The 56,640-nt window shown below is 72.9% G+C and carries 52 protein-coding genes, 1 tRNA gene and 3 pseudogenes (1 of these 56 only partly in view); 34 read left to right on the top strand and 22 right to left on the bottom strand.

The features are described from left to right. Positions 1–780, top strand: partial view of an LD-carboxypeptidase gene (locus tag EV284_RS21350; RefSeq protein WP_130336647.1) — the 3' portion only. Its footprint begins 144 nt before the window's first position; only the last 780 of its 924 coding nucleotides appear in the window; the start codon falls outside the window, past its left edge; its stop codon occupies positions 778–780. Positions 781–813: 33 nt separating this feature from the next. Beyond that, the gene (locus EV284_RS21345) at positions 814–1,359 is read left to right on the top strand and encodes a GNAT family N-acetyltransferase (protein WP_130336645.1); all 546 of its coding nucleotides are present in this window, start codon (positions 814–816) and stop codon (positions 1,357–1,359) included. An 8-nt stretch (positions 1,360–1,367) separates the two neighbouring features. On the opposite strand, the gene EV284_RS21340 is transcribed toward EV284_RS21345, so the two are convergent. Further along, a complete protein-coding gene (locus EV284_RS21340; protein WP_130336643.1) occupies positions 1,368–1,718 on the bottom strand; it encodes a VOC family protein in 351 nt (116 codons plus the stop codon). A gap of 99 nt (positions 1,719–1,817) precedes the next feature. Here EV284_RS21340 and EV284_RS21335 point away from each other — a divergent pair, with 99 nt between their 5' ends. Beyond that, positions 1,818–3,821, top strand: a complete 2,004-nt coding sequence (locus EV284_RS21335; protein ID WP_347402201.1) for a transketolase — start codon at positions 1,818–1,820, stop codon at positions 3,819–3,821. Between the two features lie 49 nt (positions 3,822–3,870). On the opposite strand, the gene EV284_RS21330 is transcribed toward EV284_RS21335, so the two are convergent. Together EV284_RS21330 and EV284_RS21325 are read right to left on the bottom strand one after the other, a co-directional pair. Next, entirely contained in the window at positions 3,871–4,692 is an 822-nt protein-coding gene (locus tag EV284_RS21330) for a methyltransferase domain-containing protein (RefSeq protein WP_130336639.1), read from the bottom strand. Between the two features lie 66 nt (positions 4,693–4,758). Next, entirely contained in the window at positions 4,759–6,255 is a 1,497-nt protein-coding gene (locus EV284_RS21325; RefSeq protein WP_130336637.1) for a phosphatase PAP2 family protein, read from the bottom strand. 102 nt (positions 6,256–6,357) lie between these two features. On the opposite strand from EV284_RS21325, the pseudogene EV284_RS21320 reads away from it, so the two are divergent. The 4 genes and pseudogenes from EV284_RS21320 (at position 6,358) to EV284_RS21305 (ending at position 9,958) form a co-directional block, all read left to right on the top strand. Further along, positions 6,358–6,643: pseudogene (locus EV284_RS21320) on the top strand (DUF6158 family protein). A gap of 159 nt (positions 6,644–6,802) precedes the next feature. Beyond that, positions 6,803–7,369, top strand: coding sequence for a hypothetical protein (locus tag EV284_RS21315; RefSeq protein ID WP_130336635.1), 567 nt, complete (start codon positions 6,803–6,805; stop codon positions 7,367–7,369). Between the two features lie 178 nt (positions 7,370–7,547). After that, on the top strand, positions 7,548–8,804 hold the full coding sequence (locus tag EV284_RS21310; RefSeq protein WP_130336633.1) for an aminotransferase class I/II-fold pyridoxal phosphate-dependent enzyme: 1,257 nt from the start codon (positions 7,548–7,550) through the stop codon (positions 8,802–8,804). Further along, a complete protein-coding gene (locus tag EV284_RS21305) occupies positions 8,801–9,958 on the top strand; it encodes an MBL fold metallo-hydrolase (protein WP_130336631.1) in 1,158 nt (385 codons plus the stop codon). The genes EV284_RS21310 and EV284_RS21305 overlap by 4 nt, the downstream gene beginning before the upstream one ends. Here the strand turns inward: EV284_RS21305 and EV284_RS21300 are convergent. Together EV284_RS21300 and EV284_RS21295 are read right to left on the bottom strand one after the other, a co-directional pair. Continuing rightward, positions 9,909–10,529: a VTT domain-containing protein gene (locus EV284_RS21300; RefSeq protein ID WP_130337436.1), complete on the bottom strand. Its 621-nt coding sequence runs from the start codon at positions 10,527–10,529 to the stop codon at positions 9,909–9,911. The genes EV284_RS21305 and EV284_RS21300 overlap by 50 nt on opposite strands. 20 nt (positions 10,530–10,549) lie before the next feature. Next, the gene (locus EV284_RS21295) at positions 10,550–11,323 is read right to left on the bottom strand and encodes an MBL fold metallo-hydrolase (RefSeq protein WP_130336629.1); all 774 of its coding nucleotides are present in this window, start codon (positions 11,321–11,323) and stop codon (positions 10,550–10,552) included. An 83-nt stretch (positions 11,324–11,406) separates the two neighbouring features. On the opposite strand from EV284_RS21295, the gene EV284_RS21290 reads away from it, so the two are divergent. The 3 genes from EV284_RS21290 (at position 11,407) to EV284_RS21280 (ending at position 14,505) form a co-directional block, all read left to right on the top strand. After that, complete coding sequence (locus EV284_RS21290; protein ID WP_130336627.1) at positions 11,407–11,838, top strand: hypothetical protein; 432 nt, start codon at positions 11,407–11,409, stop codon at positions 11,836–11,838. A gap of 82 nt (positions 11,839–11,920) precedes the next feature. Then, positions 11,921–13,975: a phage holin family protein gene (locus tag EV284_RS21285; RefSeq protein WP_130336625.1), complete on the top strand. Its 2,055-nt coding sequence runs from the start codon at positions 11,921–11,923 to the stop codon at positions 13,973–13,975. Between the two features lie 104 nt (positions 13,976–14,079). Further along, positions 14,080–14,505: an OsmC family protein gene (locus tag EV284_RS21280; RefSeq protein WP_030809452.1), complete on the top strand. Its 426-nt coding sequence runs from the start codon at positions 14,080–14,082 to the stop codon at positions 14,503–14,505. Between the two features lie 55 nt (positions 14,506–14,560). Here EV284_RS21280 and EV284_RS21275 read toward each other — a convergent pair whose 3' ends face one another. Both EV284_RS21275 and EV284_RS21270 read right to left on the bottom strand, forming a co-directional pair. Continuing rightward, positions 14,561–15,424, bottom strand: a complete 864-nt coding sequence (locus EV284_RS21275) for a helix-turn-helix transcriptional regulator (RefSeq protein ID WP_130336623.1) — start codon at positions 15,422–15,424, stop codon at positions 14,561–14,563. 66 nt (positions 15,425–15,490) lie between these two features. Beyond that, positions 15,491–17,176: a CocE/NonD family hydrolase gene (locus EV284_RS21270; RefSeq protein ID WP_130336621.1), complete on the bottom strand. Its 1,686-nt coding sequence runs from the start codon at positions 17,174–17,176 to the stop codon at positions 15,491–15,493. Between the two features lie 102 nt (positions 17,177–17,278). Between EV284_RS21270 and EV284_RS21265 the strand changes: the two genes are divergently transcribed. Both EV284_RS21265 and EV284_RS21260 read left to right on the top strand, forming a co-directional pair. Continuing rightward, entirely contained in the window at positions 17,279–17,998 is a 720-nt protein-coding gene (locus EV284_RS21265) for a TetR/AcrR family transcriptional regulator (RefSeq protein WP_130336619.1), read from the top strand. Positions 17,999–18,085: 87 nt separating this feature from the next. Next, the gene (locus tag EV284_RS21260; protein WP_130336617.1) at positions 18,086–18,829 is read left to right on the top strand and encodes a class I SAM-dependent methyltransferase; all 744 of its coding nucleotides are present in this window, start codon (positions 18,086–18,088) and stop codon (positions 18,827–18,829) included. Here EV284_RS21260 and EV284_RS21255 read toward each other — a convergent pair. Continuing rightward, positions 18,798–19,553 (bottom strand): ferritin-like domain-containing protein, encoded by a 756-nt coding sequence (locus EV284_RS21255; RefSeq protein WP_130336615.1) that lies wholly within the window; start codon positions 19,551–19,553, stop codon positions 18,798–18,800. The two genes, EV284_RS21260 and EV284_RS21255, sit on opposite strands and share 32 nt — an antisense overlap. 183 nt (positions 19,554–19,736) lie before the next feature. On the opposite strand from EV284_RS21255, the gene EV284_RS21250 reads away from it, so the two are divergent. Next, complete coding sequence (locus EV284_RS21250; RefSeq protein WP_130336613.1) at positions 19,737–20,639, top strand: class I SAM-dependent methyltransferase; 903 nt, start codon at positions 19,737–19,739, stop codon at positions 20,637–20,639. A 1-nt stretch (position 20,640) separates the two neighbouring features. On the opposite strand, the gene EV284_RS21245 is transcribed toward EV284_RS21250, so the two are convergent. From EV284_RS21245 to EV284_RS21230, 4 genes are all read right to left on the bottom strand, one after another. Then, positions 20,641–21,330, bottom strand: coding sequence for a glycoside hydrolase family 75 protein (locus tag EV284_RS21245; RefSeq protein ID WP_130336611.1), 690 nt, complete (start codon positions 21,328–21,330; stop codon positions 20,641–20,643). A gap of 82 nt (positions 21,331–21,412) precedes the next feature. Next, positions 21,413–22,249: an aldo/keto reductase gene (locus EV284_RS21240; RefSeq protein WP_130336609.1), complete on the bottom strand. Its 837-nt coding sequence runs from the start codon at positions 22,247–22,249 to the stop codon at positions 21,413–21,415. Positions 22,250–22,331: 82 nt separating this feature from the next. Next, positions 22,332–24,164, bottom strand: coding sequence for an AMP-dependent synthetase/ligase (locus EV284_RS21235; protein ID WP_130336607.1), 1,833 nt, complete (start codon positions 24,162–24,164; stop codon positions 22,332–22,334). A gap of 341 nt (positions 24,165–24,505) precedes the next feature. Further along, the gene (locus tag EV284_RS21230) at positions 24,506–25,375 is read right to left on the bottom strand and encodes a LysR substrate-binding domain-containing protein (protein ID WP_130336605.1); all 870 of its coding nucleotides are present in this window, start codon (positions 25,373–25,375) and stop codon (positions 24,506–24,508) included. 137 nt (positions 25,376–25,512) lie between these two features. Here EV284_RS21230 and EV284_RS21225 point away from each other — a divergent pair, with 137 nt between their 5' ends. From EV284_RS21225 to EV284_RS21205, 6 genes are all read left to right on the top strand, one after another. Then, complete coding sequence (locus EV284_RS21225; RefSeq protein ID WP_242625796.1) at positions 25,513–26,523, top strand: bile acid:sodium symporter family protein; 1,011 nt, start codon at positions 25,513–25,515, stop codon at positions 26,521–26,523. 113 nt (positions 26,524–26,636) lie between these two features. Further along, positions 26,637–27,170, top strand: coding sequence for an isochorismatase family protein (locus tag EV284_RS21220; protein ID WP_130336601.1), 534 nt, complete (start codon positions 26,637–26,639; stop codon positions 27,168–27,170). A 118-nt stretch (positions 27,171–27,288) separates the two neighbouring features. Beyond that, positions 27,289–28,617, top strand: coding sequence for an OFA family MFS transporter (locus tag EV284_RS21215; protein ID WP_130336599.1), 1,329 nt, complete (start codon positions 27,289–27,291; stop codon positions 28,615–28,617). Next, a complete protein-coding gene (locus EV284_RS33595) occupies positions 28,592–28,720 on the top strand; it encodes a hypothetical protein (protein WP_267881266.1) in 129 nt (42 codons plus the stop codon). Before EV284_RS21215 ends, EV284_RS33595 begins: the two co-directional genes overlap by 26 nt. Before the next feature lie 187 nt (positions 28,721–28,907). Then, a complete protein-coding gene (locus EV284_RS21210; RefSeq protein WP_130336597.1) occupies positions 28,908–29,855 on the top strand; it encodes a beta-ketoacyl-ACP synthase III in 948 nt (315 codons plus the stop codon). Between the two features lie 109 nt (positions 29,856–29,964). Continuing rightward, a tRNA-Leu gene (locus tag EV284_RS21205) sits at positions 29,965–30,052 on the top strand. A gap of 53 nt (positions 30,053–30,105) precedes the next feature. Here EV284_RS21205 and EV284_RS21200 read toward each other — a convergent pair. Both EV284_RS21200 and EV284_RS21195 read right to left on the bottom strand, forming a co-directional pair. Continuing rightward, positions 30,106–31,050 (bottom strand): Gfo/Idh/MocA family oxidoreductase, encoded by a 945-nt coding sequence (locus EV284_RS21200; RefSeq protein ID WP_130336595.1) that lies wholly within the window; start codon positions 31,048–31,050, stop codon positions 30,106–30,108. Positions 31,051–31,078: 28 nt separating this feature from the next. Further along, entirely contained in the window at positions 31,079–33,715 is a 2,637-nt protein-coding gene (locus tag EV284_RS21195; protein WP_130336593.1) for a hypothetical protein, read from the bottom strand. Positions 33,716–33,934: 219 nt separating this feature from the next. Between EV284_RS21195 and pnuC the strand changes: the two genes are divergently transcribed. Then, positions 33,935–34,600: a nicotinamide riboside transporter PnuC gene (gene pnuC, locus EV284_RS21190; RefSeq protein WP_130336591.1), complete on the top strand. Its 666-nt coding sequence runs from the start codon at positions 33,935–33,937 to the stop codon at positions 34,598–34,600. After that, entirely contained in the window at positions 34,597–35,709 is a 1,113-nt protein-coding gene (locus tag EV284_RS21185) for an AAA family ATPase (RefSeq protein WP_130336589.1), read from the top strand. The genes pnuC and EV284_RS21185 overlap by 4 nt, the downstream gene beginning before the upstream one ends. Positions 35,710–35,720: 11 nt before the next feature. On the opposite strand, the gene EV284_RS21180 is transcribed toward EV284_RS21185, so the two are convergent. Further along, positions 35,721–37,337, bottom strand: coding sequence for a serine/threonine-protein kinase (locus EV284_RS21180; RefSeq protein WP_130336587.1), 1,617 nt, complete (start codon positions 37,335–37,337; stop codon positions 35,721–35,723). Between the two features lie 216 nt (positions 37,338–37,553). Between EV284_RS21180 and EV284_RS21175 the strand changes: the two genes are divergently transcribed. The 6 genes from EV284_RS21175 to EV284_RS21150 all read left to right on the top strand — a co-directional run bounded on the left by EV284_RS21175 (position 37,554) and on the right by EV284_RS21150 (position 44,926). After that, the gene (locus EV284_RS21175; RefSeq protein ID WP_130336585.1) at positions 37,554–38,870 is read left to right on the top strand and encodes a sugar ABC transporter substrate-binding protein; all 1,317 of its coding nucleotides are present in this window, start codon (positions 37,554–37,556) and stop codon (positions 38,868–38,870) included. Positions 38,871–38,875: 5 nt separating this feature from the next. Then, entirely contained in the window at positions 38,876–39,859 is a 984-nt protein-coding gene (locus tag EV284_RS21170; protein ID WP_130336583.1) for a sugar ABC transporter permease, read from the top strand. A gap of 10 nt (positions 39,860–39,869) precedes the next feature. Continuing rightward, complete coding sequence (locus EV284_RS21165) at positions 39,870–40,709, top strand: carbohydrate ABC transporter permease (protein ID WP_130337434.1); 840 nt, start codon at positions 39,870–39,872, stop codon at positions 40,707–40,709. 29 nt (positions 40,710–40,738) lie between these two features. Continuing rightward, entirely contained in the window at positions 40,739–42,103 is a 1,365-nt protein-coding gene (locus EV284_RS21160) for a GH1 family beta-glucosidase (RefSeq protein ID WP_130336581.1), read from the top strand. Positions 42,104–42,217: 114 nt separating this feature from the next. Next, positions 42,218–44,098 carry a discoidin domain-containing protein gene (locus EV284_RS21155; protein WP_130336579.1) on the top strand — a complete coding sequence of 627 codons (1,881 nt, stop codon included), beginning with the start codon at positions 42,218–42,220 and terminating at the stop codon, positions 44,096–44,098. 63 nt (positions 44,099–44,161) lie between these two features. Continuing rightward, a complete protein-coding gene (locus EV284_RS21150; RefSeq protein ID WP_130336577.1) occupies positions 44,162–44,926 on the top strand; it encodes an SAM-dependent methyltransferase in 765 nt (254 codons plus the stop codon). A gap of 2 nt (positions 44,927–44,928) precedes the next feature. Here the strand turns inward: EV284_RS21150 and EV284_RS21145 are convergent, their stop codons facing one another. Continuing rightward, positions 44,929–45,723 carry a CDP-alcohol phosphatidyltransferase family protein gene (locus EV284_RS21145; protein WP_130336575.1) on the bottom strand — a complete coding sequence of 265 codons (795 nt, stop codon included), beginning with the start codon at positions 45,721–45,723 and terminating at the stop codon, positions 44,929–44,931. Between the two features lie 107 nt (positions 45,724–45,830). On the opposite strand from EV284_RS21145, the gene EV284_RS21140 reads away from it, so the two are divergent. From EV284_RS21140 to EV284_RS33400, 5 genes and pseudogenes are all read left to right on the top strand, one after another. Continuing rightward, positions 45,831–46,814, top strand: a complete 984-nt coding sequence (locus EV284_RS21140) for a zinc-binding alcohol dehydrogenase (RefSeq protein WP_130336573.1) — start codon at positions 45,831–45,833, stop codon at positions 46,812–46,814. Between the two features lie 115 nt (positions 46,815–46,929). Beyond that, positions 46,930–47,328, top strand: a complete 399-nt coding sequence (locus tag EV284_RS21135) for a 6-carboxytetrahydropterin synthase (protein WP_030809323.1) — start codon at positions 46,930–46,932, stop codon at positions 47,326–47,328. Beyond that, positions 47,325–48,524, top strand: a complete 1,200-nt coding sequence (locus EV284_RS21130; protein ID WP_130336571.1) for a glycosyltransferase family 4 protein — start codon at positions 47,325–47,327, stop codon at positions 48,522–48,524. The genes EV284_RS21135 and EV284_RS21130 overlap by 4 nt, the downstream gene beginning before the upstream one ends. Further along, on the top strand, positions 48,521–49,492 hold the full coding sequence (locus EV284_RS21125; protein WP_130336569.1) for a class I SAM-dependent methyltransferase: 972 nt from the start codon (positions 48,521–48,523) through the stop codon (positions 49,490–49,492). The genes EV284_RS21130 and EV284_RS21125 overlap by 4 nt, the downstream gene beginning before the upstream one ends. Continuing rightward, a pseudogene (locus EV284_RS33400) lies at positions 49,492–50,466 on the top strand (lysylphosphatidylglycerol synthase transmembrane domain-containing protein); the annotation flags it as partial. The gene EV284_RS21125 and the pseudogene EV284_RS33400, both read left to right, overlap by 1 nt. Positions 50,467–50,519: 53 nt before the next feature. Here the strand turns inward: EV284_RS33400 and EV284_RS21115 are convergent. Further along, on the bottom strand, positions 50,520–51,296 hold the full coding sequence (locus tag EV284_RS21115; protein ID WP_130336565.1) for a creatininase family protein: 777 nt from the start codon (positions 51,294–51,296) through the stop codon (positions 50,520–50,522). A 39-nt stretch (positions 51,297–51,335) separates the two neighbouring features. Here EV284_RS21115 and ribA point away from each other — a divergent pair, with 39 nt between their 5' ends. Then, positions 51,336–51,995, top strand: coding sequence for a GTP cyclohydrolase II (gene ribA, locus EV284_RS21110; RefSeq protein WP_130336563.1), 660 nt, complete (start codon positions 51,336–51,338; stop codon positions 51,993–51,995). 69 nt (positions 51,996–52,064) lie between these two features. On the opposite strand, the gene EV284_RS21105 is transcribed toward ribA, so the two are convergent. Further along, positions 52,065–53,288 carry a serine hydrolase domain-containing protein gene (locus EV284_RS21105; protein ID WP_130336561.1) on the bottom strand — a complete coding sequence of 408 codons (1,224 nt, stop codon included), beginning with the start codon at positions 53,286–53,288 and terminating at the stop codon, positions 52,065–52,067. Between the two features lie 246 nt (positions 53,289–53,534). Between EV284_RS21105 and EV284_RS21100 the strand changes: the two genes are divergently transcribed. Continuing rightward, positions 53,535–53,972, top strand: a complete 438-nt coding sequence (locus EV284_RS21100) for a PPOX class F420-dependent oxidoreductase (protein ID WP_130336559.1) — start codon at positions 53,535–53,537, stop codon at positions 53,970–53,972. Here EV284_RS21100 and EV284_RS21095 read toward each other — a convergent pair. The 4 genes and pseudogenes from EV284_RS21095 to EV284_RS21080 all read right to left on the bottom strand — a co-directional run. Further along, the gene (locus tag EV284_RS21095) at positions 53,969–54,619 is read right to left on the bottom strand and encodes a TetR/AcrR family transcriptional regulator (RefSeq protein WP_130336557.1); all 651 of its coding nucleotides are present in this window, start codon (positions 54,617–54,619) and stop codon (positions 53,969–53,971) included. The genes EV284_RS21100 and EV284_RS21095 overlap by 4 nt on opposite strands. Before the next feature lie 121 nt (positions 54,620–54,740). After that, a complete protein-coding gene (locus tag EV284_RS21090) occupies positions 54,741–55,334 on the bottom strand; it encodes a histidine phosphatase family protein (protein ID WP_130336555.1) in 594 nt (197 codons plus the stop codon). Between the two features lie 6 nt (positions 55,335–55,340). Continuing rightward, positions 55,341–56,219 carry a phosphogluconate dehydrogenase (NAD(+)-dependent, decarboxylating) gene (gene gnd / locus EV284_RS21085; RefSeq protein ID WP_130336553.1) on the bottom strand — a complete coding sequence of 293 codons (879 nt, stop codon included), beginning with the start codon at positions 56,217–56,219 and terminating at the stop codon, positions 55,341–55,343. A gap of 1 nt (position 56,220) precedes the next feature. Continuing rightward, a pseudogene (locus EV284_RS21080) lies at positions 56,221–56,640 on the bottom strand (glucose-6-phosphate isomerase); the annotation flags it as partial.

Raw genomic sequence — 56,640 nt, 5'->3', positions numbered from 1 at the left:
CATGTGCTGGACCGGCACGGCCAGTTCGGCTACCTCGCGGGCACCGACGCTGACCGGGCCGAGGACCTCCAGCGGGCCTGGTGCGACCCGTCGATCGACGCGGTGCTCTGCGCGCGCGGCGGCTACGGCGCCCAGCGGATGGCCGATCTGCTCGACTGGGAGGCGATGCGCGCCGCCGGCCCGAAGGTGTTCGTCGGCTTCAGCGACGTCACCGCCCTCCACGAGGCGTTCGCCACCCGTCTGGGCCTGGTCACCCTGCACGGTCCGATGGCCGCCGGGATCGACTTCATCGGCAGCGAACGCGCCCGCGAGCACCTCCACGCGACCCTCTTCACCCCGGAGGAGGCCCAGCGGATCAGCACCGACGGCAAGCCCCTCGTCCCCGGCCGTGCCCGGGGCACCACCCTCGGCGGCTGCCTCTGCCTCCTCGCGGCGGAACTCGGCACCCCCCACGCCCGCCCCTCCGCCGCGGGCGGCCTGCTCTGCCTGGAGGACGTCGGCGAGGAGACCTACCGCCTGGACCGGTACCTCACCCAGCTCCTCCGGGCCGGCTGGCTGGACCAGGTCCGCGGCGTCCTCCTCGGCTCCTGGCAGGGCTGCGACCCGTACGACTCCCTCCGCCCCATGCTGGCCGACCGACTGGCCCCGCTGGACGTCCCGGTCCTGGAGGCAGCGGGGTTCGGACACTGCCCGGACGCCCTGACGATCCCCTTCGGCATGGCGGCCGAACTGGACGCGGACGCGGGCACGTTGACCCTGGAGGAACCCGCGCTGCGGTGACTTCCGGCCAGCGGCCCGGCGTACCCTGGCCCCATGCCCCACACCGCACCCCACTACCTCGCCCAGGGCCCACGGGTGGCCGTCCGCCGGTTCCGGATGGAGGACGGGGGCGAGTTCACCGCGCGGGCCAGGGAGAGCAAGGATCTGCACCGGCCGTGGCTGGTGGTGCCCGACAGCGACGAGGCGTACGCCACCTACGCCGGACGGCTGCTCGGGGACGCCCAGCGGGCCGGGTTCCTGGTGTGCGAGCGGGACAGCGGGGACATCGCCGGGTTCATCAACATCAACAACATCGTCCGGGGCGGCTTCCAGTGCGGAGCGCTCGGGTACGGGGCGTTCGCGCACGCGGCCGGGCGGGGGCTGATGCGGGAGGGTCTCGAGCTGGTGATCGCGTACGCCTTCGGGCCGCTCGGGCTGCACCGGCTGGAGATCAACGTGCAGCCCGGCAACACCGCGTCCATCGCGCTCGCGCGCGGCGCCGGGTTCCGGCTGGAGGGATTCTCCCCCGCCATGATCCAGGTCGACGGCGAGTGGCGCGACCACGAGCGCTGGGCGCTCACCGCGGAGATGCGGGGCTGAGTCCCCGCTCAGGCCCCGGACTGGTCGGCGTACTCGAAGACCGTGCCGTCCGGGTGCATCACCAGCAGGTTCCGGCCCACCGGTGTCGGCACCGGGCCGGCGATGATCCGCGCGCCCAGGTCCGCGAGCAGCCGGTGCGCCTCCTCGACGTCCTTCACGGCGATCGTCGCCGTCACCTTGCGCAGCACCTCCAGCTCCGCCTCCGGCCCGCTCATCAGCAGGAACGACCCGATCGCGGCGACCTTCACCCCGCCACGCTCGAAGCGCAGGGCCGTACCGCCCGCCAGCCGCTCGTAGAACGGGACCGCGGTCTCGAGGTCGTCGACGCAGATGCGCAGGGTGGCGCCAAGAATCTCCATGCCCGCGAGCCTAGTTGGGGTGGCCGGATGCGCACAGGCCGTTGCGGCGCATCGGGGGCGTGCGCGGCGGCCGGGTGACGTGGAGGTGGTTTGGGTGCCGTGACCCCGGTTACGCGGAAGACCTCGGACGAACCGCACCACCGGGGCGCCCGCGGCCGGTCACACACCGTGACGGGCCGGGGCTCGTCGGGGGCCGGGCGGCCCGCCCGGTTTGCCGAGGACCGTCCGAGTCGCCTCGGACCCGCGGAAAGGAGACCCATGAACAACGAAGAACTCGCCGAACTCGGGCAGCAGTTGAGGGTGGACAGCGTCCGCGCCGCGGACGCCGCGGCATCCGGACACCCCACCTCCTCCATGTCCGCCGCCGACCTGATGGCCGTGCTGCTCGCCAACCATCTGCGCTACGACTTCGAACGCCCCGACCACCCCGCCAACGACCGCTTCATCCTCTCCAAGGGACACGCGTCCCCGCTGATGTACGCGGTCTTCAAGGCGGCCGGCGCCATCGACGACGCCGAACTGCTCACCTTCCGCAAGCTCGGCAGCCGTCTGGAGGGCCACCCGACCCCGCGCAGGCTGCCCTGGGTGGAGACGGCCACCGGCTCCCTCGGCCAGGGCTTCCCGGTCGGCGTCGGCATCGCGCTCGCGGGCAAGCGGCTGGAGCACTCCGACTACCGCGTCTGGGTGGTGTGCGGCGACAGCGAGATGGCCGAGGGCTCGGTCTGGGAGGCCGCCGAGGCAGCCGCGTACGACAAGCTGGACAACCTCACCGTCATCGTGGACGTCAACCGGCTCGGCCAGCGCGGCCAGACCCGGCACGGCCACGACCTGGACGCCTACGCCCGCCGCTTCCAGGCGTTCGGCTGGCACACCGTCGAGGTCGACGGCCATGACGTCGCCGCCATCGACCGCGCCTACAGCGAGGCCGAGTCCACCAAGGGCCGCCCCACCGCGATCATCGCCCGCACCCTCAAGGGCAAGGGCGTCGCCGCCGTGGAGGACAAGGAGGGCAAGCACGGCAAGCCGCTGCCCGACGCCGAGGAGGCCGTCAAGGAACTGGGCGGCCCCCGCGACCTCCGCGTCCACGTCAGCGAGCCGCCCGCCGCGACCCCGGAGAAGCTCGCCCACGAGCCGCTCAGCCTGCCCCGCTTCGACAAGGGCGAGGAGGTGGCCACCCGCGACGCCTTCGGCAAGGCGCTCGCCGCGCTCGGCACCGCCCGCGGCGACGTCGTCGCCCTGGACGGCGAGGTCGGCGACTCCACCCGCACCGGCGTCTTCGCCGAGGAGCACCCCGAGCGCTTCTTCGAGTCCTTCATCGCCGAGCAGCAGATGGTCGCCTCGGCGGTGGGCATGTCGGCACGCGGCTGGGTGCCGTACGCGTCCACCTTCGCCGCCTTCTTCAGCCGCGCCTACGACTTCGTGCGCATGGCCTCCATCAGCGACGCCTCGATCAACCTGGTCGGCTCGCACGCGGGCGTGGCCATCGGGCAGGACGGCCCCTCGCAGATGGGCGTGGAGGACCTGGCGATGTTCCGGTCCGTGTACGGCTCCACCGTGCTCTACCCCTGCGACGCCAACCAGACCGCCCGCCTGGTCGCGTCCATGGCCGACCTGGACGGCATCCGCTACCTGCGCACCTCGCGCGGCGAGAGCCCGGTCATCTACGACGCCGACGAGGAGTTCCCCATCGGCGGCAGCAAGGTGCTGCGCTCCAGCGAGGAGGACCGGCTGACCGTCGTCGCGGCCGGGGTTACGGTCCAGGAGGCGCTGACTGCCGCCGACAAGCTCGCGGAGGAGGGCATCAAGGTCCGGGTCGTCGACCTGTACTCGGTCAAGCCCGTCGACGTGGAGACACTGCGCCGGGCCGCCGACGACACCGGCTGCCTGGTGACGGTCGAGGACCACCACGAGGAGGGCGGCATCGGCGACGCGGTCGTGGAAGCCTTCACCGACGGGCGTCCCGTGCCGCGCCTGGTCCGCCTCGCGGTCCGGACGATGCCGGGTTCCGCCGCGCCCGACGAGCAGTTGCACGCGGCCGGCATCGACGCCGCGAACATCGCGGCCACCGCACGGCTGCTGGTGGGCGAGGCCGTGGTGAGCTAGGCCGGGTCTGCTGTGGCGGGCGTCGCTCCGGCGGCGCCCGCCGTGGTGTTCAGGCCGGTTTGCGGCACAGGAGCTCGCCGTGCAGGACGGCGAACCAGCCGTCCTCCCGCCGCCCCCACTCCCGCCACGCCCCGGACACCGCGCGCAGCTCCCCGGGCGTGGCGTGGCCGCCCTCGACCGCGCGGTCGGCGTAGGCGGAGGCGAGCGTACGGTCCGCCCACAGGCCGCTCCACCAGGCGCGTTCCTCGGGGGTGGCGTACGTCCAGGTGCCCGAGGTCGCCGTGATGTCGGTCAGTCCCGCCGCCAGCGCCCAGCTCCGCAGCCGCCGGCCGGCGTCCGGTTCGCCGCCGTTGGCCCGCGCGACGCGCCGGTACAGGTCCAGCCACTCGTCCAGGCCGGGCGCGGCCGGGTACCAGGTCATGGCCGCGTAGTCCGCGTCGCGGACCGCGATCAGCCCGCCCGGCCGGGTCACCCGGACCATCTCGCGCAGCGCGCCCACCGGGTCGCCCACGTGCTGGAGCACCTGATGGGCGTGGACCACGTCGAAGGTGTCGTCGGGGTGTCCGAGCGCGTGTACGTCGGCCACCTCGAAGTCCACGTTGGCCAGACCCCGCCCCTCGGCGGTGGCGCGGGCCTGCTCCAGGACGCCGGGGGCACGGTCGGCGCCGGTCACCCGGCCGTCGGGGACCAGCGCGGCGAGGTCGGCGGTGATGGTGCCGGGACCGCAGCCGATGTCGAGGACGCGCATGTCCGGTTCGAGCGAACCGAGCAGGTAGGCGGCCGAGTTGGCCGCCGTCCGCCAGGTGTGCGAACGCAGCACCGACTCGTGGTGCCCATGGGTGTAGACGGCGGTCTCGCGTGTCTCCGGCATGACGGCACGGTACGCCCGCCACCCGGATGCTGAGACCGCCGTTCCGCGATACAGACTGACGGCCTGTCAGATCATGCGCGGACGCGGGCTGTACGCCGTGAGGATCTCCGGCAGCTTCTCCACCGTCACCGCGCCGGACACCGAGGTCACCTCGCCGTCGTACGCCAGCGGGGTGCCCGGCGCGAGGCCCGACAGGCGCAGCCGGCCGAGCTGGACCGCCGCGTGGCCCTGGGACCGGCTGAGCGGGCCCGCCACGGCGGCCGCCAGCAGACGCAGCGTCGGCCAGCCGCTGCCGTGCACCACCCGTACGTCCAGCGGGCCGTCCGACAGCTCCGTACGGCGCCCGGCGCCCAGGCCGCTGCGGCGGTAGACGCCGTTGCCGACGAACAGCATCCACAGCGGGTGCCGCTTGCCGGCCGCCTCGACCACCAGCGGATGCCGGTCCCTGCGCAGCACCTTCACCGCGCCCAGCACCCCGGCAGCCCAGCCGCCGATCCGGGGCGACCAGTGCTCGCGCTCGCGCACCAGCTCCGGGTAGACGCCCAGGCTCAGGGTGTTCAGGAAGACGCTGGAGCGGCCGTCGGCGGTGAACTTGCCGACGTCCACCTGGACCGCCTCGCCCGCGCGGACGGCGGCGGCCAGTCCGGCGGCGTCCTCCACCCCGAGGTCGTACGCGAAGTGGTTCAGGGTGCCGCCCGGCAGCACCGCCAGCGGCAGGCCGTGCAGCAGGGCGACCTCCGCGCCCGCGTTCACCGTGCCGTCGCCGCCGCACACCCCGAGGACCCGTGCCCGCGCCGCCGCCTTGGCCAGCTCGGCCCGGACCTCCTCCGGCTCGCACTCCACGATCTCCGCCAGGGGCAGCGCGTCGTGCAGCGCGCTCACCCGGTCCGCGGTGCCCGAGGCGCGGTTGGCGACCATCACCAGGCCCTCGCCGTCCGGCAGCGCCGGGGCGTCCGCGCGCGGCCGGGCCACCGGGCGGGCGGCCGCCCGCGTCGGCACCAGCTTGCGCACCACGAAGGCGGCCCCGACCCCGAGCGCCGCGCCGGCCAGCACATCGCTCGGGAAGTGCGCGCCGGTGTACACCCGCGACGTCGCCACCGCGAACGCCACCGGCGCCACCGCCGCGCCCCACGCCGGGGACTCCAGCGCGACCCCGGCCGCGAAGGCGGCGGCCGACGCGGAGTGGCCGGACGGGAAGGAGGTGGTGATGGGCTGCCGCTTGAGCCGCCGGGACAGCGGCACCGGGTCCAGCACCGGCCGGGTGCGGCGCACCGACCGCTTGCCGAGGGTGTTGACAGTCAGCGAGGCCAGACTCAGCGAGGCCAGCCCCCGCGCGGCAGCCCGGCGCGCCCGGGGGGTGCGGGTGGCGGCGATCGCGCCGGCCGCCGCGAACCACAGCACGCCGTGGTTGGCGCTGCGGCTCAGGCGGGGCAGCACCTTCTGGCCCCCGGGCCAGTTCCGCCGGGCGGCCACCTCGAAGAGCCGGGCGTCGGCCGTCAGGAGCCGGCGCAGGACGGTGCGGCCGGTGGCCGGGACAGCGGTGAGGTCGACATCTGCGCTCATGTTCGACCCCCTACCCCGAAGCGCGCCTTTCTTGTGCCGCCGCCGGGGTGCGCGCGCGGAGGCCGGGGGAGCGGGATCTTCGTACAGTGGACCTCAGGACCAGTGGACCTCGGGACCGCGGAACACGACGAGCGGGGGCACCACCATGACCGGAGTCGACCCCAGCCGACTGGACGACCAGCAGCTCATGAAAGAGCTGGAGACGATCCACCGCACACGCCACGACACCCTCCTGTACGGCTCGAACGACGCCCTGCGCGCCCACAACGAGCGCATGGCCCAGTTGGAGGGCGAGTACCTGCGCCGCAATCCGCGCCGCCTGGTGAGCGCGGGCCGCACCCGCGAGGGCGCCCGGGAACGGGGCTGCGGGGAGCCGGGGGAGGCGTGAGATCCGGGGTGGCCGGGAGGGCCGGTGTCACCCGTTGGGTGTCGTCCGTGTCCCGCGAATGGGGTCCGGCGGCGGGCGGGGCGGCGCCGGGGGGGCTCTGATGGCAGCGAGGGCACGGAACGCGTGCCCCGACCGCCGTACCGCCGAGGAGCCCGCCCCATGCGCCGCACCGTACGCGTCCTCTCTGTCGCCGCCGCCCTGGCCGGCGCCCCGCTCGCCCTGGCCGGCGCCCCGCTCGTCATAGCCGGGCCCGCGTCCGCCGAGCCGGGCGCACCCTGCGGGGACCCCGCCGCCTCCGCGCCCAGGTCGCCCGGCACGTCCTACGACGCTCCGCTGCCCGGAGCGCCATACCTGAGCGCGGCCCCCACCGGCCCGGAGCGGAGCGACGGCACCAAGGACTGCGCCGAGGGCCCGGCCGGGAAGACGGGCGAGGACGGAGTCGGCCCGGCCGGGAAGACGGGCGAGGACGGAGTCGGCGCGGCCGGGAAGGCGGGCGGAGGCGAGGACGACTCGGCCTGGGACGACGGCGAGGAGGAAGGCCAGGACTGGGACTCCGCCCCCGCGAAGGACGACCCGCCCACCGTGGAGCACGGCGTGCAGGCCGGGGCCGGCGGCACCTTCTCCGACTCGGTGCCCGCCCTCGCCGCGGGCGGTGCGCTGATCGCCGCCGCGGCCGCCGGAGCCGGGTACCGGCTGTACGGCCGCAGGCGCCCGGCCGGGCGCTGAGAAGCGGGCACCGGAGGCCGCTGTGACCGGGACGACGCCGGACACGAGCCATGCCGGGCCGTCCGGCGGGTACACACCCTCCCGAGGGCACCACCAGCAGGCACCCCGCGCACCCGCCACACGGCACCGGACACCGGGGGCACAGGGGATTCGGCACACGGACCGTGCGGAGGCGGAGATGCGGCGGAGGGAACCCGAGGGCCACGGCCCGGTCCGCTACGGCCCCCCGTTCCCCGCCGACGGCCTGCCGGTCCTCCCGGAACTCGCCGCCCGGCTCGGCGCCGCCGAACGCCACGGCGCGGCCCAGCCCGCCGGCGGCGACCCGGCCCTGCTGGAGGCCGCCTGCGGCTACTGGACCCGGCGCTCACTGCCCTGCACCCCGCACCACGTGACCCTCGCCCCCGGTGCGCCCCCGCTGCTGCTGGCGCTGACCGCCGCGCTCGCCGGGGACCACGGTGACATCCTGGCCCCGCGCCCGCGCGCCCCCTGGTGGGCGCCCGTCGCCCGGCTGCTCGGCCGACGCCTCTTCCCGGTGCCGACCCCGGTCGACAGCGGCGGCACACCCGACCCCTACGCGCTGCTGGAGACCGTCCGCCGGGTTCGCGCCGAGGGCGGCGACCCGCGGCTGCTGGTGCTGTCCGTCGCGGACGACCCCACCGCCGCCGTCGCCCTGCCCGAACTGCTGCACGAGACCGTGGAGGCGGCCGCCGCCGAGGGGCTGCACCTGATCAGCGACGAGACCTGGCGGGACACCGTCCACGCGCCGCACGACACCGTCCTGGTCAGCCCGGCGGGGATACTGCCCGACCACGTCACCGTCGTCGCCGACCTCGCCGGATCGCTGCTCCCGGCCGGCTGGCCCGCCGCCGTCGCCCGCTTCCCCGACAGCGCGGCCGGGGAGGACGCCCACGCCCGCGTGCTCGACGTCCTCACCGCGCTCGGCGCCCGCCTCGCCGCCCCGGTCGCGGCCGCCGCACAGTACGCGCTGGACGAGCCCGAGCCGGTCACCGCCCGCCGCCAGGCCGCCGTGGCCCTGCACGCCCGGCTGGCCGCGGCCGCGCACCGCACGGTCCTCACGGGCGGCGCGTTCGCCCCGCCCCCGCAGGCGGGCCGACACCTCTACGCCGACCTCGGCCCCCTGCGCGAGCCCCTCGCCGCGCGGGGCGTGCGGGACGCGCAGGAACTCGAGGACTTCCTCACCGCCCGGCTCGGCATGCCCGCGCCCGGCGGTCACCGCTTCGGCGACGACCTCGAAGCCCTGCGCGTACGGCTGTCGACCGCGCCGCTGCTGGGCGGCACCGACGAGGAGCGCGAGGCCGCGCTCGCATCGTCCGACCCGACGGAACTGCCGTACACGCGCGACGCGTTGCTCACCCTGAGGTCGGTCCTCGACGGACTCCGTGACGACTCCACGCGATGGGAGCCTTCCCGATGACGCAGCAGACGCACGAGTCCGGGTCCACCGTCACGACGGCGACCACACCGGTGCCGGACGCTCCCGAACCCGTGGACGCGGCCCCAACGGCGCCCGGGGCCGCCGTCCGGGCCCCGCTCGCGCCCGCGTCGCCCCCGCTGGCCGAACCCCGCCCGCTGGGCGAGCACCGGGTGTGGCCGCGTACCTTCCACGACCGGCTCACCGCGCCGCTGCCCGGCTGGCGGGCCATGGCCCGCTTCGCCCGCGAGGGCGCCGTACGCCCCGACCCCGAGGGGCTCGCCGACATCCCCCGGCTCCCGTACGAGCCGGGCCCGTTGCCCCGCGTCGGAGTGGACACCCTCGCCGTCACCTGGGCGGGGCACGCCAGTTGGGTGGTGCGGATCGGCGGGCTGACCGTGCTCACCGACCCGGTGTGGTCGCGCCGCATCCTCGGCACCCCGGCCCGCGTCACCCCGGTCGGCGTCCCGTGGGACAGCCTGCCGCCCGTCGACGCGGTCGTGATCAGCCATAACCACTACGACCACCTGGACGCCCCCACCCTGAGCCGACTCCCGCGCGAGACACCGGTGTTCGCACCCGCCGGGCTCGGACGCTGGTTCCGGCGGCGGAGGTTCACCCGTGTCACCGAGCTGGACTGGTGGGAGGGCGCCCAACTCTCGGGCGTGCGCTTCGACTTCGTGCCCGCGCACCACTGGTCCAAGCGCACGCTGACCGACACCTGCCACAGCCTGTGGGGCGGCTGGGTGATGACCGCGCGGGACGGGCAGCGCCTGTACTTCGCGGGCGACACCGGCTACGGCCACTGGTTCGGGCGGATAGGCCGCCGCTACCCCGGCATCGACCTCGCCCTGATGCCCATCGGCGCCTACGACCCGCGCTGGTGGCTCAGCGACGTCCACTGCGACCCGGAGGAGGCCGTACGGGCCACCCTCGATCTCGGCGCCCGCCGGATGGCGCCCATGCACTGGGGGACGTTCGTCCTCTCGGCCGAGCCCGTCATGGAGCCCCTCACCCGGGTCCGGGCGGCCTGGGAGAAGGCGGGCCTGGCCCGCACCGACCTGTGGGACCTCCCCGTGGGCGCCTCCCGCGTCCTTCAGACCTCCCCTACCGCTCCTCACCCCGCACCCGGCGCACCAGCCCCGGAGCCGCGCTGACCAGCACGGTCAGTACCACCACCGCCAGCACCCCCTCCCACGGCCGCGCGAACAGCGAACCCCCGAGCACGCCGATGACCTGGTACGTCAACGCCCACGCCAGGCAGGCCGGCAGGTTGCCCCGCGCGAAACGCCGCAGCGGCCACTCCGCCAGCAGGCACGCCAGCATCACCGGAATCCGGCCGGCGGGTATCAGCCGGGACAGCACCAGCACCGACACCCCGTGCTCGGCCAGCTTCTCCCGCGCCTGGTCCAGCCGCTCCTCCGGCGCCCGCGACCGCAGCGCCTCCAGCCAGCGCGACCCGCTCTGCGAGCCCAGACCGCGCCGCCCCAGCCAGTACAGCGCCGCGTCCCCCAGGAACGCCGCCAGCGACGCCGTCACGAACACCATCGCCAGCGAGAACGGCGCCGTCCGGTGCAGCGCCACCACCGTCGCCGAGCTGACCAGCGCCCCCGTCGGCACCACGGGTATCAGCGCCCCGACCAGCACCAGCAGGAACAGCGACGGATAGCCGAGCGCCTGACCCGCCGACTCCAGCGGGGCACCCGTCGTCGCGGCGGCGGCCAGCACCGCCGCGTCCCCCACGCGTCTCACCGGCCGACCTCCAGCCGTACGCCCTCCCCGTGGCCCAGCCGGCGCACGGTCACCTTCGGCGCCGCCTCCGCCGCCAGGCGCACGAACTCCTCACCCGGCGCGTGGAATTCGTGCGGGCGCACCGCGTCCATCCCGATCGGCCAGTACGTGCCGTAGTGCACCGGCACCGCCCAGCCCGGCGCCAGCCGGGCCAGTGCCCGTGCGGCCCGGCCCGCGTCCAGATGCCCCTCACCGAGGTACGGCCCCCAGCCGCCCACCGGCAGCAGTGCCACGTCCACCGGGCCGACCTCCTCGGCCATCGCGTCGAACAGCCCGGTGTCCCCGGCGAAGTAGGTGCGCGCCTCACCCTCCACGACGTAGCCCAGGGCCGGGGCGCGGCGCGGGCCGAACGGCAGCCGCCGTCCGTCGTGCAGCGCGGGCACCACCCGTACCCGCAGCTCCCCGAGCCGCACCTCGTCGCCCGGCACCACCTCGGTCAGGTCGAGCCCCCGCAGCCGGCGCAGGCCGGGCACCGCCCGCGGCGCGCCCCGCGGCACCAGCACCCGCGTGCCCGGGGCCAACTGCGCCAGCGAGGGCAGGTGCAGATGGTCGGCGTGCAGGTGCGAGACGAGCACGGCATCCGCGCGGCGGGCACGGGCGGGCGGCGGGGCGCCCCGGCGGCGGCGCAGATGCGCCAGCCGGGAGGCGAACAGGGGATCGGTGAGCACCCGGGTGTCCGAGTCCTCGATCGTGCAGGTGGCGTGACCCCACCAGGTGACCTCCACCGGCACTACCCTCACCTCCGCGCGCGACTCCCCCGAAGCCTACGGGCAGCGGTAGGGTCGGCGGCGAAGCCCGGAGGTGAGGGGACGCCATGGGACCGCTACGGGGTGCCTCGGCCGCGCTTGCGGCGGTACGGATCACCGCCATCGCCAGCCTGACCCCGCTGGAGGAGCTGGAGGCCGACCCCTTCCTGGTCGACTCCCGCAGCCAGCACGCCATGTGCGCCCGCTGGGCCGCCGAGCAGGGCCTCGTGGTCACCCGCGAACTCCTCGTCGGCGGCCTGCGCTTCGACCACCGCGCCCTGTGGGACGGCGTACGCCCCGGCGTGGACGTCTTCGTCGCCCCCAGCAGGCGGGTGCTGGAACGCGCGCTGTCCTCGGTGGACGAGTTCACCGCCGAGTGCGCCCGGCGCGGGGTCCGCGTGGAGACCGTGGGCAGCGCCGAACCCGCGTACGACGCCCGGATGAAGGCGCGCGTGCACCGGCGGCTCTCCATGCCGACGGCCGGGTACGACGGCAAATAAGCCGTCCCGACGCCTCCGGCCGGTATGACAAGGTGGGGGGACAGGCCCCGCGGGGCGGGCCGGAACGTGAGGTGCGCGGGGCGTGGGGTGGCGACGGGTTGCCGGTCAGATCGGCCGGAGCGTCACGGTGTGGGCGGTGTCCACGCTCACGATGCTCCTGCTCGCCGGGCTCCTGCCCGACTTCCGGCTCCAGTCGCCCGACGGTGACAGCGCCACCCGTATCGCCGTCACCGCCGCCTGCGGCGCGGGGGCGTTCGGCCTGCTGTCGGCGCTCGTCTGGCCGCTGCTGGTGCGGATGCTGCTGCTGGTGCCCGCGCTCTTCCTCGGACTGCTGGTCTTCTTCCTCAACGGCTCCCTGCTGCTGCTCGCCCTGCGCCTCAACCCCTCCGGGCGGGGCGAGGTGGCGCCCGAGACCGCCGTCATCGTCGCCGCCGTGATGTCCGCCGTCGCCTCCGCGACCGGCGGCGCGCTCGCCGTACGCGACGACGACGCCTACCGGCGCCGCCTGCTGCGGCTGGCCGACCGGCGCCGGAGAGCCACGCTGCCCTGCGCGAGCACCCCCGGCCTGGTCTGCGTCCAGCTCGACGGCGTCGGCCACGACGTGCTCACCGCCGCCGTCCGCGAGGGCCTGATGCCCACCGTCGCCCGCTGGCTGGCCGCCGACGGCATCATCCCGCCCACCCACCGGCTCACCGCCTGGCGCACCGACTGGTCCAGCCAGACCGGCGCCAGCCAGCTCGGCATCCTGCACGGCAGCACCTACGACGTGCCCGCCTTCCGCTGGTACGAGAAGGACCGCGGCGAGGTCATGGTCTGCAACCGGCCCACCTCCGCCGCCGAGTTGCAGCGCCGCGCGACGGCCCGCACCGGTGAGGCCGGACTCCTCGCCGTCGACGGTGCCAGCCGGGGCAACCTGTTCAGCGGCGGCGCCGGGGAACAGGCCCTCGTCCTGTCCATCGCCACCCGTCGCCGGGGCCGGGAGAACCGTTCCCGCGCCGGATACTTCGCCTACTTCTCCGACCCGGCCAACGCGGTGCGCACCGCGCTGTCCTTCTTCGCCGAGATCGGCCGCGAGATCGGGCAGTCCACCCGTGCCCGGTTCGCCCGAGCGCACCCGCGCGTCGGCCGGGGCGGCCTCTACCCGCTCGTCCGCGCCTTCGCCACCGTCGTCGAACGGGACGTGGTCGTCGCCGCCGTGATGGGCGACCTGCTCGCCGGACGTACCGCCGTCTACGCCGACCTGGTCGCCTACGACGAGGTCGCCCACCACTCGGGACCCGACAGCCGCGACGCCCGTCAGGTCCTCAGGCGCCTCGACCGCTCCCTCGCGCTGATCGAGAAGGCCACCGAACACGCCCCGCGCCCCTACCGCCTGGTCGTCCTCTCCGACCACGGCCAGAGCCCCGGCGAAACCTTCCGCTCCCGCTACGGCCTCACCCTCACCGACCTCGTCCGCGCAGGCAGCGGACTGCCCGTGCCGCGCGGCGCCGGCCGCACCCCGAGCGGCGCCGAGGCCCGCGCCGCCGTACGCGCCGCCCTGGGCCGGGACGACGCGGAGAGCGGGCCCGCGCCGCGCTCCGAGCCCGTCGTGCTCGCCTCCGGCAACCTCGGCCTGGTCTCCTTCCCGGACGTCCCGCACCGGATGACCAAGGAGGAGATCGACGCCCGCCACCCGGCGCTGCTCCCCACCCTCGCCAACCACCCCGGCATCGGCTTCCTGCTGGTGCGCAGCGCCGCACACGACGGCGTGGTCCTCGGCCCCTGCGGCACCGAGATCCCGCTGGCCGAGCTGGACGAGCGGCCGGGGCCGCTGGCCCGCTTCGGCCCCGGCGCCGTCGACGCCGTACGCCGGACGCACGCCTTCCCGCACACCGCCGACATCATGGTCAACTCCTGGCACGACCCCGCCACCGGACAGATCCACGCCTTCGAGGAGCAGATCGGGTCCCACGGCGGCCTCGGCGGCGCCCAGTCCCACCCGTTCCTGCTCTCCCCGCTCACCCTGTCCGTGCCCGGGGAGGACGGCGAGGCACTGACCGGCGCCGAGCGCGTGCACGGCGTACTGCGCCGCTGGCTCGGCGAGTTGAACGGCCCCGAGGTGCCGCTCGACGCCGACCCCGAACGCCGGGCGGCCTGAGCCCCCGGAGCGGTCCTGACGGTGGCGTGACCCCGGATGTGATCGGATGGGGGTACGGGGGCAACAGGACCCGGAACACGCAAACACCCGCGAAAGGAACCACCGTGGCTACCACGCGCACCGCACACACGGTCTGGGAAGGCGAACTGCTGTCGGGCAGCGGCACCGTCACCTTCGACTCCTCCGGCATCGGCTCCCAGCCGGTGTCGTGGCCGTCGCGCGCCGAGCAGGCGAACGGCCGCACCAGCCCCGAGGAGCTGATCGCCGCCGCGCACTCGAGCTGCTTCTCCATGGCCCTGTCGCACGGTCTGACCGGCGCCGGCACCCCGCCCACCCGGCTGGAGACCAAGGCCGACGTCACCTTCCAGCCCGGCGAGGGCATCACCGGCATCCACCTCACCGTGCGCGGCGAGGTCCCCGGCCTGGACGCGGACGGCTTCCGCGCGGCCGCCGAGGACGCCAAGAAGAACTGCCCCGTCAGCCAGGCCCTGACCGGCACCGACATCAGCCTCACGGCCGAGCTGGCCTGAAGCCTGTCGCCTGCTTCGGCGGGCCTCCGGTGCCGTGCCACGGGCGCGGCACCGGTCACAGGCTCTCGCGGAACTCCCGCAGCAGCTTCTGGGTGCGCTGGACGGAGGCCGCCCGCGCCGTCATGTGGTCCAGCACCTCCAGGTGCGCGGCCACCTCCTCGCGCGAGTCGAGGTAGAGCGCGCCGGTCAGATACTCGGTGAACACCATGTCCGGCAACTCCCGTTCGGCGAACCGGAACAGGGTGAAGGGCGCGTACGTCCCCGGATGCGGGCCCGCCGCGAACTCCGCGAGCTGGAGGGTGATCCGGTCCCGGTCGGCGTACTCCAGCAGCCGGTCCAGCTGGTCGCGCATTACCTCGGACCGCGTGCTCACCGGGCGCCGCAGCACCGTCTCGTCCATCACGAACCACAGGTGCGGGGCGTCCTCGCGCTCCAGCAGCCGCTGCCGCTCCAGGCGCAGCGCCACATGCCGCTCCACCGTCTCCCCGCCGTGCTGCCCTATGGTCCCGGCCTCCAGCACCGCCCGCGCGTACGCCTCGGTCTGGAGCAGGCCGGGGATGAAGTGGGGCTCGTAGGACCGGATCAGACGGGCGGCGCCCTCCAGGCTCACGTACAGGCTGAACCAGTCCGGCAGCACGTCGTGGAAGCGCTGCCACCAGTCCGGCTGGTTGGCCTCCTCGGCCAGCCGCACGAACGCGTCGGCCTCCTCCTCGCCCACCCCGTACGCGGCCAGCAGCGCCTGTACGTACGGGATCTTCAGCGCGACCTCGGCCGTCTCCATCCGCCGCACGGTCGCCGAGGCCACCCGCAGCACCCGGGCCGCCTCGTCCCGGCTCAACCCGGTCGACTCCCGCAGCTCCTGCAACCGCCGCCCGAGCACCACCTGCCCCACCGTGGGAGCGGCCCGCCGCTCACTCACACCCGACCCCTCCCCAGTGATCCATGCGGGCAGTCTGCCACGCGAGGGGTCCTCGCACAGGGGGGATCAATCAGCCACCGGGGGAGGGGAGGTGGCCGAGTCGGGGAGGGTCAGGGCGGAGTCGGCGTGGAGGGTGAGGCGTACGGGGACGAAGGTGGTGGCGTCCACCGGGGGCGCGCCGGTGCCGGGGTTGCGGGCGTACCGGGGATGGGCGCCGGCGCTGATCTGCCAGCGGACCCGGTGGCCGGGGGCGAAGCGGTGAGCGGTGGCGCTCATCGGCACGGTCAGGCGGGTGGCGGCGCCGGGAGAGGTGCCGACCGTGCCGAGGCCGTCGCAGACGTCGACCGAGCGGCCTTCGGGGTCCACGTCGCACAGACGGGTGAAGACGTCGGCGTGACCGGTGTCCGTGGTCACGCTCAGCCGGGCGCTGACCGGGCCGAGGACGTCGAGGGGTTCGGTCAGCACCGGGCCCGTGAACGTCACCACGTCGGTGCGGGCCTCCAGCGGGCCGTTGTCCCGGGGGCCGGCGGCCGGGGAGAGACGGGGCCCGCCCACGGCCGGGGTGGGGTCGGCGGGGTCATGGCGGAAGGTGGCCAGTGCGGCCGAGTCGGTGGGCGGCTGCCGGGTGAGGTGGCCGTCTCCGGTGGGGTACCAGGTGGTGGGCTCCGTGGCGGGCGGCCAGTCGGCGAGGTCTCGCCACCTGTGGTCCCCACCCATGTGCTCCCCGCCCATGTGCTCCCCGCCCATGTGTACGCGCACCGCGGTGGGGCGCAGTCCGGTGGGGTCGTCGCACAGGTGGGCACGCAGCCAGGCGAGGCTCTCCGCGAACACCTCGGGCCAGCCCTGCTGAAGCGCGGAGGAGTGCGTCCAAGGACCGACGAGAAGCGCCGTCTCGCACCCGGCCCGGCGCAGCCGCGCGTACTGCTCGAAGGTCTGCTCGGCCAGCACGTCGTGCCATCCGGTGATCAGGCCGGTGGGTACGCGGTGGTGTCCCGAGGGGGCCATGGACGCACCGTCCCAGTACGGGTGCTCGGGGTCGGAGTGGGTCAACACGCCGTCCAGCCAGGGTGCTTCACCACCGAGCGCGGAGGCGTACGCACCTCGCAGCGGCTCAGCCATGGTGACGGCACGCAGTCGGCGCCGCAGGCGCAGGGCGCCCCGCGCGAAGGTGACCACGCCCCGGTGCTGGTGGCTCATGCCGAGGCCGACCACCAGGGCGTTCTCCAGGCGCAGCGCACCGCCGCCCGTGTGGAAGACGGCGTACGGATCGTGCAGGCCCACCTGGACGACCATCGCCTTCAGCTCCGGCGGCGGGGCCAGGGCGAGGGCCCACTGCACATAGCCCAGGTAGCTGGGACCGACTGTGCCCAACCTGCCGTCGAACCACGCCTGTTCACGCAGCCACGCCGCGGTGGCCGATCCGTCGGCGGCCTCGTTGCGCCACAGGTGGAACGCGCCCCCGGAGCCCCCCGTGCCCCGGCAGCTCTGCAGGACCACATGGAAGCCCTGCTCGGCGAAGAGCAGGCCGTACATCGCCGACCAGGGCAGGCCCCGGCCGTAGGGGGAGCGCACCAGCAGCGTGGGGAAGTCGCCCTCGGCACGCGGGAAGTAGTGATCGGTGAGCAGCGCGCTGCCGTCGCAGCCGGGCACCGCGAGCCCCGGCTCCCAGCCGACGTCGTACCGCTTCGCCGGCAGGCCGCGCCAAGTGGCGCGCAACAGACGTGCGGACAGTGGTGGTCTACGGAACGACATGATTCCCCTCCTGTATGGCGTACGGTGTACGAGAATAGGGGATGCTTGGATGACCTTGGCAAGGGCAGACCGCAGGCGGATCGGAGAAGGGGGCGCTGGAGCGTGGCTCAGGTGGAGGAATCGGGGGCGGCGGCGGGTGCCGATCCCGAGCGGCTCTGGCTGCGCGCCGCCGAGCCCCGCAGGGGCCGTAAGCCCTCCTTCAGCCGGGAGGCGATCACCGAGGCGGCCGTCTCGCTGGCGGACGCCGAAGGGCTCGACGCGGTCAGCATGCGGCGGGTCGCGGCCGCGGTGGGGGCCGGCGTCATGTCGCTCTACAGCTACGCGCCCGACAAGGAGACGCTGGTCGAGCTGATGGTGGACCACGTCAGCGCCGAACTGCCCACCTCGGGACCGCTCACCGGGGACTGGCGGGCCGACCTCAAGGCCATCGCCCACCTCCAGCGCGACCACATGCTGCGCCACCCCTGGCTCCCCGCCGCCCTGGCCACGCATCGCACCCCCGGCCCGCATGTCCTGGCCTTCCTCGAACACGCCCTCACCGCCCTGCGCCCCTCCGGCCTCGACGGTGCCGCACGGCTGGAGATCTTCGCCCAGCTCACCGCCTTCGTCGCCGGACACGTCGGCCACGAACTGGCCCGGGCCAGGGCCGCCCACTCTCCCGAACGGGCCGCCGCCGAGGCCCGTTACCTCGCCGCGGTCACCCGGGACGGCCACCACCCCGAACTCGCCGAAGCCCTCTCCGCCCCCCACCGCCCCAGCGACCCCGAAGCCACCTTCAGCCGCTTCCTCAACCGTCTGACCGACGGGCTGGACACCGGCTGAGCCGCGCGGGTCCGCCCGCCCCGAAGTTACCCAACTCCCGTTTGTAGTAGCGGACATGGCGTGGTCCGGCGCGGGCACACTGACCCTGTGCTCGACTACGACAAGGAAGCCGAGTCCTACGACCGTCTCCGTGGCGGTGAGCCCCGTGCCCGTGCCGCCGCCGACACCGTTCTCGGGCTGATCCCGGACCGCGAAGGGCGTTTGCTGGACAACGGGTGCGGCACCGGGATCGTCACGCGCCGGCTGGCGGAGGCGCGGCCGGGGTTGCGGGTGACCGGGGTGGATCTCACGCCTGCCATGACCGAGAAGGCCGCCGCTCGGGTGCCCGGAGCCGTGGTGCGGGGTGACAGCCGCCGGCTGCCCTTTCCCTACGGGGTGTTCGACGTGGTCACCAGTGTGTGGCTGTTGCACCTGCTGGACGATCCCGCCGATCTGCGGGCCGTGCTCGGGGAGTGCGCGCGGGTGCTGCGGCCGGGTGGGACCTACGTGACCACCATCGACAAGGCGAAGGCGCACGACGTCGGGAGCGACATCGACGCCGTGCTCGGGCCGCGTCCCCGGCGGCCCGCCTCCGACGACCCGGCCAAGGTGGACGCGTACGCCGCCGAGGCCGGGCTGGTCAGGACCGGTCAGGCGCGGTTCACCGGGGTCGGGCAAGGGCGCAGTCCGCGCCGGACGATCGAGGACCTCCGGCGCGGGTGGTTCACCCTGCTGCCGCCCGGTGAGCCGCGTACCGAGGAGTTCGCCGCGCGGCTGGGCCGGCTGCCCGACCAGGACCGGCCCCGCGCGGACCCCGTCTTCACCCTGCACGCCTATCGGCGGTCCGGGTAGGAGTGGGGTCCGGCCATACATCAGGGCGGTGGCGCAGTATCGCGGCCACCATGGGGCGGGACGACACCAGTACGTCGGCAAGGAAACGGGACCGGCGTACGCCCAGCGCCCGCAGGGCGCGGCCGTGGTCGGCGATCACGATGAGGCAGGCGCCGGCCAGCAGCCCTCGCCACAGGGCCAGCAGCGGACGCCGTACCGCGCGCGGCAGTTCGGCCACCGAGTCGTGCAGCCGGGCGCAGTGGAACGGCACGTGGCGCTCCTCGTCCGCGAGGATGCGGGCCGCCACCTCCGAGGCCAAGGTGTCGCCGCTGCCGTCCCGCAGGGCGCGGTAGTAGCGCAGGGCCACCACCTCCGCGACCATCAGCACCAGCAGCTCCAGGCGCAGGCCCATCAGCCGGCGTACCCGGACGAACGCGGTGTCGGTCCAGTGCCCGGTCAGCACCGGCATGCCGCCCGCCGTCAGCAGCCGGGCGAGGAGTCGGGCGTGGTTCTGCTCCTCGGCGATGAACAGCCGTACCGCGCGGGCGTATGCGGGGTCTCCCGCCTCGTCGGCCTTGGCGGTGAGGTTCGCGCCGTCGCCGTCCTCCCCGGTCTGGAAGCGCTGGACGCTCGCCCACACCGCCGGGTCCAGCCGGGCGGCGCGCGTCCAGTCGGGGTCGGCCCGCGCCGCCCTCCGTACCCGCTCCGCCTCGAAGCCGTCCGCCCACTGCCCGAAACCGCTCACCCAGGCCCCCTCAACTCCTCCGGCGCGGCTCTCGCGCCTTGCCGACCCAGGACGCGAGCCGGTGCCGAACCGTTCCGCCTCACCGCGGGCTTGCCGTATCGGCAACATCGCTTGCTGTCGGGCGGCGCCCCGTCGCACGCTGGGCGCAGCCGGAGCAGAGCCGGGGAAGAGAGGCTGAACAGCATGGCGCACGACCACCACGCACCCACCGGGCACGGACACGCGCACACGCACGGGCATCAGGCCGACGTGGACTGGGCCGAGATGGGCCCGGTGCTGGAGTCCCAGGCGGAGCTGCTCGCGCCCGTGTACCGGGAGGTGATGGGCTGGCTCGCCGAGGAGACCCCCGAACCGGGCCTGATCGTGGACGCGGGCAGCGGCCCCGGTGTCGTCGCCTGCCTGTTCGCCGAGGAGTTTCCCGGCGCCCGGGTGACCGCCGTCGACGGCAGCGCACCCCTGCTGGAGCGCGCCCGCGACCGCGCCGCCCGCCTCGGCGTGGACGGCCGCTTCTCCACCGTGACCGGCGAACTCCCCGATGCCCTGGACGAGTTGGAGTTCCCGGCCGACCTGCTCTGGGTCAGCCGCACCTTGCACCACCTGGGGGACCAGCGAGCCGGACTCACCGCCTTCGCCGAGCGGCTCGCCCCCGGCGGCACGCTCGCCCTCCTCGAAGGCGGACTCCCCGCCCGCTACCTGCCCCGCGACATCGGCATCGGCCGTCCCGGCCTCCAGGCCCGGCTCGACGCGGCCGGGGAGAAGTGGTTCAGCCGGATGCGCGCCGAACTGCCCGGCGCGGTGGCCGAGCCCGAGGACTGGCCCGCCCTGCTCACCTCGGCCGGCCTGAAGCCCACCCGGACCCGCACCTTCCTGCTGGACCTGCCCGCCCCCGCCGGCGCGGCCGCCCGCGACTACGCCGCCGCCTACTTCACCCGGCTGCGCGACGGCCTCGGCGACGCCCTGGACGCCGACGACCGCGCCACCCTGGACCGTCTCCTCGACCCCGCCGACCCGGAGAGCGTGTACCACCGGTCCGACCTGTTCGCGCTGGACGCGTACACCGTCTACACGGCCGCACGCCCCCGCTGACTCAGTTCTCCGCGAGGAACTGCCGGGCCAGCCGGTCCCCGAGGGCGACCGCCGCCTCGTGGCTCTCGACGGGGGAGACCCGCGAGTTCCTGAACAGGATGTACGTCACCCCGGACTCGGCGCCCCCGGTCGCCGGGTCCGGGTCGATGCCCAGCGCCTCGGCCGCCGCGTAGGACGCCTCGCCGATGATCTCCTTGGGCCCGGTGTCCCCGACGACCGCGTACTCCACCTGGTCGCCGTGGACGACGGCCACCACCGCGCCGCCCGCGACGCCGGCCGCCGCGGGGTCCCACAGGGCGCTCTTGCCGGGCACCACCACGTACGGCAGCGCGTCGGCGCGCAGGGGCTTGCCGTCGGACTGGTGGAAGGCGGTGTCGTCCTGGTACCAGGGGTCGCGGTCCTCGTTGCACCGGGTCGTGCGCTGACCGTCGCAGTCCACGTCCAGGTCGGCCTGCCAGAACACCGCGCCCTTCAGCCCGCACACCGGGACGGTCGGGGCGCTCTCGGCGTCGGTGCGGTACAGGCCGGCGGAGATCCGGTCGCACGTCCGCACCTTCGCCAGCAGGTCGGCCGCCGGGACCGTGCCCTCCCGCGCCCGCCTCGGCGCGTCACCGTGGGCGGCGGCCAGGGCCGTGGCGCAGAGCAGGACGGTCCCGGCGGCGGTGGCGAGACCCAGAGGACGAAGACGCACGGCGCGGAGCCCTTCCCGGTGAAGCGGCGCACAGGGCCGCCCGCCCCGGGAACGGGACGGGCGGCCCTGGGGCGCGCGGATGTCAGACCATGTCGAACGTCGCCGGGTCGGGACCCAGCCGCTTGTCCTCGTTCAGCGCGCCGATGGCGGCGAGGTCCTCGTCGTCCAGGCTGAAGTCGAACACCTCGATGTTCTCCTTGATCCGCGACGGCGTCACGGACTTCGGGATGACGATGTTGCCGAGCTGGACGTGCCAGCGGAGCACGACCTGCGCGGGCGTACGCCCGTGCTTCCTCGCGATGGCGACGATCGCCGGGACCTCCAGCAGGCCCTTGCCCTGGCCGAGCGGCGACCACGCCTCGGTGGCGATGCCCTGCTCGGCGTTGAACTCCCGCGCCGCGCGCTGCTGGAGCTGGGGGTGCAGCTCGATCTGGTCGACCGCGGGGACGACGGACGTCTCCGCGATCAGCCGCTCCAGGTGCTCGGGCAGGAAGTTGGACACGCCGATCGCGCGGACGCGGCCGTCGGAGTACAGCTTCTCGAACGCCCGGTAGGTGTCGAGGTAGTCGTCCCGCGCGGGCAGCGGCCAGTGGATCAGATACAGGTCGAGGTAGTCGAGACCGAGCTTCTCCAGCGACGTGTCGAAGGCACGCAGGGTGGAGTCGTACCCCTGGTCGCTGTTCCAGAGCTTGGTGGTGACGAAGAGGTCCTCGCGGGGCAGGCCGGACGCGGCGATGGCCTTGCCGGTGCCCTCTTCGTTGCCGTAGATCGCCGCGGTGTCGATGCTGCGGTACCCGGTCTCCAGCGCCGTGGCGACCGCGCGCTCCGCCTCGTCGTCCGGGACCTGCCAGACGCCGAAGCCGAGCTGGGGCATCTCGACACCGTTGTTGAGGATGATCGGGGGGACCTTGCTGCTCACGAGGGTGTGATCCTTCGGTTGTGGACAGGTGCTACGCCCATCGTCAACGATCACGGCCCGGTCCGCATTCCTGACGGCGGGATCAGGACCGGTAGAGCGCTTCCACCTCGTGCTCGTACGCCTTCTCGATCGCCTTCCGCTTCAGCTTCAGCGACGGTGTCAGCAGCCCGTGCTCCTCGGTGAACGGCTGGGCCAGGATGCGGAAGGTACGGATCGACTCGGCCTGGGAGACCAGCGTGTTCGCCGCGACCACCGCCCGGCGCACCTCCGTCTCCAGGTCGGCGTCGCGCACCAGCTCGGCCGGGGTGGGCCGGGGCTTGCCGCGCATCTGGAGCCAGTGGTCGACGGCCTCCTGGTCCAGGGTGACCAGCGCCGCGATGTACGGGCGGTCGTTGCCGACGACGATGCACTGGTTGACCAGCGGATGGTCCCGCACCCGCTCCTCCAGCACACCGGGGGAGACGCTCTTGCCGCCGGAGGTCACGAGGATCTCCTTCTTGCGGCCGGTGATGGTCAGATAGCCGTCCTCGTCCAGCGAGCCCAGGTCGCCGGTGGCGAGCCAGCCGTCGTGCAGGGTCTCGTCGGTCGCCTTGGGGTTGTTGAGGTAGCCCTGGAAGACGTTCCCGCCGTGCAGCCAGACCTCGCCGTCGTCGGCGACGTGCACCGTCACCCCGGGGACGGCCTGGCCGACGGTGCCGTAGCGGGTGCGCTCGGGCGGGTTGGCGGTGGCGGCGGCCGTCGACTCGGTCAGGCCGTAACCCTCGTAGATCTGGACGCCGGCGCCCGCGAAGAACAGGCCGAGGCGGCGGTCCATCGCCGAGCCGCCCGACATCGCGTTGCGGATGCGGCCGCCCATCGCCGCGCGGACCTTGGAGTACACCAGCTTGTCGAAGAGCTGGTGCTGCATCCGGAGGCCCGCCGAGGGGCCGGGGCCGAGGCCCCACGCCTTGGCCTCCAGCGCGTCGGCGTACTTCACGGCCACCTCGACCGCCTTCTCGAAGGGCGCCGCCTTGCCGTCCCTCTCCGCCTTGCGCCGGGCCGCGTTGAACACCTTCTCGAAGATGTACGGCACCGCCAGGATGAACGTCGGCCGGAACGCGGCGAGATCCGGCAGCAGGGCGGCCGCGTGGAGCTGCGGCTGGTGCCCGAAGCGGACCCGGCCCCGGAGCGCCGCGACCTCCACCATGCGGCCGAAGACATGGGCCAGGGGCAGGAACAGCAGGGTGGACGCCTCGTCGCCCTTCTTGGAGTGGAACACCGACTCCCAGCGGCGGATCACCGTGTCCGCCTCGAACATGAAGTTGCCGTGCGAGAGGACGCAGCCCTTGGGACGGCCCGTGGTGCCCGAGGTGTAGATGATGGTGGCGGTCGACTCCGGGGTGACCGCCTCGCGGTGCCGGTGCACCACCTCGTCGTCCAGGTGCGCTCCGGCGTCATACAGCTCGCGTACGCAGTTCGCGTCGAGCTGCCACAGCTGGCGCAGGCGGGGGAGGCGGCCGATGACCGTGGCGATCGTCATCGCGTGGTCCTCGTGCTCCACCACGGCGGAGGTGACCTCGGCGTCGTGCAGCATCCAGAAGCACTGCTCGGCGGAGGAGGTCGGGTAGATCGGCACCACCTGGGCACCGATCGTCCACAGCGCGAAGTCGAAGAGGGTCCACTCGTAGCGGGTGCGGGACATGATGGCGACCCGGTCGCCGAAGCGGACGCCCTGGGCGAGCAGGCCCTTGGCGAGGGCGACGACCTCGTCACGGAACTCGGCGGCGGTCACGTCCCGCCACCGCCCCTGGTCGTCCTTGCGGCCGAGGGCGACGTGCAGGGGGTCGGTGCGCGCGTTGTCGAAGACGGTGTCGGCCAGGCCGCCCACCGGCGGCTCCGACTCCCTCTCCGTCACAGGGTTGGTGAACTCGCGCAAACCTCGCTCCCCCCTTGCTCGCTCTTCCTCGCTCCTCCGTCACGGACCCGCGACGCTCCGCACAGCGCCGTGAAAGCTACCCCACCGAATGGCCGGATGGGAGGGGTCCGGAAACCGGCCAAACCTCACGTACCTCACGCCCACCACCCGGAAAATCCCCGCACATGCGGAAGGGCCGGACACGATACTGACGGGTCGGTACGTACCCCGGTCGTAATCTCCACCGAATCTGTACGGGCCGGTCACGGGGTGGGGCGTGGCGCAGAGACCCCGAGAAGGCTGTCGGTCACTGCCACAAGAGCGCGGGGGCAATATGCGCCATCGATCCCCTCCCGGGCACCTCAGCCGCCCCGCCGGCGCAACCGCTCCCCGCCCGCCAGGATCGCCGCCGCCAACGCGTTCGCCGCGTCCTCCGTCGCGCCCCTGGCCCGGGCGTGGGTCAGAGCGAAGTCGACCTTGCCCAAGTCGGGGAGGCCGGCGCGGTCCGGGACGCGGGTCAGGCCCGGGGGGATGAGGTGACGGGAGTGGGCCATGACGCCGAGGCCCGCTCTCGCGGCGGCGACGAGGCCGTTCAGGCTGGTGCTGGTGCAGACGATCCGGTAGGGGCGGGAGTGCGATTCGAGGGTGTCCAGGGCTCTGGCACGGGTGATGCCGGGCGGGGGATAGACGATCAGCGGGACCGGCCGGTCGGGGTCGAGGCGGAGCCGGTCCGTGCCGATCCAGACCAGGTCGTCGCGCCAGACCAGGCGGCCGCGCGGGTCCTCCGGGCGGCGCTTGGCGAGGACCAGGTCGAGCTTGCCCTCGGCGAGACGCTCGTGCAGCGTGCCGGACAATTCCACCGTCAGTTCGAGGTCGACCTCGGGATGGTCGTACCGGAAACCCTCGAGGATCTCCGGGAGGCGGGTCAGCACGAAGTCCTCCGAGGCGCCGAACCGCAGCCGCCCCCGCACCCGCGGCCCGGAGAAGTACGCCGACGCCTGTTCCTGCACCTCCAGCAGCCGCCGCGCGAACCCGAGCATCGCCTCGCCGTCGCCGGTCAGCTCCACCGAGTGGGTGTCCCGCACGAACAGCTGGCGGCCCGCCGTCTCCTCCAGCCGGCGCACATGCTGGCTCACCGTCGACTGCCGCAGCCCCAGCCGCCGTGCGGCCCGCGTGAAGCTGAGCGTCTGCGCCACCGCGAGGAACGTCCGCAGGTGCGTGGGGTCGTACATGGAGGCCAGGGTAGCCCGGTCATCATGAACCGCGATCGCAGTCAGAGCGGTATGCCGGATTCCGTGATCGGCGCCGACCAGGCACGATGGAGATCGCCCACCCCACCGAGACGCTACGGAGCCCTGTGAGACGCCGGCTGCCCATCGACCCGTACATCGCGCTGCTCCTCGGCACGGTGGGCCTGGCCGCGCTGCTGCCCGCGCGGGGCGTCGCCGCCGACGTGGCCTCCGGCGCCTCCACGGCCGCCATCGCGTTCCTGTTCTTCCTCTACGGCGCCCGCCTGTCCACCCATGAGGCGATGACCGGGCTGCGCCACTGGCGGCTCCACCTCACCGTCCTGGCCTGCACCTTCGTCGTCTTCCCGCTGCTCGGGCTGGCCGCGCGCGGACTGGTCCCGGCGCTGCTGACCCAGCCGCTCTACCAGGGGCTGCTGTTCCTCACCCTGGTCCCGTCGACCATCCAGTCCTCCATCGCCTTCACCTCCATCGCACGCGGCAACGTCCCCGCCGCCATCTGCGCCGGCTCCTTCTCCTCCCTCGTCGGCATCGTCGTCACCCCGCTGCTCGCCGCCGTGCTGCTGGGTGACTCCGGCGGCGGCCTCTCCGCCGACTCGCTGCTGAAGATCGTGCTGCAACTGCTGGTGCCGTTCCTCGCCGGGCAGCTGCTGCGGCGCTGGATCGGCGGCTTCGTCGCCCGGCACAAGAAGGTGCTCGGCCTGGTCGACCGGGGCTCGATCCTGCTGGTCGTCTACACCGCGTTCAGCGAGGGCATGGCCCAGGGCATCTGGCACCAGGTGAGCGCACCGCGGCTCGGCGCCCTGCTGCTCGTGGAGGCCGTCCTGCTCGCCGTGATGCTCACGCTCACCTGGTACGGCGCGCGGGCCCTCGGCTTCGACCGGGGCGACCGCATCGCCATCCAGTTCGCCGGGTCGAAGAAGTCCCTCGCCTCCGGACTCCCCATGGCCGGCGTCCTGTTCGGCGCCCACGCCTCCCTCGCCGTGCTGCCGCTGATGCTCTTCCACCAGATGCAGCTCATGGTCTGCGCGGTCATCGCCAAGCGCCGCGCCCACGACCCCGGGGAACCCCCGGACCAGCAGCCCCAGGTACCCCGGCCGCGCGTGAGGCCGGACGGTCACGGCACCGCCTAGGAAGGTGTCCCCCCGATCTTCGCCGGCCCCCGGGACACCCGAACGCGTCTCGTTCACCGACCCGTTGGCCCGGATTTCCGGCACGGACAGCTCGCGAGGGTTAACGTTCCGTCATGACCGCAGCACCCGTACTCGACCCCCGCCGCACCGCCCTCGTGCTCGTCGACCTCATGGACCGCCTCGTGGCGCTGCCGCTCGAACCCCGCAAGGGCGCCGAAGTGCTCGACGCCTGCGAGGAGTTGGCGAGGCGCTGCCGCGCCGGGGGCGCACTCGTCGTACTCGTCCGGGTCGAGCGGCCCACCGTGGCCGAACAGCCGCCGGGCAGCGGTCTCGCCGCCGGACTGCGCCACGAGGGCGACCTGGAGGTGGTCAAGCGGACCATCGGCGCGTTCCAGGGCACCGGGCTGGACGAGCGGCTGCGCGCGCGGGGCGTCGACACCCTGGTCCTCGGCGGCATCGCCACCAACCTGGGCGTGGAGTCCACCGCCCGCGCCGCCGCCGACCTGGGCTACGAGCTGGTCTTCGCGGAGGACGCGATGGCCGCGTTCACGGCCGCCGAGCACGACGCGTCGGTACGGCTGGACTTCCCCCGCCTCGGCACCGTCACCACCGTCGGACGGCTGGGCTTCGAGGCCCCTGGGGACTGAGAGCTTTCCGGCCACCAGGCCCTGCCGCCGACCGCCCGACGCACGGAGCCGACCGTTCACCGCAGCGCGCCGCGCCCCGCCTTCTCAACCCACCCGCCCCGGCCTACCGTCCGGCCCCATGAGCAGCCCCCCTGTCGCGCCCCCGGGCTGGAGCCGCTGGCTCGTACCGCCCGCCGCGCTCTCCGTCCACCTCTCCATCGGCCAGGCGTACGCCTGGAGCGTGTTCAAGCCACCCCTGGAATCCGCGCTGCACCTCGACGGCACCCAGAGCGCGCTGCCGTTCCAGCTGGCGATCGTGATGCTCGGCCTGTCGGCCGCGTTCGGCGGCACCCTCGTCGAGCGCAACGGCCCGCGCTGGGCGATGACCGTGGCCCTGGTCTGCTTCTCCTCCGGGTTCCTGATCTCCGCGCTCGGCGCGCAGACGCAGCAGTACTGGCTGATCGTCCTCGGGTACGGGTTCGTCGGCGGCATCGGCCTCGGCATCGGCTACATCTCGCCCGTCTCCACCCTGATGAAGTGGTTCCCGGACCGGCCCGGCATGGCCACCGGCATCGCCATCATGGGTTTCGGCGGCGGCGCGCTGATCGCCTCGCCGTGGTCGGCCCAGATGCTGGAGTCCTTCGGCACGGACCACTCCGGCATCGCGCTGGCGTTCCTGGTGCACGGGCTGGCGTACGCGGTGTTCATGACGCTCGGGGTGCTGCTGGTCCGGGTGCCACGGCCGGACGGGCGTACGGAGAGCGGCACGGGCGCGGCCGGGGGTGTCCAGGTGTCCGCCCGCAGCGCCCTGCGCACCCCGCAGTTCTGGTTCCTGTGGGTCGTGCTCTGCACCAACGTCACGGCCGGGATCGGCATCCTGGAGAAGGCCGCCCCGATGATCACGGACTTCTTCGCGGACAGCTCCACCCCGGTCTCCGTATCGGCGGCGGCCGGCTTCGTCGCGCTGCTGTCGGCGGCCAACATGACGGGCCGGATCGGCTGGTCCTCCACCTCCGACCTCATCGGACGCAAGAACATCTACCGGGTCTACCTGGGCGTCGGCGCGCTGATGTACCTGGCCCTCGCACTGTTCGGGGACACCTCCAAGCCGCTGTTCGTGCTGTGCGCGCTGGTCGTCCTCTCCTTCTACGGCGGCGGCTTCGCCACGGTCCCGGCGTATCTGAAGGACCTCTTCGGCACGTACCAGGTCGGCGCCATCCACGGCCGGCTGCTCACCGCCTGGTCCACCGCGGGCGTACTCGGGCCGCTGATCGTCAACTGGATCGCCGACCGCCAGGAGGCCGCGGGGAAGGACGGGCCCGCGCTGTACGGCCTCTCCTTCTCGATCATGATCGGCCTGCTCCTCGTCGGCTTCGTCGCCAACGAACTCATCCGCCCCGTCCACACCCGTCACCACGTCCCCGCCCCGAAGGAGGCCCCCGATGCCCAGCGAGAGCAGCCCGCCTGACCGGCGCGCCCTGATCGCCCTGTCCTGGCTCTGGGTGGGCGCGCCCCTCGCCTACGGCCTGTACGAACTGGTGCGGAAGGCGACGCAGCTCTTCACGGGGTGATGTGCCGGACGCCGATCCGCGCGGGCGGGACGCCGAGTGCGTGAGCGAGATCCGCACGTACGGGGGTCTGCGTGAAGCCGACAACTGGGATGCCCGATTCCTGTGGCTTCACGTGCCCCCGTACCCGTGAGTCACTGCGCAGACTGGAGGGTCCCGCCACCCACGGCAGCAACGAGGGGACCCCGACATGCACGGCTCGCGTATCGCCGCGATCGGCCACTACCAGCCCGCCAGGGTGCTCACCAACGAGGACCTGGCGCGCATGGTCGACACCAGCGACGAGTGGATCACCAGCCGCGTCGGCATCCGCACCCGGCACATCGCGGGCCCCGACGAGCCGGTGGACGAGCTGGCCGCGCACGCCGCCGCCAAGGCGCTGGCCGCGGCCGGGCTCGCCCCCGGCGACATCGACCTGGTGCTGGTCGCCACCTCCACCGCGATCGACCGCTCCCCGAACACCGCCGCGCGGGTCGCGGCCCGGCTGGGCATCCCCGAGCCCGCCGCGATGGACGTCAACGTGGTGTGCGCCGGCTTCACCCACGCGCTGGCCACCGCCGACCACACCGTACGGGCGGGCGCCGCGACGCGGGCGCTGGTGATCGGGGCGGACAAGATGTCCGAGGTCACCGACTGGACCGACCGCACCACCTGCGTGCTGGTCGGCGACGGCGCCGGCGCGGCGGTGGTCGAGGCGTGTGCGCCGGGGGAACCGGCGGGGATCGGGCCGGTGCTGTGGGGTTCGGTGCCGGAGATGGGCAACGCGGTACGGATCGAGGGCACGCCGCCGAGGTTCGCGCAGGAGGGGCAGAGCGTGTACCGCTGGGCCACCACCCAGCTCCCGCCGATCGCCCGGCGGGCCTGCGAGAAGGCGGGCGTCGAGCCGGCCGACCTCGCGGCGGTCGTGCTGCACCAGGCCAACCTGCGGATCATCGAGCCGCTGGCGCACAAGATCGGCGCGGTGAACGCGGTCGTCGCCCGCGACGTCACCGAGTCCGGCAACACCTCCGCCGCGAGCATCCCGCTCGCCCTCTCCAAGCTGATCGAACAGGGCAGCGTCCGCACCGGCGACCCGGCCCTCCTCTTCGGCTTCGGCGGCAACCTCTCCTACGCCGGCCAGGTGATCCGCTGTCCGTGACCCAGGGGTGGCCGAAGCCACGGATACGCAGGTGAAGGGCGCTCCGAAACCTTGGTATTGTTGTCCATGTCGCCGCGGGGAACACCCCCGGCCGGGTGACAGACACCTTGTCCGGGTGGCGGAATGGCAGACGCGCTAGCTTGAGGTGCTAGTGCCCTTTATCGGGCGTGGGGGTTCAAGTCCCCCCTCGGACACCAGCGAAAGACCCCAGTTCAACTGGGGTCTTTCTGTTTTCCCGGGCCCGGCGGCGTCAGGGCGCGCTGTGGAGTTCCGTGAGGGTCACGGTAGTGTCGAACCCGAGTACGGGGTCGGGGTCGCCGGACAGCAGGCTCTGGTAGAGGGGCCGGTAATGGGCGAGTTTCCGGGGAGTGCGGCCGTCGTTGCCGTGGGCGGCGAGGAGACTTGCTCCCTGGGCGGCGAAGCCGGTCATGGAGGTGTGGTCGAGCCAGACCTCCACGCCGGAACGGCCGAAGGCGAGGACGGTCTCCTTGCTGCTGGAGCCGGTGAGCCAGCTGCTGCGCAGGCGGGCTGTACCGGTCGTGCCACGGGAGCGGTGGGCGAACGTCGCCCAGGAACTCGCGCCTCCGTCCATGCGGCGATCACCCGAGACGAGTCCGGTCGGTTCGACGAAGCGCGAGAGCATGCTGAGCTGGTTGACGCCCGAGTCCATCCAGCTGGAGACGTAGGAGGCGAAGGCCTTCTCGCCCTTCGGCGCGTACGGGTCATGGAACGCCGAGGTGACGGTCGTGACCGGGCCCCACTCGGGGTGTTCGCCGATCAGCTCCACCGCCCAGTCCACTTCGGGTGAGAAGGCGAAATGGTGCGCGGTGAAGACACGGCGGCGCACATCCACGAAATCGTCCAGGGAGCGCAACCGAGATGAAGAGGTGAGATCGGCGACGAGAGGCTTCTCGACCAGGATCGAGGCCGAGGACGAGGTGAGGGCCTCGACGGTCAGTTCCGCGTGGGTGTTCGTGGGAGTGGCGATCACGACCAGATCGGGTTGGTGTGCTTCGAGGGCGTCCGAGAGACCGCGGTAGTGGGGTGGCTCCGCCCCCCGGAACGCGGGCGGTTGCTCGACATGCGGGTCCACGGTGAACTCCAGGGACACGTCGGACCGCTCGGCGAGGACGGCGAGATGCGTCTCCGCGATGGTCCCGAGCCCGACGAGGCCGACCTGTACGAGGTCACTCATGAAATCCCGCCCTCCTTGCGCTTCCCTGTCACCGGTCGGCCGTCACCCGGGCCCAGCGCCCCAGCGACGACTCGGGGCCGTCTACCCACTCGACGGGGGGATGGTGCCCGGCCGCGGCGTCGACGCCGTCGATCCATGACGTCACGATGGGCACCCAGTAGGTGTTGCCGCCTGACGTGCGTGTGCGTTCGTCGAGTTGAGAGCGGACCCGGCGGGCGCCGTCGTGGTCGCCGGAGAGGACGCCGAGAAGGATCGCGGCCACATCCGCCAGGTTGTGGCCGCCCGGATAGCCGATGTCGTTGGTGAGCCGACGGGTGTCGGCGACCGCACTCCATGCCGCGGCGTGATCGCCGGTCATCGCCGAGGCGACGGCCTCGGCGGAACGAATCTTGACGAGCTCGACCGAGTTGGGGATGACGTCCAAGAGTTCCCGCGCCTGGTCCGCCGCCTCGGACACCGTCGCTGTATTGCCGGACCAGCATGCAGTCTGGGCCAGATTGGTCAGAGCCTTCGCCTCGGCGGAGGCCAGCCCCTCGTCGCGTGCCACCGTGATCGCCTTTACGTAGGTTGCCGCGGCGTCGCCGAAGCGGGCGTTGACCCGCCAGATGTGCCCGATCAGCCGCAGCCTCTCGCCCTCGTCCGCCGCGTCACGGCCGCGCCGGCCCCTGAGGGTCTCGAGGGCGACGGCGAAGCGTCCGTTGAGGTAGTCGTAGTCGGAGAGCCAGTAACGGGCTGCGGCATCGAACTCGCCCCCCAGAAGGCCCCGGTAGATGTCCGCTGCGCCGTTGTAGTCACCCTCATTGCGCAGGGCGTGCGCGCGGTGGAGGCGTACCAGCTGCGCGGTCAGTCCGTCCGGGCTGAGGCCCGTGTCGGCCCTGCCCAGGACCGTGACCGCTTCCGAGGCATGGCCGGTCCGGCGGAGCAGGACACCCTGGATCGCGGTGCGGATGGCCCGATACTCGGGACCGCCCGCGGCATCGGCGGTGAGCCCGGCGCCGAGGTCCGTCCACTGACCGGCCTCCACCAGCCGTTGAGCGGCCCGCACCATCCAGTCGTCGAAGACTCCGTACGTGCCTGACAGCTTCAGGCCGGATTCGAGGGCCTGGGTCATCGCCGCGCGCCCGGCACGTTCCCCGAGACGTTCCCCGAGGTGCCGCAGAAGCCGGGCGGCGACCCGGCTGCGGTCGTGGTCCGACCAGCCGTCCGGCAGGGCCCGGTCGGCCTCGCTAATGGCGTGCCGCAAAGCCAGATGCAAGGCGTACGGCAGCTCGTAGGCGTCGTCGTGCGTGAGGAACGGGCGACGTAGGAAGCGCGCCACACAGCCGTCCGGAAGCGAGGGCTGGCCCGCCAGCAGCAGGTCGGCGTCGACCCGGTCGATGAGCGCCGCGGTGCGCACCAGGTCGCGTTCCTCGCGGGAGAGGTCCCTGATCGACCGGGTGGCCACGGCCGTGAAGGAACCACCGAAGTCGTCGACCGACGGCTGTCCGTCGCGTGCCAGCAGCTCGACGAAGTGCGAGACCGAGAGATCCAGATAGAGGGGCAGTCCCTGGCCTCCCGCGATGATGCGCTCGCGTACGTCGGCGGGCATCGCCGGTTCCTGGCTCCGGGTCACCGCCTCGCGGAGGTAGCTGTCGGCATCGGAGTCCGAGAGGTATCCGACGAGGTGCTGGCGTGGCTCGGCCGTGCTGTTACTGAAGTGCAGATTCGGCCAGCACTCGGGCCCGGTGAAGTCCAGCTCGCCGCTCGTGGCGCTGTCCGCCCAGTCGATGCGGTTCCGGCCGGTGATCACGAACAGCACGTTCGGCATCAGGAAGACGCAGCGTTGCACGAACCGTTCCACCGCGCGGTCGGTCCGGTCGCCGAGCGCCTCGAACGTGTCGAGGAAAACGCACACCCGCGGTCTGCGGTTCTGCCGTCCCCTGCGGGGCTGGCGCTCCAGGTCCCAGGCCAGCAGATAGGGGAAGTACGACAGGGTCTCGTAGTCGGCGTCCGCCTCGACGAGTTCGGCGAACAGCTCGCACTCGGAGAGCAGCCGCCCCTCGCGGACCCGCTCGCGGATGGCCCGGTAGGTGGCCAACGCCGCGTGGTGCGCGAGCCCGACCAGACCGCCCGCTCCGGAGGGGACCATCTGCCCGATGGTCGAGGCGATCTGTTCGTTCAGGCCGACGCTCCGCGAAGCACGCCGGATGGCCGGGGAGGCGTCCAGGAACTCCTGCAACGGCTCTCCGGGGTGGGCGCGGGCCCAGTAGGAGGCGAGTGCCAGGTCGAAGGCCGTCCAGCGGCTCCCCAACTGCCCCAGCCCCGCGCGCAGGCGCAGCAGCAGACCTTCGATGTCGCATGCGCCGTCCTCGGAGACGTCGATGCGCACGGACACCACGTCGTCCCGGTCTTCGGCGTCCGCCTCGGCGAGAAGTCGGCGCTCCAACTCCTGGGAGAGCGTCGTCTTCCCTATGCCGCCGACGCCGTAGAAGGTCAGGACATTGCGACGCCCCTGCAGGCGGTCGACGACCGGTGAGATCTCGGCCGCGTCCAGTGCCTCGTGCAGCCCGTCCAGTGATCGGCTGAACGCGGTCGTCTCGCTGACGCGGTTGGTGAACACCCGTTGGGCGGTGATGGCGGACACCGCCCCACCCATGAACGCGGTACGTAAGTTCACTCGTGCCATCTGATCTCCTCGGGCGGACATCGCTCGGGTCCGCGCCGGGCGACCGGCGAGGACCCATCCGTCAGGTGACCGTAGCGCGGTCACGCGTGGTCCGGAAACAGGGCGCGACCGACGCGAGACGCGTCGGTCGCCCGGTCCCGGTGGAGCCTGGCCGGAATTGTGGAACCGCCGCCCTCTTGTTATCGTCACTTCGACATTAACTAGAGGGGTGGGGACGTCATGGCTGTCGCGGATGTTCTTGGTGGCTGGATCGCGCCGTTGAATCATCAGTTGTTCCACCTGGGGCAGGACGCCGTCACCTGGGCCGAGCTGCTCGGGTTCGCCACCGGGGCGGTGTGCGTGTGGCTGTGCGTACGGGCGAGTGTGTGGAACTTCCCCGTGGGGATCGCCAACAACCTGTTCTTCCTGGTGCTGTTCTGGAGTGCCCGGCTGTACGCGGACGCCTCGCTCCAGGTCGTCTACCTGGTGCTCGCCGCCTACGGCTGGACGGTCTGGCTGCGGGGTGGGGAGCGGCGCTCCCGCCGGCGCATGGGGCACGCGTCCCGGTCCACCCTGTGGGTCCTGCTGGCCCTGCTGGTGCCGGTCACCTGGGGGCTGACCGTGCTGCTGGCCCGTGCGCACGACTCCGCGCCCTTCTGGGACGCCCTCACCACGGCACTCTCGCTGGCCGCGCAGTGGCTGCTCAATGCCAAGCAGATCGAGAACTGGTACTTCTGGATCGCCGCCGACCTCGTCTACATCCCGCTGTACTTCAGCAAGGGTCTGGACCTCACCGGCATCGTCTACGTGCTCTTCCTGGCGATGTGCGTGGCCGGCTGGCGTTCCTGGCGCCGCGAGCTCGCGACCGGTCCCGTGGCGGAAGCCGGCCGGACGGTGACCGCGTGAGCGCCCGCTTCGCCCACGGGCTGGTGATCGGCAAGTTCTACCCGCCGCACTCCGGCCACCACTTCCTGATCCGCTCCGCCGCCGACGCGTGCGACGCCGTCACGGTCGTCGTCATGGCGGCCGGGCAGGAGTCGATCCCGTTGGAGGAGCGCGTCGCCTGGATTCGCGAACACTGGGCCGACGACCCGCATGTCGCGGTCGTGGGTGTCGCGGACGATCTCCCGGTCGACTACGAGAGCGAGGCGGCCTGGGAAGGGCACGTCGCCCTGATGCGCCAGGCCCTCGCCCTGAGTCCGCACGCCCCCGCCGTCGACGCGGTGTTCAGCTCCGAGCCCTACGGCACCGAACTCGCCCGCCGCTTCGACGCCGCCCCCGTGCTGCTGGACCTCGGCCGGGGCACCTTCGCCGTCTCCGGTACGAAGGTCCGCGCGGACCCCGTCGCCCACTGGGCCGAGATCGAGCCGCCGGTCCGGGCCTGGCTGGCCCGCCGAGTCGTCGTGGTCGGCGCGGAGTCCACCGGTACGACCACCCTCTCCCGCGACCTCGCCACCGCCCTGCGCGGCCGGGGCGGCCCGCACGCGCTCACCCGCTGGGTGCCCGAGTACGGCCGCGAACTGACCGTCGCCAAGCTGGCCCGCGCCCGCGCGCTGGCGGCCCCCGACCTGCCTTTGCCGACCGTGGCGGACCTCGACTGGGACGACGCCGACTTCGAACTCGTCGCCCGCCGCCAGAACGGCACCGAGCAGCGGGCCGCCCGTACCAGCGGCCCGGTGCTGGTGTGCGACACCGACGCCCTGGCCACCACCGTCTGGCAGGAGCGCTACCGCGGCCGCACGACCGCCCCGGTCAAGGACCTCGCGCAGTCGATGCCCCCGCGTGCGCTCTACCTGCTCACCTCCGACAAGGACGTCCCCTTCGACGACGACGGCCTGCGTGACGGCGAGCACCTGCGGGGCTGGATGACCGACCGCTTCCGCGAGACCCTCACCGCCTCCGGCGTCCCCTGGCGGGAACTCCACGGCGACCGCCGGACCCGCCTCACCGCGGCCCTCGCAGCGGTGGACCGCCTCCTGGCCGACGGCTGGCAGCTGGCGGACCCACTGGGCTGAGCCGGGCCTGCTCAGGCGTGCGGCCAGACCGTCACGTCCGTCATGAGGAAGCCCACGTCGGGCATGGCCGTCGACTTGACCTGGACCACCAGGAGGGCGATGTTGCCCGCGCGGTCCCTGGCGCAGATCTCGCTCCCGGCCGCGACGGCGGCCAGTGGCAGGCTGTGGCTGGTGGCGTCCCGGACCTCGAACTTGCACGAGTCGTAGGTGGCGCCCGGCTTGGCGTAGCGCAGGAGGAGCACGCTGCTGCGGCTCTCCAGCGAGCACTTCTGCGCGCCGCAGGTGAAGCGGATGTCGCCTTTGCGGTCCTTCCGGACGTCCTGGTCTCCGAGGTCCAGGGAGTTCGTCGCGTCCAGGGACTGGAGCGGCTCGGCGATGGGCAGCGGCGTCGCGGGGGCGGTGGGGGAGGGGCGCGGCGGGGCTTCGACCGCGTCGCCCACGGAGCCGGAGCCGCTCCCGGGGCCGCTCACGGAGCCCGTGGCGCCCGCTCCCGTTCCCGACGCACCGCTGCCCAACCGCTGCGACCCCGCAGCCGTGGTCCCGTGCGACCCGACCGAGCCGAGCGCCGACCACGCCAGGCCCCCCAGCAGTGCCAGGGACGTGACGGCCGCGAGGGCGCCCGCGACCAGCGCCACACGCGCCCTGGCGGACATCGGCTCGGCGGGCGGGGGCGCGTAGGGCCAGTGCGTGGCGGTGGGCGGCAGCAGCCCGGTCGACGGGGCCAGGGGTGCCGGAACCGTCAGCTCCGACCCCCTGATCTCCCGCCAGGCGAACGATCCCGCGCCGCCGTCGGGGCCCTCCTGGTCCACGCGCTCCGCGCACCACTGGACGATGTCCGCCACGGTGGCCCGTTCCGTCGGATCGGCGGCCAGGCAGCGGGCGAACAACGGCCGCAACTCCTCCGGCAGCAGCGACAGATCGGGTGCGGAGTGGACGATCCGGTACAGCACGGCGGGCAACGGGCCGTCACCGTAGAGGGGTTCACCGAGCGCTGCGAAGGCCGCCGTCTGGCCGAGGGCGAAGACGTCCGTCGCCGGGGTGATCGTGGAGCCGGACGCCTGTTCGGGGGCCATGAACACGGGCGTGCCCATGGCGGCACCCGTGGCGGTGAACGACGTGGCGTCGGTGGCCTGGGAGACGCCGAAGTCGATGACGCGGGGGCCGTCGGTGGCCAGCAGCACGTTCGACGGCTTGAGGTCCCGGTGCACGATGCCGGCCTCGTGGATCGCCTGGAGCGCCTCGGCCACGCCCGCCATCAGCCGCAGCACGGCCGGGACCGGCAGCGGTCCGCGCTCGGCCACGGCGTCCGCCAGAGAGGGCCCCGGAACGTACAGCGTGGCGAGCCAGGGCGGTTCGGACTCCGGATCGGCGTCGATCAACTCCGCGGTGTACGCGCCCCGGACGCGGCGGGCCGCCGCGATCTCCCGGCGGAACCGGCGCCGGAAGGCGGGGTCGTCGGCCAGCTCCGACCGTACGACCTTGATCGCCACCGGCCGTCCGCCCCGCGTGTGCGACAGGTAGACCCGCCCCATCCCGCCCGCGCCGAGCCGCGCGGCCAGCCGGTATCCCCCCACCACCACCGGGTCGTCCGCCTGAAGCGGCGGGAACGCCTCGCCCGACGTGTCCATCGACTCTCCCTCGCCTTCGTCCCGGCCCCCGAAAGGCACTCTGGTGCGGGACAGTTGACGGGTGATCTTCTCAGAAGGCGAGACCCGCTCACTTACCCGTGCCGCATCCCTTGACGCACCCTCCTCCGGAGGATTAACTCACGTCCTAAATTAAGCCCTGATGAGCCGACGCGGTTTTCGGGGTTTCCCCTCTCCCGGAAAGGGACCGCTGGAGTCATGCGCAGCATCCGAGCCGCGGCCACAGGCGCCGTCGTCATGTCTCTCGCCCTCGCGGCAACGGCGTGCGGAGGAGGTACGGACAGTGGGGACGGAGCAGGCGGGTCGTCCAAGACGCTGACCTACTGGGCCTCCAACCAGGGCGCCAGCGTCGCCGTGGACAAGCAGGTGCTCCAGCCCGAGCTGGACAAGTTCGAGCAGCAGACCGGCGTCAAGGTCAAGGTCGAGGTCGTACCGTGGTCCGACCTGCTCAACCGCATCCTCACCGCCACCACCTCCGGCCAGGGCCCGGACGTGCTGAACATCGGCAACTCCTGGACCGCGTCCCTGCAGGCCACCGGTGCCCTGCTGCCGTGGGACGAGAAGAACTTCGCCAAGATCGGCGGGCGCGACCGCTTCGGTGACTCGGCCCTCGGCTCCACCGGCGTCGAGGGCAAGGACCCGGCCGGCGTCCCCCTGTACTCGATGTCGTACGCGCTCTACTACAACAAGAAGATCTTCGCCGACGCCGGCATAGCCAAGCCCCCGGCCACCTGGGACGAACTCGTCGCGGACGGTGCCAAGATCAGGGCCAAGGGTAAGTCGGTGCTCGGTGCCGAGGGCGCGAACGTCTCCGAGAACATCCACCACGTCTTCGTCTTCGCCAAGCAGCACGGCGCCGAGTTCTTCACCGCCGACGGCAAGCCCGACTTCACCAGCCCCAAGGCGGTCGACGCCGTCAAGCAGTACGTCGACCTCATGGCCAAGGACAAGGTGATCCCGCCGGGGAACGCCGAGTACGCCCAGAACCAGTCCGTCAGCGACTTCGCCAAGGGCAAGCAGGCCATGCTGCTGTGGCAGTCCGCCGACGCCAACCTCAAGTCCCAGGGGATGTCCGCGGACGCCTTCGGCGCGGCACCGGTACCCGTCCAGAGCGGCGCACCGGGGCAGGGCACCCAGGTGAACTCGATGGCCGGCGGCATCAACATCGCCGTCTTCAAGGACAGCCACAACCTCGACGGCGCCACCGAGTTCGTGAAGTTCATGACCAGCGACGCCGAGCAGAAGATCCTCAACAAGGCGTACAGCTCCATCCCGCCGGTCAAGGCCGCGCAGGGAGACCCCGCCTTCGACGGGCCGTCCACCGCCGTGCTGAAGGACACCCTCGCCAAGAGCGCCGCCCCGCTGCCGCAGGTCGCCACGGAGTCGCAGTTCGAGACCGCCGTCGGCACCGCGGTGAAGGACCTCTTCGCCGACGCCGCCGCCGGGCGCGCGATCACCACCGCCTCCGTCAAGGCCAAGCTGGAGAAGGCCCAGCAGCAGATGCCGGCGGCCTGACGTCCATGACCTCCACCGTTCTGAAGGAACCGGTGCGCGAGGACACCCCCGGTGCGGCGCGCGACCCGCGCCGCACCGGGCGGTCACGCCGCACCGCGCTCCCGTACCTGCTCCTGCTGCCCGCCCTGGTCTTCGAACTCCTCGTGCATCTGGTCCCGATGGTCATCGGCACCCTGATGAGCTTCAGGTCCATCACCCGCTTCACCCTGCGCGACTGGAGCAACGCCCCCTGGACCGGCCTGCGCAACTACCGCGTGGCCGTGGACTTCGACGCCCCGGCCGGCGAGGCGCTGCTGCGCTCCTTCGCCGTCACCGTCGGCTTCACCCTGCTCTCCGTCGCCCTGTGCTGGGCGCTCGGCACCGCCGCCGCCGTCTTCATGCAGGACACCTTCCGGGGCCGCGGCATCCTGCGCGCCCTGTTCCTGGTGCCGTACGCGCTGCCCGTCTACGCCGCCGTCATCACCTGGGTGTTCATGTTCCAGCACGACAACGGGCTGGTGAACCACGTCCTGCACGACCAGCTCCACGTCACCGACAAGCCGTCCTTCTGGCTCATCGGCGACAACAGCTTCTACGCCCTGCTCACCGTCTCGGTGTGGAAGGGCTGGCCGTTCGCCTTCCTCATCGTGATGGCCGGCCTGCAGAACATCCCGCGCGAACTCTACGAAGCGGCCGCCCTGGACGGCGCCGGCGTGTGGCAGCAGATCCGCCGCATCACCCTGCCGTCCCTGCGCCCGGTCAACCAGGTGCTGGTCCTGGTGCTGTTCCTGTGGACGTTCAACGACTTCAACACCCCCTACGTCCTGTTCGGCCGGGCGGCACCCGAGGCCGCCGACCTGATCTCCGTGCACATCTACCAGACCACCTTCCTCACCTGGGACTTCGGCACCGGCTCCGCCATGTCCGTCCTGCTGCTGCTCTTCCTGCTGGCCGTGACCGGCGGATACCTGCTGTTCACCTCACGCGGAAGGAGGGCCGGAAATGGCTGACTCGTCGCCCATGGCGCCGCCCCGCTCGTTCCTGTGGTCCCGCCGGATCTTCCTCACCCTGCTCACGAGCTTCGTCCTGCTGCCCGTCTATGTGATGGTCTCCAGCTCGCTCAAGCCGCTCGCCGACGTCACCGACACGTTCCGCTGGCTGCCGAGCCAGCTCACGATCCGGCCCTACATCGACATCTGGTCCACCGTGCCGCTCGCCCGGTACTTCGTGAACTCGCTGATCGTCGCCGGCTCGGCCACGATCTGCTCGGTCGTCATCGCCGTCTTCGCGGCCTACGCGGTCAGCCGCTACGACTTCCGGGGCAAGCGCGTCTTCACGGTCACCGTGCTGTCCACGCAGATGTTCCCCGGCATCCTCTTCCTGCTCCCGCTGTTCCTGATCTACATCAACATCGGCAACGCCACCGGGATCGCCCTGTTCGGCTCGCGCGCCGGGCTGATCCTGACCTATCTCACCTTCTCGCTGCCGTTCTCCATCTGGATGCTGATCGGGTACTTCGACTCGGTGCCGCGCGACCTCGACGAGGCGGCGCTGGTGGACGGCTGCGGCCCGCTCGGCGCGCTGTTCCGGGTGGTCGTGCCGGCCGCGGTGCCGGGCATCGTCGCCGTCGCCGTCTACGCCTTCATGACCGCGTGGGGAGAAGTCCTCTTCGCGTCCGTGATGACCAACGACACCACCCGCACCCTCGCCGTCGGACTCCAGGGCTACTCCACCCTCTACGACGTCTACTGGAACCAGATCATGGCCGCCTCGCTCGTGGTGAGCGTCCCCGTGGTCGCCGGGTTCCTGCTGCTCCAGCGCTATCTCGTCACCGGACTGACGGCGGGCGCCGTCAAGTGACCGACTCCCCGCACCTCGAAGGGACTTCCATGTCCGAGCCCATCGACCTCGCCGCCCTCCCGGACGACTTCCGCTGGGGAACGGCCACCTCGGCGTACCAGATCGAGGGCGCCGTCGCCGAGGACGGCCGCTCACCGTCGATCTGGGACACCTTCTCGCACACCCCCGGCAAGATCGACGGCGACGACAACGGCGACATCGCCTGCGACCACTACCACCGCTGGCGCGACGACCTCGGGCTGATGCGCCGACTGGGCGTGGACATGTACCGGCTGTCCGTCGCCTGGCCGCGGGTGATGCCCGGCGGCGACGGGCCGGTCAACGCCAAGGGGCTGGCGTTCTACGACGAGTTGACCGACGCCCTGCTGGAGGCGGGCATCACCCCCTCGGTCACCCTGTACCACTGGGACCTGCCGCAGGTGCTCCAGGACCGCGGCGGCTGGCCGGAGCGGGACACCGCCGAGCACTTCGCCGCGTACGCCTCGGCCGTCGCCGAACGGCTCGGTGACCGCGTCACCCACTGGGCCACCCTGAACGAACCCCTCTGCTCGGCCTGGATCGGCCACCTCGAAGGCAAGATGGCTCCCGGCCTCACCGACCTCACCGCGGCCGTACGCGCCTCCTACCACCTGCTCCTCGGCCACGGCCTCGCCACCCAGGCGATCCGCGCCGCCGCGCCCGGCGCCGAGGTCGGCATCGTCACCAACCTCTCGACCGTGCACGCCGCCACCGACCGCCCCGAGGACGTGGCCGCCGCGCACCGCCAGGACGGCCACGTCAACCGCTGGTGGCTCGACCCGGTGCACGGCCGCGGCTTCCCCGCCGACATGGTCGAGGTGTACGGCGTGGAACTGCCCGAGAAACCGGGCGACCTGGAGACCATCGCCGCCCCGCTGGACTGGCTGGGCCTGAACTACTACATGCCGGCCCACGTCGCCGACGACCCCGACGGGCCCGCTCCGTACACCCGCTCCGTGCGCCGGGAGGGCGTACCGCGTACCGGCATGGACTGGGAGATCGATGCGAGCGGCATCGAGACGCTGCTGCTGCGCCTCACCGAGGAGTACGGCGCCCGCAGGATCTACGTCACCGAGAACGGCTCGTCCTTCCCCGACCGGGTCGGTCCGGACGGCACCGTCGACGACCCCGAGCGCCGGGCCTACCTGGAGAGCCACCTCGCCGCCTGCGCCTCCGCAGCGGCCAAGGGCGCGCCGCTCGCCGGCTACTTCGCCTGGTCCCTGATGGACAACTTCGAGTGGGCGTACGGCTACGACAAGCGCTTCGGCCTCTTCCACGTCGACTACGCGACCCAGGCCCGCACCATCAAGGCCAGCGGACGCCGGTACGCGGAGATCATCGACACCCACCGCAAGCTCGGGCGCCGCGCGGCCTGAGCCCCCCGGCGGGCGCGCTCACCCCGCGCCCGCCCCCACCTTCCATGTGACACGCACCAGGCACCGCACTGTCCAGGCCCCGCACCGCCGACAGATCCTCCCGAGGAGAGCCGCATGCCGTCACGCACCCCCCGCACCCTGCTCACCGCCCTCGCCGCCCTCGCCCTGCTCACCGGGGCCACGGCCCTGACCGCCCCGGCCACCGCCGCACCGGCCGCCGCGGCCGCCGCCTGGGACACCGACCGCGCCGCCACCGCCTACGCCGCCAACCCCGCCGCCGTCACCGCCTCCGGCAGCGAGAACGCCGGGACCGCCGCCGCGCTCGCCTTCGACGGCAACGGCGCCACCCGCTGGTCCAGCAACTTCGCCGACGACGCCTGGATCCGCGTCGACCTCGGCAGCACCATCCGCGTCGACCGCGTGGTCCTCGACTGGGAGGCCGCGTACGGCAAGAGGTACGTGCTGGAGGTCTCCCGCAACGGCACCGACTGGACGCCGTTCTACACCGAGACCGCGGGCACCGGCGGCTCCGTCACCGCGCACACCTACCCGCAGGAGGTGACCGGCCGCTACGTCCGGATGCGCGGCCTCGAACGCGCCACGCCCTACGGCTACTCGCTCTACTCCTTCAAGGTCTACGGGGGCGAACCCGCGCCCGCCTCCACCACCCGCACCAACCTCGCGCTCAACCACCCGGCGTACTCCAACCTCTACCAGCACGCGGGGAACTCACCGGCGTTCGTCACCGACGGCGGCTGGCCCGCGGGCCTCAAGGGCGACAGCACCCGTTGGTCCAGCGACTGGACCGCCGACCGGTGGGTCTCCGTCGACCTCGGCGCGACCTCCACCATCTCCTCCGTCGACCTGTACTGGGAGTCCGCCTACGCCGTCGACTACCTGCTCCAAGTCTCCGACGACAACCGCACCTGGCGCACCGTGTACCAGCCGTCCGCCGCCGAGGTCTCGGCCCGCCGAGCCAACGTGCAGGCGCCCGGCGACGCGGCCGGACTGCACGACACGGTCGCCCTCCCGACACCGGCCACCGGCCGCTATGTCCGCATGCTGGGCAAGGAGCGCCGCTCCTTCTACAACCCGGCGCCCTCCACCGCGCAGTTCGGCTACTCCCTCTACGAGTTCCAGGTATGGGGCACCGGCGGCAGCGCCTCCGCGTCCTACCCGGCGCTGCCCGGCGAGCAGTCCGGCACCTACCAGACCACGTTCTTCGACGACTTCACCGGCACGGCCCTCGACCGCTCCAAGTGGCGCGTGGTGCGCACCGGTTCCGAGATGGGATCGGTCAACGGCGAGTCCCAGGCGTACGTCGACTCCACCGACAACATCCGTACCGAGAACGGGGAGTTGATCCTCCGGGCCAAGTACTGCAAGGGCTGCACCAAGGCGGGCGGCGGCACCTACGACTTCACCTCCGGCCGGATCGACACCAACACCAAGTTCGACTTCAGCTACGGCAAGGTCAGCGCCCGGATGAAGCTGCCGGTCGGCGACGGGTTCTGGCCCGCCTTCTGGCTGCTGGGCAGCAACGTGGACGACCCGTCCGTCTCCTGGCCCGCGTCCGGCGAGACCGACATCATGGAGAACATCGGCTACGGCGACTGGACCAGCTCCGCGCTGCACGGGCCCGGATACTCGGCGGACGGCAACATCGGCGCCCGCCAGACCTACCCGAACGGCGGCCGCGCCGACCAGTGGCACACGTACGCGGTGGAGTGGACACCGACCGCGATGCGGTTCTACGTCGACGACCGCCTCGTCCAGGAGACCACCCGCAACAAGCTGGAATCGACGCGCGGGCAGTGGGTGTTCGACCACAACCAGTACGTCATCCTCAACCTCGCGCTGGGCGGTGCCTACCCGGCCGGCTGGAACCAGGTCACCTCGCCGTACTGGGGGCTGCCGCAGTCCAGCGTGGACCGGATCGCCGGCGGGGGAGTGCAGGCGGAGGTGGACTGGGTGCGCGTGGAACAGAAGCGGTAGCCGGCCGACGGATACCCTTTCGGCGCAGGCCAGTTACGTGTCCCCGCGCCGGAGGAGTGTCCCGTGCAGATCGACACCAGCAAGCCCCATCCCGCCCGCGTCTACGACTGGCTGCTGGGCGGGAAGGACAACTACCCGGTCGACCAGCGGATAGGGGAGACGCTGCCGGAGCAGTCCCGGCGCAGCGCCGCCCGCAACCGGGAGTTCATGCACCGCGCCTCCGCATGGCTGGCGGCGCGGGGCATCGACCAGTTCCTGGACATCGGTACCGGCATCCCCACCGAGCCGAACCTGCACCAGATCGTCCAGGCGATCCGCCCGGAGTCCCGCGTCGTCTACGTCGACAACGACCCCATCGTGCTGCGCCACGCCGAGGCCCTCCTGGTCAGCACCCCGGAGGGCGCGACCGACTACGTCCACGCCGACGTACGGCACCCCGAGGCGATCCTCGCCCACGCCCGTGAACGCCTGGACTTCGACCGTCCCCTGGCCCTCTCCCTCATCGCCCTGATGCACTTCCTCCCCGACGCCGAGGACCCCTACGCCCTCACCCGCACCCTCCTGTCCGCCCTCCCCTCCGGCAGCTACCTCGTCCTCTCCCACGGCACCGCCGACCAGCACCCGGACCTCCGCCGGCAGGTGGAGGCGGCCTACAAGAAGGGCACGATCCCGCTCCGTATGCGCACCCGGGCGGAGGTGGAGCCGTTCTTCGAGGGCCTCGAACTGGTCGACCCGGGGCTCGTGTTCGCCACCGAGTGGTACCAGGAGGCTCCTGCGCCCGCGCAGGAGCGGAGCGGTTTCTACGTGGGGGTGGCGCGGGTTCCCTGAGGTCAGCGCACCGCGAGCTCGAGCTCCAGCAGTGCCGGCTGGGCGGGCGCGGCCTCCTGGGGGCGGGCCTCCGCGGTGACCGCCGTGGCCCGCCCGTGCCGCCACAGCCACGCCACGTCCCGTCCGAAGGACCACACCAGGGAGCCCAGGGCCGCCATGACCACAGTGAGTTCGGCTGGGTGCGGCAGCAGGGAGGAGCCGGCTATCAGGAGGGCTATGCCCTGGACGGCGGCGACCGTCTTGCGGGCGAAGGACGGGGGGAGGGGGGCGTTGAGCCAGGGGGCGAAGCGGGCGGCTGCCACGAAGGCGTAGCGCATCGCGCCGATGAGGAGGACCCAGGGGCCCAGGCGGGTGGAGACGTAGACGCTGAGGACCAGGATGAGGAAGGCGTCCACCTCCATGTCGAAGCGGGCGCCCAGCGCGCTGGAGGTGCCGGTGCGGCGGGCGACCTTGCCGTCGACGCCGTCCAGGATGAGGGCGACGGCGGTCAGGCCGACCAGGAGGGTGACCGGCGGAGCGCTCTGGAAGGAGTCCGCGACCAGCGCGGTGACCCCGCCGACCAGGGTGGCCCGGCCGAGGGTGACCCGGTTCGCCGGGCCGAAGGAGCGCAGCGCGGAGCGGTGCAGGGCGCGCGAGAGCACCGCCCAGGTGGCGAACGCGAAGGCGAGCCCCGACAGCCAGCCGGCCACCCCCATGCCGATGGCCGTGCCGAGCAGGGCGAGCAGCAGGATCTGTACGCCCGCTCCCACGGCCGTCTCCTGCTGGAGCCTCGCGTCATACGTGTTGTTCAGGGCCACCGCGCATCCTCCGGCCGAGTGACAGAGTCGATCAAGGCCGCGTACTGTGCGCGGCCTGTGCCCTTCTCGGTACGTGAGCAAGTTCCCGATCGTTCAGGAGGATGCCGATGAACCCCGCCGCCCGCGCGTTCTGGCTCAGCTCACCCGGCCACGGCGAGCTGCGCGACGTCACCCTCCCGGAGCCCGGTGCGGACGAGGTCCTCGTGCGCGCCCTGTACTCCGGGGTCAGCCGCGGCACCGAGACCCTGGTGTTCCGCGGCGGCGTTCCCGAGAGCCAACACGACGTGATGCGGGCGCCGTTCCAGGAGGGCGACTTCCCGGCCCCGGTGAAGTACGGCTATCTGAGCGTCGGCGTGGTCGAGCGGGGACCCGGTGAGCTGATCGGCCGTACGGTCTTCTGCCTCCACCCGCACCAGAGCCGTTACGTCGTTCCGGTGAGCGCCGTGACCGTCGTGCCCGACCGGGTGCCCGCCGCGCGGGCCGTGCTCGCCGGCACCGTGGAGACCGCCGTGAACGCCCTGTGGGACGCGGCCCCGCAGATCGGGGACCGGATCAGCGTGGTCGGCGGCGGCATGATCGGCTGCTCGGTCGCGGCCCTGCTCGCCCGCTTCCCCGGCATCCGGCTCCAGCTCGTCGACGCCGACCCGGCCCGCGCCGAGACTGCCAAGGCCCTCGGCGTCGACTTCGCCACTCCCGACGAGGCCGCCGGCGAGCGCGACCTCGTCCTCCACGCCAGCGCCACCGAGCAGGGCCTCACCCGCGCCCTGGAACTCCTCGCCCCCGAGGGGACCGTCGTGGAGCTCAGCTGGTACGGCGACCGGCGCGTCACCCTGCCGCTGGGGGAAGCCTTCCACTCCCGCCGGCTCACCCTCCGCGCCAGCCAGGTCGGCACCGTCTCCCCGGCCGCCCGCCCCGGCCGGGGCTACGCCGAGCGGATGACCCTTGCCCTGGACCTGCTCGCCGACCCGGCGCTGGACGCGCTCATCACCGGAGAGAGCGATTTCAGCGAACTCCCCGAGCTGATGCCCCGCCTGACGAGCGGCGAGATCCCCGCCCTGTGCCACCGCATCCGCTATCCCGACCCGGCCTGACCTGAGAAAAGAGTGAGAGAGGGCTGAACACGGGGAACCGAGGAACCGTATAACCCGGCAACCCCCGGCAGGGAACCTCGGGGGACCAGACGCGCCGCACCTGGAGGGTCGTCCGTTGTTCAGCATCACCGTCCGCGATCACATCATGATCGCCCACAGCTTCCGCGGCGACGTGTTCGGACCCGCGCAGCGCCTGCACGGCGCCACGTTCCTGGTGGACGCGACCTTCCGCCGTGAGCAGTTGGACGAGGACAACATCGTGGTCGACATCGGCCTCGCCACGCGCGAACTCGGGGCCATCACGGCCGAACTGAACTACCGCAACCTGGACGACGACCCCGAGTTCGCCGGGGTCAACACCTCCACCGAGTTCCTGGCGAAGGTCGTCGCCGACCGGCTCGCCGAGCGCATCGCCAAGGGGGCGCTCGGCGAGGGCGCGAAGGGCCTGTCCGCGCTCTCGGTGACCCTGCACGAGTCCCACATCGCCTGGGCGAGTTACGAGCGTGGCCTGTGAGCGACCTGACCGTGGACCGGGCCCGCCTCGCCTACGTGCCCGCACAGCCCCGCGCCACCAAGAAGACCGAGTACACCGAGAACTTCGGGATCATCCCCATGTCGCTGCGCACCGTGCACTTCGTCATGCCGGGCGGCGTCGACGACCCGGCCGCGCCCAGCGGCGGCAACGCCTACGACCGGCGGGTCTGCCTGGACCTGCCCGGCTTCGGCTGGCAGGTCGTCCGGCACGCCGCCCCCGGCGCCTGGCCCGACCCGGACGCCGACGCCCGCGAGGCGCTCGCCCGCACCCTCGCCCAGATGCCCGACGACACCGTGGTCCTGCTGGACGGCCTCGTCGCCTGCGGAGTACCCGAGATCGTCGTCCCCGAGGCCGAACGGCTCCGGATCGCCGTCCTCGTCCACCTCCCGCTCGGTGACGAGACCGGCCTGGACCCGGCCGTCGCCGCCGACCTCGACGCCCGCGAACGCGCCGTGCTGCGCGCGGTGCCCGCCACCATCGCCACCAGCGACTGGGCCGTACGCCGCCTGGTCGCCCACCACGGCCTCGCCCCCGACCGTGTCCACCTCGCCGCCCCCGGCGCCGACATCGCGCCGCTGGCGCCCGGCACCGACGGCGTCTCCCACCTGGTGTGCGTCGCCGCAGTCACCCCGCGCAAGGGCCAGCACCGCCTGGTCGAGGCCCTCGCGGCCGTACGGGACCTGCCCTGGACCTGCTCGCTGGTCGGCGGCCTCGGCACCGACCCCGAGTACGTCGACACCCTGCGCGCCCAGATCGAGCGGTACGGTCTCGCCGACCGGCTGCACCTGACCGGCCCCCGCACCGGCGCCGACCTCGACGCCAGCTACGCCGCCGCCGACCTCATGGTGCTCACCTCCTACGCCGAGACCTACGGCATGGCGGTCACCGAGGCCCTCGCCCGCGGCATCCCGGTCATCGCCACCGACGTGGGCGGACTGCCCGAGGCGGTCGGCCGCGCCCCCGACGGCGGCGTGCCCGGCATCCTCGTCCCGCCGGAGGACCCCGCCGCCATCGCCGCCGAACTGCGCGGCTGGTTCGGCGAGCCCGACGTGCGCCGCCGCCTCAAGGCCGCCGCGCGCGGCCGGCGCAGCGCGCTCGGCGGCTGGGCCGCCACCGCCCGCAGCCTCGCCGGGGTCCTCGGCAGGCTCCCCGGCGCCCCCAGGAGGGCCGCATGACCGACGCCACCACCGAGGAGGAACACCGGGTGAACGACGGCACCGAGCCCACCGGCACCTCCGACGTCATCGCCGGCGCCGGCCCCGTCGGCCGCCCCGGTGAGCGGGCCACCGTACGGCTGCGCGAGGGGGACGCCGACGACGGGCCCCGGTACGCGCCGGAGTGGCTCCAGCTCAGGGAGCCGGCCGACGCCGAGGCGCGGGCCCTCGGCCTGCTGGAGCCGCTGGGCAAGCGGCTGGCCGGACTCCCGCCGCGGGAGGGCGGGCTGGTCATCCACGACCTGGGCTGCGGCACCGGGTCGATGGGCCGCTGGCTGGCCGCCCGGCTGGAGGGCGCCCAGCACTGGGTGCTGCACGACCGGGACCCGTACCTGCTGCACTTCGCGGCCGTCGCCTCCCCGCGCGTCGCCGCCGACGGCGGCCGGGTCACCGTGGAGACCCGACGCGGCGACGTCGCCCGGCTCACCCCGGACGCGCTGGCCGGCGCCTCGCTGGTGACGGCGTCCGCGCTGCTGGACGTGCTCACCCGCCCCGAGATCGAGACGCTGGCCGCCGCCTGCGCGGGCGCGGGCAGCCCCGCCCTGCTCACCCTCTCGGTCGCCGGGCGCGTCGAGTTCGCGTCCCCCGACCCACTGGACGCCGACCTGGCCGAGGCGTTCAACGCCCACCAGCGCCGGGGCGGCCTGCTCGGCCCGGACGCGGTCACCGCGGCCAGCGAGGCGTTCGCCGGACACGGCGCGTCGGTGCGGGTGCACCCGAGCCCCTGGCGGCTCGGCCCGGAGCACGCGGCGCTCACCGCGCAGTGGCTGCGCGGCTGGGTCGGCGCGGCCGTCGAGGAGCGGCCCGCCCTGCGCACCCGCGCCGAGGACTACCTGCGCGACCGGCTGGCCGCGTGCGAGGCCGGCGAGCTGGAGGTCGTGGTGCACCACACCGACCTGCTGGCGGTGCCCCGGCCGGTGGAGGCGTGATGAACGGGCGGACGGGCGAGGCGCTCGCGGAGGCCCGCGACACCGGCCTTCCGGAGCCGTCGGAGCCCGCCCGGCCGCCCGGCGCCCCCGGGGGAGACGTCACTGCCCGGCGCACGCTGCGCACCCACGCCGGCACGGTCGTCGGCGTCGCCATCCTCGGCGTGCTGCTGTGGCGGCTGGGAACCGGGCCGCTGGTCGACGGGCTGCGCCGGATCGACACGGTCACCGTGCTCGCGGCCCTCGGGATCGGCGCCGTCACCACCGTGTTCAGCGCCTGGCGCTGGCAGCTGACCGCGCGCGGCCTCGGCATCCGGCTGCCACTCGGGGCCGCGGTCGCCGACTACTACCGGGCCCTGTTCCTCAACGCGGCGCTTCCCGGGGGCGTCCTCGGCGATGTGCACCGGGCGGTACGGCACGGGCAGAGCGCCGGGGACATCCGGCGCGCCGTCAAGGCGGTCGTGCTGGAGCGGGTCGCCGGGCAGCTGGCGCTCGCCGTCTGCGGTGCAGCGCTGCTGCTGACCCTGCCGTCCCCGGTCCGCGACGATCTGCGGACCGTCGCGGTGCCGGTGGCGCTCGCCGGGGCGGGCGCGCTCGCGGTCGTCGTCGCCGTCCGCATGAACCGGGCGCCCGGCCGGCGTACCGGCTCGCTGCCCGGAAGCGGGCTGCTGCGGGAGGCGCGGCAGGGGCTGCTGTCGCGGGAGGGCGGGCCGGGCATCGCGCTGTCCTCGGTGGCCGTCCTCGCCGGGCACCTCGGCATGTTCGTCGTCGCGGCCCGGATCGCGGGCAGCGGGGCGTCCGTCGCGGTGCTGCTGCCGCTCGCGGTGCTCGCCCTGGTCGCCATGGGACTGCCGCTCAACGTGGGCGGCTTCGGCCCCCGCGAGGGCGTCGCCGCCTGGGCGTTCGCCGCCGCCGGACTCGGCGCGAGCAGCGGCGTCGCCGTCGCCGTGGTGTACGGCGTGCTCAGCTTCGTCGCCGCGCTGCCCGGCGCCGCCGTCCTCGTGGCCCGCTGGGCCGGCGCCCTGCGCGGCTACCGGCGCGGCGCGGTGGGCGCCTCGGGCGAGGTCAGCAGCCGGAAGTACGGCTCGAAGTTCTCCACCAGCCCGGCCAGCAGGCCCTTCCCCTTCTCCGCCGAGGCGAGGGACGGGCGCCCGATGACGCCCGATTCGGTATAGGCGGACATTCCCGTGGTGAGCAGATGACGACGGTCGTCGGCGGTGAAATCGGCCGACTCATGGCCAGGGCGAAGGAATTCGGGATGAGCGTGCAGCAGGATGGACGCCTCGATCTCCCCGGCGTGCATGTCGGTGAGCAGCGAGGTCTCCACACCCGCCCGCTGCCGCGCCTCCTCCCAGTCCTCGGCCGCCGGGTACAGCGCCATCCGCTCGCCCCGGGCCGAAGCCTCCTGCACGACATTGCCCAGTACGTAGTTCCCGCCGTGCCCGTTGACCACCACGAGCGACTCCACGCCCGAGCGGCGCAGCGAGTCCGCGATGTCACGTACGACCGCGTGCAGGGTAACGGAGGAGATACTGACCGTCCCCGGCCAGGCCGCGTGTTCGTGCGAGCACGCGAGGGTCACCGGGGGAAGGAGGTGCACCGGATACGCGGCGGCGATCTCCCGCGCCACGGCGCAGGCCACCAGCGTGTCGGTCGCCAACGGGAGGTAGGGACCGTGCTGTTCGAAGCTCCCCACGGGAAGGACGGCGACCTGACGTGACACACCCGCCCCCCGCGCCCGTACGTCCTCGGTGGTGTCCGCGGGCATCACCCCGTAGGCCGCCGGTCGCGCGTCCGAACCACTCATGTTCCCCACGGCCTTTCGTCTCTGCTTAGGAATCAGATCATGACAGAAAACATCGGCGCCTTCGGCGGGAAGAACCCGCGTCGTTCGGGCACGGAACGCGTCGTGAACACCCCGCTGCCCACCGCGTACGGGCAGTTCCAGGCGATCGGCTATCTGGACCACGACCGGGGCGACGAGCAGGTCGCCCTGGTGCACGGTGACATCGGGGCCGAGAACGTGCTGGTGCGGCTGCACTCGGAGTGCCTCACCGGCGACGCCTTCGGCTCCCAGCACTGCGAGTGCGGCGAGCAGTTGGCGGCCGCGCTGCGCGCGGTGGTCGCCGAGGGCGCCGGTGTCGTCCTGTACCTGCGGGGTCACGAGGGCCGGGGCATCGGCCTGCTGGCCAAGCTGCGGGCGATGGCGCTCCAGGCGGAGGGGCTGGACACGGTCGAGGCCAACCTCGCGCTCGGTCTGCCGGTGGACGCCCGCGACTACCGGGTGGCGGCGGAGATGCTGCACGACCTGAAGGTGCGCTCGGTCCGACTGATGTCCAACAACCCGCGGAAGCGGGAGGCGTTGACCAAGTTCGGCATCGAGGTCGCCGAGCAGGTGCCGCTGCTGATCGAGCCGAGCGAGAACAACATCACGTATCTGCGCACCAAGCGCGAACGCCTGGACCACCACCTGCCCCACCTGGACGCGGTGGCCCACGGTTCCTGAACCCCACCTTCCCCCATGCGAGACGTCCGGCCGGGCTTTCCGGCCGGACGTCTCGTTTTCCGGCGGGGTTCAGCCCCTGACCGATGCGTGCACCAGGCGGCGCAGCTCGGGGAAGATCTTCAGGGTGCGGGGGCGTACCTGGGTCATGAACTGCACGGTCAGGTCGAGCGCCGGGGCCACCCAGAAGGCGGTGGTCGCCACACCGGTCCAGCCGAAGGTGCCCGGCGCGGAGGGGGCCAGGGTGCGGGCGGGGTCGGTGACGACGGAGACGTTGAAGCCGAAGCCCAGGCCGTCGTTGGCGCGCTCCTGGTGGGCGGGGGCGCCGAACTCGCGCAGCACGGCGTCGCCCGGGAGCTGGTTACGGGTCATCAGGGCGAGCGTGGCGGGGGAGAGCAGCCGGACGCCGTCGAGTTCGCCGCCCCGGCGCAGCAACTCCATGAAGCGGTGGTAGTCACCCGCGCTGGAGACGAGCCCCCCGCTCGCCGACAGGAAGCGGGGGCGCCCGCGCACCGGCAGCCCCGGTACCGGGGAGATGCCGCCGTCCTCGGTCTCGCCGTACAACTCGGCGAGCCGGGGCTCCTGTTCGGAGGAGAGGTGGAAGCCGGTGTCGGTCATGCCGAGCGGGCCGAGGACGCGCTCGGCGAAGAACGCGTCCAGCGGGCGGCCGGAGACGACCTCGATGAGGCGGCCCAGCACATTGGTGGCGACCGAGTAGTTCCACCGGGTGCCCGGCTCGAACTGGAGGGGCAGGGAGGCGTACACCGCGATGGTCTCGGCGAGGTCCGCGCCGGAGGGCACGGAGGACTCCAGCCCGGCCGCGCGGTAGAGGGCGTCCACCGGGTGGTCGTGGTAGAAGGCGAAGGTCAGGCCCGAGGTGTGGGTGAGCAGATGCCGGACGCGGATGGGGCCGGCGGCCGGGCGGGTGCGTACGTCGTCCCCCGAACCGCTCACGTACACGACGGGGTCGGCGAACTCGGGGAGGTACCGCTCGACCGGGTCGTCCAGGGTGAGCAGGCCCTCCTCGACCAGCATCAGCACCGCGACCGCCGTCACCGGCTTGGTCATGGAGTAGATCCGCCACAGGGTGTCGGTCTCCACCGGGAGCCCGGCCGCGAGGTCGCGGTGGCCGTAGGCGGTCAGATGGGCGACCCGGCCGCCACGGGCCACCGACACCAGGAAGCCGGGCAGCCGGCCCTCGTCCACGAGACCGGCCGCGTACTGGTCGAGGCGGTCCAGCGCCTTCGCGTCCAGCCCCACGTCCCGCGGGGCGACTTCCTGTCGAAGCTGTGCCATGGCTCTCCTCCGGTCCTGCCGGCCCCTGCGCTGCCGAGCCGGTCTCCACGCTCATCGTGGCCCATGATCACCGTCAGGCATCCCGTCCTCAGCCGATCTTGTGAACGACGCGACACGACTCGGCGCCCGCGCCGACGCCGCACAGTCGCGCACCGTGAGCGAGCGGAAGCCATGCGTAGCCACTCGCGCTTGGAGTCCGCTGCCGGTCCGGGAATGCCGGCCGAACCCCCACCCGTTGACGTGGATATGACTCAGGACACGACGCAGGACGCGCTGCTGGCGCTGCTTTCCGAGGGGCACGGCGGGGTGCTGGTCACGCTGAAGCGGGACGGGCGGCCCCAGATGTCGAACGTCGTCCACGCCTACGACCCGGACGAGCGGGTCGTCCGCGTCTCGGTCACCGACGACCGCGCCAAGACCCGCAACCTGCGCCGCGACCCGCGCGCGTCGTACTACGTCACCAGTGAGGACCGCTGGGCGTACACCGTCGCCGAGGGCACGGCCGAGCTGAGCCCGGTCGCCGCCGACCCGCACGACGAGACGGTGGAGGAGCTGGTGCGGCTCTACCGCGAGGTGCTGGGCGAGCACGACGACTGGGACGACTACCGCGCGTCCATGGTCCGCGACAAGCGCCTGGTGGTCCGGCTGCACGTGGACCGGGCGTACGGCGTGCCGAAGCGCTAGCGGGTGAGATAGGCCAGCACCATGTCGGCGAGCATCGTGCGGTAGTGCTCTCGGCGGGCGGGGGCGGCCAGGTCGCGGTCGAAGAGGGCGCCGAAGGTGTGGCGGCCGGCGACCCGGTAGAAGCAGAAGGCGCTGATCATCGCGTGCAGGTCGACCGCGTCCACGTCGGCCTTGAACGCTCCCTGCTCCCGCCCGGCGTCCAGCACGCGGCGGAGCGCGTCCAGGCCGGGGGAGTCGATACGGCCGAAGCGGCGTGCGGCCGCGAGGTGTTCGCCGCCGTGGATGTTCTCGATGCCGACCAGACGGACCAGGTCCGGGTGGCGTTCGTGGTGGTCGAAGGTGACCTCGGCCAGGCGGCGGACGGCGGCGGCCGGGTCCAGGTGCTCCAGGTCCAGCAGCTCCTCCACCTCGTGCAGCGCGCCGTAGGCCCGCTCCAGCACGGCCGAGAAGAGCTGCTTCTTGCCGCCGAAGTAGTAGTAGATCATCCGCTTGGTGGTGCGGGTGCGGGCGGCTATCTCCTCCACGCGGGCGCCGTCGTACCCGGCGCGGGCGAACTCGCGGGTCGCCGCGTCGAGGATGTCGGACCGGGTGCGGGCGGCGTCCGGTAACCGCCGCGCGGGGTTCACCGGTTCGTCGACGCTGCTCATCGCGTTCCTTCCGGCCATGGGGCGGGGCTCGTACCGGTCTGCCGGTGATTGTAGGAGCCCGGCCGGCCGGACGTGCAGACGGCCCGGAGCGGCCGACAGGTCGCTCCGGGCCGTCCCGCGCCTAGGGCAGCCGGTTCCACTCCGCGATCACGGGGCGGCCGTGCTCGGTGGAGAGGCGGCTCACCGTGCCGGTGGCCAGCTGGAACAGTCGTCCCTCGCTGGGTGGCAGACCCAGCCTGCGGGCCGTCAGCACCCGCAGCACATGGCCGTGCGCGACGAGCAGTACGTCACCGTTGTCCGCGTCCAGCGCCTTCTCCACCCGGACCAGCACCCGGTCGACGCGCGCGCCGATCTGCTCGGGCGACTCGCCGGGATGCCCCTCGGGGCCGGGCACCGCCCCGTCGGTCCACAGGTCCCAGTCGGGCCGGGTGCGGTGGATGTCGACGGTGGTGATGCCCTCGTAGCCGCCGTAGTCCCACTCGCGCAGGTCGGGCTCGGCCTCGGCGCCGGTCACGCCCGCCAGCTCGGCGGTGCGCCGGGCCCGGCCGAGCGGGCTGGTCAGGGTGAGTGCGAAGCCCCGGCCGGCGAGGAGCGGGGTCAGTGAACGCGCCTGCTCCTCGCCGTGCTCGGTGAGGGACAGATCGGTCCAGCTGGTGTGCTGGCCCGACCTGCTCCACTCCGTCTCGCCGTGGCGGACCAGCAGGAGGTCCCCCACGGCGGGTCAGCCCTTCTTCTCGACGGCGTGGCCGCCGAACTGGTTGCGCAGCGCGGCGATCATCTTCATCTGCGGCGAGTCGTCCTGCCGCGAGGCGAACCGCGCGAACAGCGACGCGGTGATGGCCGGCAGCGGCACCGCGTTGTCGATGGCGGCCTCGACGGTCCACCGGCCCTCGCCGGAGTCCTCGGCGTAGCCGCGCAGCTCGTCCAGGTGCTCGTCGTCGTCCAGGGCGTTGACCGCGAGGTCGAGCAGCCAGGAGCGGATGACCGTGCCCTCCTGCCAGGAGCGGAAGATCTCGCGGACGTTGTCCACCGAGTTCGCCTTCTCCAGCAGCTCCCAGCCCTCGGCGTACGCCTGCATCATGGCGTACTCGATGCCGTTGTGGACCATCTTCGAGAAGTGCCCGGCGCCGACGCGGCCCGCGTGGACGTAACCGTAGGGCCCGTCGGGCTTGAGGGCGTCGAAGATGGGCTGGAGGCGGTCGACGTTCTCCTTGTCGCCGCCGACCATCAGGGCGTAGCCGTTCTCCAGGCCCCAGACGCCGCCGGAGACGCCCGCGTCCACGAAGCCGATGCCCTTGATGGCCAGCTCGGCGGCGTGCTTCTCGTCGTCCGTCCAGCGGGAGTTGCCGCCGTCCACGACGACGTCGCCGGGGGAGAGCAGGTCCTTCAGCTCGTCGATGACCACCTGGGTGGCGGTGCCGGCCGGGACCATGACCCAGATGGTGCGCGGCGCGTCGAGCTTCTCGACCAGTTCGGCGAGGTCCTTGGCGTCGGTCAGTTCCGGATTGCGGTCGTAGCCGATGACCTGGTGGCCCGCGCGGCGGATGCGCTCGCGCATGTTGCCGCCCATCTTGCCGAGGCCGATGAGTCCGAGCTGCATGTCAGTTCACTTCCTTGAGGGAGCGGTAGGCGGCGACGAGGGCCGTGGTGGAGGGGTCGAGGCCGGGCACGTCGGCGCCTTCGGTGAGGGCGGGTTCGATGCGCTTGGCGAGGACCTTGCCCAGCTCGACGCCCCACTGGTCGAAGGAGTCGATGTTCCAGACCGCGCCCTGCACGAACACCTTGTGCTCGTAGAGGGCGATGAGCTGGCCGAGCACGGAGGGAGTGAGCTCGGGGGCCAGGATCGTGGTGGTGGGGTGGTTGCCGCGGAAGGTGCGGTGGGCCACCTGAGCCTCGGCGACACCCTCTTCGCGGACCTCTTGCTCCGTCTTGCCGAAGGCGAGGGCCTGGGTCTGGGCGAAGAAGTTGGCCATCAGCAGGTCGTGCTGGGCCTTGAGCTCCTCGCTCAGCTCGTCCACGGG

The organism is Streptomyces sp. BK022 (assembly GCF_004217355.1).
Taxonomy (GTDB): domain Bacteria; phylum Actinomycetota; class Actinomycetes; order Streptomycetales; family Streptomycetaceae; genus Streptomyces; species Streptomyces griseoluteus.
Note: the sequence above shows the minus strand (reverse complement) of the source record. Positions and strands in the feature narration are given on the sequence as shown.

What these genes read in the sequence shown, in the direction of transcription:
- EV284_RS21345 (WP_130336645.1), top strand. Translation starts at nt 814, where the DNA reads ATGCCCCACACCGCACCCCACTACCTCGCCCAGGGCCCACGGGTGGCC.
- EV284_RS21340 (WP_130336643.1), bottom strand. Translation starts at nt 1,718, where the DNA reads ATGGAGATTCTTGGCGCCACCCTGCGCATCTGCGTCGACGACCTCGAG.
- EV284_RS21330 (WP_130336639.1), bottom strand. Translation starts at nt 4,692, where the DNA reads ATGCCGGAGACACGCGAGACCGCCGTCTACACCCATGGGCACCACGAG.
- EV284_RS21325 (WP_130336637.1), bottom strand. Translation starts at nt 6,255, where the DNA reads ATGAGCGCAGATGTCGACCTCACCGCTGTCCCGGCCACCGGCCGCACC.
- EV284_RS21315 (WP_130336635.1), top strand. Translation starts at nt 6,803, where the DNA reads ATGCGCCGCACCGTACGCGTCCTCTCTGTCGCCGCCGCCCTGGCCGGC.
- EV284_RS21310 (WP_130336633.1), top strand. Translation starts at nt 7,548, where the DNA reads ATGCGGCGGAGGGAACCCGAGGGCCACGGCCCGGTCCGCTACGGCCCC.
- EV284_RS21305 (WP_130336631.1), top strand. Translation starts at nt 8,801, where the DNA reads ATGACGCAGCAGACGCACGAGTCCGGGTCCACCGTCACGACGGCGACC.
- EV284_RS21290 (WP_130336627.1), top strand. Translation starts at nt 11,407, where the DNA reads ATGGGACCGCTACGGGGTGCCTCGGCCGCGCTTGCGGCGGTACGGATC.
- EV284_RS21270 (WP_130336621.1), bottom strand. Translation starts at nt 17,176, where the DNA reads ATGTCGTTCCGTAGACCACCACTGTCCGCACGTCTGTTGCGCGCCACT.
- EV284_RS21250 (WP_130336613.1), top strand. Translation starts at nt 19,737, where the DNA reads ATGGCGCACGACCACCACGCACCCACCGGGCACGGACACGCGCACACG.
- EV284_RS21230 (WP_130336605.1), bottom strand. Translation starts at nt 25,375, where the DNA reads ATGTACGACCCCACGCACCTGCGGACGTTCCTCGCGGTGGCGCAGACG.
- EV284_RS21220 (WP_130336601.1), top strand. Translation starts at nt 26,637, where the DNA reads ATGACCGCAGCACCCGTACTCGACCCCCGCCGCACCGCCCTCGTGCTC.
- EV284_RS21215 (WP_130336599.1), top strand. Translation starts at nt 27,289, where the DNA reads ATGAGCAGCCCCCCTGTCGCGCCCCCGGGCTGGAGCCGCTGGCTCGTA.
- EV284_RS33595 (WP_267881266.1), top strand. Translation starts at nt 28,592, where the DNA reads ATGCCCAGCGAGAGCAGCCCGCCTGACCGGCGCGCCCTGATCGCCCTG.
- EV284_RS21210 (WP_130336597.1), top strand. Translation starts at nt 28,908, where the DNA reads ATGCACGGCTCGCGTATCGCCGCGATCGGCCACTACCAGCCCGCCAGG.
- EV284_RS21200 (WP_130336595.1), bottom strand. Translation starts at nt 31,050, where the DNA reads ATGAGTGACCTCGTACAGGTCGGCCTCGTCGGGCTCGGGACCATCGCG.
- EV284_RS21195 (WP_130336593.1), bottom strand. Translation starts at nt 33,715, where the DNA reads ATGGCACGAGTGAACTTACGTACCGCGTTCATGGGTGGGGCGGTGTCC.
- pnuC (WP_130336591.1), top strand. Translation starts at nt 33,935, where the DNA reads ATGGCTGTCGCGGATGTTCTTGGTGGCTGGATCGCGCCGTTGAATCAT.
- EV284_RS21180 (WP_130336587.1), bottom strand. Translation starts at nt 37,337, where the DNA reads ATGGACACGTCGGGCGAGGCGTTCCCGCCGCTTCAGGCGGACGACCCG.
- EV284_RS21175 (WP_130336585.1), top strand. Translation starts at nt 37,554, where the DNA reads ATGCGCAGCATCCGAGCCGCGGCCACAGGCGCCGTCGTCATGTCTCTC.
- EV284_RS21170 (WP_130336583.1), top strand. Translation starts at nt 38,876, where the DNA reads ATGACCTCCACCGTTCTGAAGGAACCGGTGCGCGAGGACACCCCCGGT.
- EV284_RS21165 (WP_130337434.1), top strand. Translation starts at nt 39,870, where the DNA reads ATGGCGCCGCCCCGCTCGTTCCTGTGGTCCCGCCGGATCTTCCTCACC.
- EV284_RS21160 (WP_130336581.1), top strand. Translation starts at nt 40,739, where the DNA reads ATGTCCGAGCCCATCGACCTCGCCGCCCTCCCGGACGACTTCCGCTGG.
- EV284_RS21155 (WP_130336579.1), top strand. Translation starts at nt 42,218, where the DNA reads ATGCCGTCACGCACCCCCCGCACCCTGCTCACCGCCCTCGCCGCCCTC.
- EV284_RS21140 (WP_130336573.1), top strand. Translation starts at nt 45,831, where the DNA reads ATGAACCCCGCCGCCCGCGCGTTCTGGCTCAGCTCACCCGGCCACGGC.
- EV284_RS21125 (WP_130336569.1), top strand. Translation starts at nt 48,521, where the DNA reads ATGACCGACGCCACCACCGAGGAGGAACACCGGGTGAACGACGGCACC.
- EV284_RS21115 (WP_130336565.1), bottom strand. Translation starts at nt 51,296, where the DNA reads ATGAGTGGTTCGGACGCGCGACCGGCGGCCTACGGGGTGATGCCCGCG.
- ribA (WP_130336563.1), top strand. Translation starts at nt 51,336, where the DNA reads ATGACAGAAAACATCGGCGCCTTCGGCGGGAAGAACCCGCGTCGTTCG.
- EV284_RS21105 (WP_130336561.1), bottom strand. Translation starts at nt 53,288, where the DNA reads ATGGCACAGCTTCGACAGGAAGTCGCCCCGCGGGACGTGGGGCTGGAC.
- EV284_RS21100 (WP_130336559.1), top strand. Translation starts at nt 53,535, where the DNA reads ATGACTCAGGACACGACGCAGGACGCGCTGCTGGCGCTGCTTTCCGAG.
- EV284_RS21095 (WP_130336557.1), bottom strand. Translation starts at nt 54,619, where the DNA reads ATGAGCAGCGTCGACGAACCGGTGAACCCCGCGCGGCGGTTACCGGAC.
- gnd (WP_130336553.1), bottom strand. Translation starts at nt 56,219, where the DNA reads ATGCAGCTCGGACTCATCGGCCTCGGCAAGATGGGCGGCAACATGCGC.